Raw genomic sequence first — 57,671 nt, 5'->3', positions numbered from 1 at the left:
ATCAGCCGACGGCGTGGACGGCTGCCTGCGGTCCGCGTCGCCGACCACCTGCCGGTTCATCACTGCCGCGAGAAGATCGGACCGACACCGCGTAGACCTCGACACCGACGGGTCCGCCGACGTCTGTCCGCCTCGAGACCGCGGACGGAGGTGAAATCGAACCGGGCTGTTCCTGCATCACGAGCGTCGGTGTGGGACACGGTCGAACCCGCACCATCGTCGAATGATGTGAGTAGCCGTGAAATACGTATATCCCTGGTGGCCGCTACTGAAGTGGCAGCCCACGTGGGAAGTACGCAGACGCTACTCTGTTCCGCGTGGCAGACGAGAGCGAGTCGGTGAACCTTTCCAAGGATGACGAACAGCCCGGAGGGGCGGCGTCGGCGAAGGGGAAGAAGCAGAAGAAGCAGCGGCCGTTCTGGCAGGAACTGCCGATGCTCATCGGTATCGCGGCCGTCATCGCCGCGCTCGTGGTGACCTTCATCGGTCGCCCGTACGTGATTCCGTCGCAGTCCATGGAGCCGACCCTGCACGGGCGCAATGGGACCGGCGACCGGATCTACGTGCAGAAGCTCAGCTACTACTTCGGCGATCCGAAGCCGGGGGATGTGGTGGTGTTCGTCGGGCCGACCGACGACTGGAACAAGAGCTACCGCTCGATTCGCTCGCAGAACACCGCGGTGCGCGGGGTGCAGAACTTCCTGTCCATCTTCGGGCTGGTGCCGCCGGATGAGAACGACCTGGTGAAGCGGGTCATCGCCACCGGCGGGCAGACCGTGCAGTGCTGCGATGAGCAGGGGCGGATTCTGGTGGACGGCAAACCGCTCGACGAGCCCTATGTGAAGTTCAACAATCCGTTCGATCCGGCGCGGCCCGATATTCCGTTCAATGCCGGTGGGCGCGCGTTCGGGCCGGTCAAGGTGCCGGACGGCAACCTGTGGGTGATGGGCGACAATCGCGCCGAATCCGCCGACTCGCGGTACCACATGCGCGACGAGTTGCAGGGCACCGTGCCGGTCGACGATGTGCGCGGCAAGGCCGTGTTCAAGATCTGGCCGCCGAACCGGTGGGGTCCCATTCGGTCCGAGGACCCCCAGACCAACTGAGCACGGGGAGATAATCGAACGGTGGGGACAGGCAATGGTGCGGGCCGCCCGAAGAACGGCGCGGCCCGGGCGGGTAACGGCGGGCGCAAGCCGCAGCGGGTGAAAGTCCAGTGGGAGGGCGGTGATTGGCCGCCGCGCGTGGTCATGCGTAAGTCCGCCGGGCTACGCACCCTCGAATCGGCGCTCATTCGCAGCGGGCTCGGGCCGGTGGCCGGGGTGGACGAGGCCGGGCGCGGCCCCTCCGCCGGACCGCTGGTCATCGCCGCCTGCCTGCTACCGCCGAAACCGCTACCCGCGCTGGCCGGGCTCGACGACTCCAAGAAACTCACCGAGGCGGTGCGTGAGGAACTGTTCCCGGTCATCCAGCGCGTGGCCCTGGCGTACCGGGTGGTGGTGGTGCCCGCGTGGGAGATCGACGCCATCGGCATTCACGTGGCCAATATCGAGGGCATGCGCCGCGCGGTCGCCGGACTCGATCCCGCACCGGGCTATGTGCTCAGCGACGGGTTCCGGGTGCCCGGTCTGCCGGTGCCCTCGCTGCCGGTCATCGGCGGCGACGCCTCGGCGGCCTGTATCGCCGCGGCCAGCGTGCTCGCCAAGGTGACGCGCGATCGGATGATGGTCGAGCTGGACAAGCAGTTCCCGGGCTACGGTTTCGCCGCCCACAAGGGCTACAACACACCCGAGCACAACGAGGCGCTGGAGCGGCTCGGACCGACCAGTGAGCACCGTCGATCGTGGCGAAACGTACGAGAGACCGGCCGAGTGGCTACCGACACCGCGTATGCGGGATGATGTAGTAACACGCCAGTGTGGCCAGTGTGGCGAGAAGGAGGATTTTCCACCCGATGAGCGCCGAGGATCTCGAGAAGTACGAAACCGAGATGGAACTCTCCCTGTACCGCGAGTACAAGGACATCGTCGGTCAGTTCTCGTACGTGGTGGAGACCGAGCGTCGCTTCTATCTCGCCAACTCCGTCGAGCTGCGACCGCAGAACGCGGACGGCGAGGTGTATTTCGAGGTGCGGATGTCCGATGCGTGGGTGTGGGACATGTACCGGCCCGCCCGTTTCGTGAAGCACGTTCGAGTCATCACGTTCAAGGACGTCAATATCGAAGAACTGGAGAAGCCCGACCTGCGACTCCCGGAGTAGTCGGTCGGGAGCCCCGGTTATCCCCAGACCGGGCGGTATCCCCAGAGTTTTTGTTTTCCCAGGTCAGCGTGGGCGGGTCCGAAACCGGACCCGCCCATTCTGGTCCGTATGGCACACAACCTGGCACTCGGAGCCCACGGTGAGCAGCTGGCGGCCGACTACCTGCGCGCGGCGGGTATGGAGATCGTCGAGCGCAATTGGCGCTGTCGGTACGGCGAACTGGATCTGATCGCCCGCGATCCGACGGTGACGGCGTTCGTGGAGGTCAAGACGCGCACCGGCGTCGGCTTCGGCGTGCCCGCCGAGGCGGTCACCTTCGCCAAACAGCGGCGTATTCGCCGCCTGGCGCTACTCTGGCTCGCCGAACAGGACGGGCCGTGGGTGTCGATCCGTTTCGACGTCGTCTCGGTGCTGGTGCCGCGGGACGGGCAGCCGGAGATCACACATCTGCCGGGGGTGTTCTGAATGCCGTTGGGGCGGGCGTATTCGGTGGCGGTCGCGGGGGTGGACGGGCAGCTGGTCGAGATCGAGGCGGATATCGGCCAGGGGCTGCCGTCGCTGCATCTGGTGGGGCGGCCGGACACAACCTTGCAGGAGTCGCGCGATCGGGTGCGGGCGGCGGTGACGAACTCGGGGGAGCGGTGGCCGGACGGGCGGGTGGTGCTGGCGCTGTCACCGGCCACGCTGCCGAAGGTCGGGAGCGTGTACGACCTGGCGTTGGCGAGCGCGGTGCTGGACGCGGCGGGTGCGGTTCCGGCACACAAGCTGGCGAAGGCGGTGCTGCTCGGGGAACTGGCGCTGGATGGGCGGATACGCCGGGTGCGGGGGATTCTGCCCGCGGTATTGGCGGCTCGGACGGCGGGTCGGTCCACCGTGGTGGTGCCCATGGCGGCGCTGCCCGAGGCGGCGTTGGTGGACGGTATCGAGGTGTTGGGCGCGGCGACCTTGCGGGCGCTGCTGGACTGGTTGCGCGGGGATGGTGAGCTGTTCGTTCCCGATCGGGTGGAGACCGCGCCGGAGTGGACGGGCGGGGACCTCAGCGAGGTGGTGGGGCAGGACGATGCGCGGTGGGCGCTCGAGGTGGCGGCGGCCGGTGGGCATCATCTACTGCTCACCGGGCCGCCGGGGATCGGCAAAACGATGCTGGCGCAACGGCTTCCGGGGCTTTTGCCGCCGTTGAGCGAGCGCGAATCCCTCGAGGTGACCGCCATTCACTCGGTGGCGGGCACGCTCTCCGACAAACACCCGCTGATCACCATTCCGCCCTTCGTCGCGCCGCATCACTCCTCGTCGGTGAGTGCCATGGTCGGCGGCGGATCGGGCTCGGCGCGGCCCGGCGCGGTCAGCCGGGCGCACCGGGGTGTGCTGCTGCTCGATGAATGCGCCGAGGTGTCGAAGGCCGTTCTGGAGGCCCTGCGCACACCTCTGGAGGAAGGCGAGGTCCGCATAGCCCGTCGCGACGGCATCGCCCGCTACCCGGCGCGCTTCCAACTGATCCTCGCCGCCAATCCGTGCCCCTGCGCACCCGCCCGCGATATCGATTGCATCTGCGCTCCTTTGGCTCGCCGCCGCTATCTGGGCAAGCTCTCCGGACCGCTCATGGACCGCATCGACCTGTGGGTCCAGATGCACTCGCAAGCCGCCGGTGCCTTCAGCGGCGAGGACGCCGAAAGCAGCGAGACGGTCCGAGCCCGGGTGGCCGCGGCCCGCGCGGCCGCCGCCGACCGCTGGAAGGACTTCGGCTGGACCCTCAATGCCGAAGTCCCCGGCCACATCCTGCGCCAACGCTTCCGCCTCCCGCGCGAAGCCCTCGCGCCCGTGGAGAACGCTCTCAAACACGGCCGCATGTCCGCCCGCGGCGCGGACCGCGCCATCCGAGTCGCCTGGACCATCAGCGACCTACGCGGCAGCCCCATCCCCACCGCCCAAGACGTGTTGCAGGCGCTGAACTTCCGTCAGCGGGGTGGGTCGTGAGTGAGGTCGCTGTGGAAACCCGTTGTGGCGGTGATCGTGCCGCGCCAGTTGTGTTGTGGGCGTTGAACTTCTGTCCGGGGGTGGGTCATGAGTGAATTCGCGTCGGGGATCGGCGACATGGTCTCCGATCCTGATTCGGCGGAGCGAGGCCGCGGGTCAGCGCTGGAGAACGTGGGTGGCGCGAGCCTGTGTTCGGCGGATGACGCCGTGGGTTGGGGCGCGGATCGGTGCGATTCGGGGGACGGTAAGGATGGCCGGGGCGATCAAGAGGCGCGGCGGTTGGCGTGGGTGTATCTCTCGCGGGTGGTGGAGGGCCCCTGCGCGGCGCTGTCGGCGTTGATCGAGTCTGTCGGGGTGGTGGAAGCGGCCAGGGCTGTGCGGGAATGCGCGCTGCCCGAGACGTTGCGCGGGCCTACCGAAGCGCGGCGTGGAATGGACTGCGCCGAGCGGGATTTGGCGGTCATGGAGCGGATCGGCGGGCGGGTTGTGACACCCGATGACGAGGAGTGGCCCGCCTGGCGGATGCTCGGTTTGAGTCAGCTCGACCCGAGCGTGGACGAAGGTGCGGCGGTGCCGTTGGTGTTGTGGGTGCGGGGTCCCCGGTCCTTGGCGGAGTGCACGGAGCAAGCGATGGCGGTGGTCGGTGCGCGGTGCAGCACCGGCTACGGAAATCAGGTCACGGGAGAGATCGCGGGGGAGTTGGCATCTCGCGGCTGGACCATCGTGTCCGGCGCGGCCTTCGGCATAGACGGCATGGCCCACCGCGCGGCCTTGGCCGTGGGTGGGGCCACCATCGCCGTCCTGGCCTGCGGCGTCGACCGCCCCTACCCGGTCCAGCACGACCGCCTGCTCGCCGAAATCGCCGACACCGGTGCCGTGATCAGCGAATACCCACCCGGCGTGACGGCCCGCAAACACTACTTCCTGGCCCGAAACCGCCTCATAGCCGCCCTCGCCGACGGCGTGGTCGTGGCCGAAGCCGGAATGCGCAGCGGAGCCCGCAACACCGTGAAATGGGCCCGCCGCATCGGCCGCCCCGCCCTGGCCGTCCCCGGCCCCGTCACCTCCGCCGCCTCGGTCGGCTGCCACCGCATGATCCGCGAATCCGAAGCCCTCCTCGTCACCTGCGCCGACGACGTCATAGACGAGGCCGGACCCCTCCGCCTCTCCCTCCCCGGCGCCGTCCCCCCAGCCCCCGAAGACAATCTCTCCCCCGAAGAAGCCAAGGTCTATTCCGCCCTCCCCCAAACAGGTTCCCGCCTACCCCGCCTCCTCGCCGACCAAGCGAACCTCCCCCTCCCAGCCGTCCGAGCCGCCCTCAGCTCCCTCGAACTCAGCGGCCTCGTCGGCTGCGACGCGAACGGCTGGTACCGCCTCGCCACACAACCGCGCAGCCCCACTTCGACCCGTTGAATCCCGAACACCATGGCCGCGCCGCGAATACGCCCGCCCGGCCGCCGAACTGGCTCGGCTGCACCATGAGAAGCCCGCCCGGCAGCAACCGTCCGGTCGATGAGGCTGCCGTCCTAACCTGTGGTCGCAGCGACCACAGGCGGCGCAAAACATCCTCACATCGACGACGTGGTGTTCCCGCGTATTGGAGAACGGCGACCAGCCCGCGACGAAGGACTGGGGTTCCGGACTCGAACGGTCGGTCGCGGTCGGCCTCGGGGCGCGCTACCGCCAGCAAAGTCAGGTGCATGGCGACGAGGGGGAACTGGTGGTGCTGGGCTCTCGGGGTTTGCCGCCGCCAGTTCCCCCTCGTGGTCCCTCGCGGGGGCGGCGAGTTGGCTTGCGTTCTGGGGGTGGGGCGGTGAACGTGGGGGGATGAGTGGGTTGCCTGAGGATTTGGAGGCTTTGCTGGTCGAGTACGGGCGGTATTTGCGGTTGGGGAGGAATCGGTCGGAACATACTGCTCGGGCTTATGTGGGGGATGCGCGGTCGCTGTTGGAGCATTTGGTGGGGCGGGGCGCGGATTCTGGTGTGGGGGAGGTGGATTTGAGTTTGTTGCGGTCGTGGTTGAGTGCGCAGGCGGCGGGTGGGGCGGCGCGGACGACCATGGCTCGGCGGGCGTCGTCGGCGCGGACGTTCACGGCGTGGCTGACGCATACGGGCAGGCTGACGGTGGATCCGGGGCCGCGGCTGGGGTCGGCGAAGGCGCATCGGGTGTTGCCGTCGGTGTTGGGGAAGGAGCAGGCGCGCGCGGCGATGGACGCGGCGGAATCGGGTGCGGCGCAGGAGGATCCGCTGGCGCTGCGGGATCGGCTGATCGTGGAGTTGTTGTACGCGACGGGGATTCGCGTGGGAGAGCTGTGCGGGTTGGATATCGACGATGTGGATCGGGAGCGGCATTTGGTCCGGGTGCTCGGCAAGGGCAACAAGGAGCGGGCGGTGCCGTTCGGCGCACCGGCCGATGCCGCGCTGGAACTGTGGCTGCGCCGCGGCCGTCCCGCGTTGGCGACCCCGGATTCGGGACGTGCCCTGCTACTCGGCCGCCGCGGCCGCCGCCTCGACCCCCGTCAGGCCAGAACCGTTGTCCACGAGGTGGTCTCGGCCATTCCCGGCGCACCCGATATGGGCCCGCACGGCCTGCGTCACACCGCGGCCACCCACCTCCTCGAAGGCGGCGCGGACCTGCGCGTCGTCCAAGAACTCCTCGGCCACGCCAGCCTGGCCACCACCCAGCTCTACACCCACGTCTCCATCGAACGCCTCAAGAAGGTCCACGACCAAGCCCACCCCCGCGCCTGACCGCACCGAGAATCGGATGTGATCGATACCTCACCGTCGTATCGCAATTGTATCGGCGAGCTATCGGGATTCCGCGCTACGTTAGTTAGGTAATCCTAATACGGAGGTATGTCCTATGGCTCGTCCTCGTACGACATTCGAGGTCCTGGAGACGGTCCGGCTCACCGACCACCTGATTCGCGTGTATCTCGGCGGCCCCGGCTTCGCGGCCTTCCAGCCCAACGACTACACCGACGCCTACGTCAAGCTGGTCTTCCCGGGTGCGGACGGCGAAACGGTGCGCACCTACACCGTGCGCGAGGTGGACTCCGCCGCGCAGCGGATCGCCATCGACTTCGTCTACCACGGCGCCGAAGGCGTCGCCGGACCGTGGGCCGCATCCGCCCAGCCGGGCGATTCCATCGAACTCATGGGCCCCGGCGGCGCGTACGCACCCCGCCTCGACGCCGACTGGCATCTGCTCGCCGGAGACGAATCCGCTCTGCCCGCCATCGCGGCGGCCTGCGCCGGTATGCCGCCGCACGCACAGGGCCGCGTCTTCCTCGAAATCGCCGGTCCCGCCGACGAATTGGATTTCGAACGTCCGGCGGGAATCGAGCTCACCTGGGTGTACCGAGGCGACGCCGCCCCCGGTGAGCAACTCGCCGCCGCGGTCAAAGCCGAACCCTGGCGCGACGGGCAGGTTCAGGTCTTCATCCACGGCGAAGCCCACGCCGTCATGCACGAACTGCGCCCCTACATCCGCAAGGAACGCGGCGTCACCGCCGAATGGGCCTCCTCCATCTCCGGCTATTGGCGGCGCGGCCGTACCGAAGAGGGGTTCCGCCAATGGAAGTCGGAATTGGCCGAACGCGAGCAGGCCGCCGCGACATCCCGGTAAATGAGTTCGCGCCGGACCGTGTGCGGGCCATACGGTCATCCTCATGCCGACCGATTCACCGAGTGAGACCGCGCCGCTGCGCGACCGCCTGCGCGCGGCCCTGCCCATTGCCATGAAGGCCCGCGACCGCCGCGCCGCGGGGGCTCTGCGTTCCGCGCTGGCCGCCATCGACAATGCCGAATCGGTCGACGCCGTGGATGCGCGGGCCGGTGCGATCGAGAACAGCGCCGTCGGCCTGGGCGCCGCCGAGGTGGCGCGCCGCCAGCTCACCGAGGCCGATATCGAGCGCATTGTGCGTACCGAGATCGAGGAAAGGCACACGGCGGCAGGGCAATACGAGCAGTCCGGCCATGCGGATCGCGCGGCGGACCTGCGCGCCGAGGCGGATGCGTTGGCGGTACATCTGTCGGTGGGTTAGTCCCGCCGCACCAGCGCGCTCGCGCTCGACGTGCGCTTGTCCCGGCGCGCTTGGCCGAGCGCAGGCACCCGCCGAGCCATCGCGCCGCTGCGGTACGTTGGCGAACGAGCATGAGCATCACCTGACCGGAGTACCGATCCGAAGGGGTTCTGATGACCGAACAGCTCGATCCCGTGGTTCAGCGCTTCGTCGACGCCGTCAACAACGGTGACCGGGCGGCCTTCGACGCCGTGCTGACCCCGGACGCGACGATGTCCGATGACGGTACCGACCGCGATCTGCGGCAATGGGTCGACAGCGAGATCTTCGCGACCTCGGGCCGCATGAAGGTCGAGTCGGTGACCGAGGGCGGCCGCGCCTTCGTCGCCGAGTACAGCAATGACCGGTGGGGCGCCATGCGCACCGCGTGGCGCTTCACCGTCGACGGCGACACGATCAGCCGCTTCGAAACCGGTCAGGCCTGAGCGGGCCGGATCGCGTCGATGTACTTGCCCGCGACATAGCGCTGAATCAGCCGCACGACCGGCCCGCCGAGCCGCGTGTACCAGGTTCCCGGTCGGGAGAACGCCGCGACCACGCCGTACACCGACTCGTCGGCCGGATCGTATTCGACCGCGAACAACTCTTCCCCGATCTCGGGATGCCCGGGCAAGGTTCCGTACGCGAAGCCCCGCCGGTTCGGTTCGTCCACCACGTAGACGACCTGGCATGGCGCGGTAATCCCCACGGGCCCGACCCCGAGTCGCACCGTCAACCGCGTCCCCGGTTCCGCGACAGCCGTACTCGCCTCCTGAAATATCCCCGTCCCGTGCTGCATTCGATATGCGCGAATATCCACCCCCGCCCGCTCGAACAATCCGCGCCCCGCACCAATCCGCCGCCGCACCCGGAAATGGTGATACCCGCGCGGAAACTCCCCGGCGGTCGCCCCGACCTCGGCGTAATTGAACGGTGCAACCACAGACTCGCTAGCCATATCCCCATCCTCGCCCCGCCGTCCCCGCAGAGCCACGGCCGCCCCGTGTGAACATCACCGCACGCGATCTGCTCGCACGGCCTGGGGACTCGCCGGGTGGGCCTCGCCGTCGCTGGGAGTCTGGCGTGGAGACTGGTCGGCATGGGTCGAGTCGCGGATGTGGAAGAGGAAGAAGTCGAGGTCGACTATCGCTTCACCCTGGCCAATGAGCGCACGTTCCTGGCGTGGATGCGCACGTCCCTCGGGCTGTTGGCCGGTGGTGTGGCCGTGCACGAATTGGTGCGGCCGTTTCGGCATCATGGGCTGCGGACCGCCGTGGGGATGAGTTGCATTGTGCTGGCGACCATTGTCGCCGTAGGGGCGTACGGGCGCTGGCGGCATGTGTCGGCGGCCATGCGGCGGGGAGATCCGTTGCCGCACACCGTCATGGTGCCGATTCTCGCCGTCGGCATCGCGATCATCTCGGTGCTCGCCGGGGTCGGGGTGCTGATCTCATGAGAAAGGTCCAACCGTCGGAGCAGGGGCTCGCGGCGGAGCGGACCGCGCTGTCCTGGCGGCGCACCGCCATGGCGGCCATGGCGAATGCGGTGCTCTTCCTGCACGCCGCCGCGGACAGTGGTTGGCGGCCAGCGGATCTGGCCCCATTGGCCGCGGTGGTCGTGCTCTCCGCCGTCGTGGTGATCGCCGTGCGCCGCGGTCGGATTCTGCATACCGAGCCCCGCGATCGGTGGGGTGACGGCCGCCTGCCCATCGCGGTGGTGACGATATCGGTTATCGGAGTCACCTGTGTGGCAGCGGGATTCGGGCTCGCGTACGCGCGATTCGGCGCGTGAACATCGATTCGGCCGTGGACATCGCAGCGCCGATCGCGTCGGCGTAGGCTGATATTGCCTGCCTGACGATTCGCGAGGTCGGAGGAGCGGTACCCGTGAATGGGGCGATCGATTTCCGTGCGCTGTTCGAAGCCGCGCCCGGCTCCTATCTCGTACTCGATCCCGAACTGCGTATTGTCGCCGTCACCGACGCCTACACGCGCGCCACCATGACGCGCCGGGAAGACATTGTCGGACACCAACTCTTCGAGATATTCGCGGCGAACCCCGAGGCCCGTCGGACCGAGGGCGCACGCAATCTGCGCGCCTCCCTGGATCGCGTGCTGCGCGAGCACGTAGCCGACGCCATGCCGGTGCAGCGCTACGACATGCGCCGCCCCGACGGCCTTGTCGAGGAGCGCTTCTGGAGCCCCGTCAACTCGCCCGTACTCGACGACGAGGGCGAGCTGCGCTGCATCGTGCACTCCGTGGAGGATGTCTCGGAGTCCATGCGGCACAGGACATCCGGTGTGTCGCGAGGTCAATTCCTCGCCGATGCCAGCCATGAACTGCGCACCCCGCTCATGCTCATTCTGGCGCCCGCGCGGAGAATGCTGGAAAGGACCGACCCCGGGGATCGAAATCGCGCCGACCTCGAACTCGTCCTGCGCAGCGGCCAGATATTGCTGACCCAGGTGGAGAGTCTGCTCAGCGCCGCGAAATTGGAAATCGGCGTCGAACGCCCCGCCTACGCTCGTATCGATGTCGCCGAACAGGCGAGAATATGCGCGGGATTCTTCGAAACCTTGGCCGTCGACCGCGATATCGCGTTCACCACCGATGCCGCGCAGTCGATTTCGGCCGAACTCGATCCCGATCATCTGCGGCGCATTCTGTTGAATCTGCTCTCCAACGCCTTCAAATTCACGCCTACCGGGGGAATGGTGCGCTGCACCGTGCGCACCGCTCCCGGCGACCGCGTGGTGATCGAAATCGGCGACAGCGGGCCGGGTATCGCCGTCGAGGACCGCGCCTCGGTCTTCGAGCGTTACCGCCAGCTCACAGGCGGCCCGACCCGCACCGTGGGCGGAACCGGCTTGGGCCTCAGCATCGTTCGCGATCTCACCCGACTGCACGGCGGCGAGGTCACCCTCGCCGATGCTCCGGAGGGCGGCGTGCTGGCGATCGTCGAGCTGCCGCGCACCGCGCCCGCGGGCGCTCTCCTCGAGCCCGCGACGGTCGACGCGGGACCGGGGCGAGAACCGGCAGATCCCGAAACCTTCGGCGTCAGCGGCATTCTCGCCCAGTTCCGCGCGTCTGCTCCGGAATCGTCCAGCGCGGCTACGTATTCCGAGACCGGCGACGCGAAACCCATCGTGGTGGTGGTCGAGGACAATGTCGATCTCAACAACCTCGTCCGCGAATCGCTGTCGTGCCGCTACCGGGTGGTCTGCGCTCTGGACGGCCGCACCGGATTGGAGCTGGCCCGGGCGCATCGCCCGGATCTCGTGGTCTGCGACATCATGATGCCCGGTCTGAGCGGCCTCGAGCTGCTGCGCGAGATTCGCGCCGATCCGGAACTCGCCAACACCCCGGTTCTCGTCGTGAGTGCCCGCGCCGACGAGAATTCCCGCCTCACCCTGCTGCGCGCCGGAGCCAACGACTATCTGCCCAAACCCTTCCAACTCGGCGAATTGCGTGCCCGCGCGGACAATCTGGTGAATCTGCGCCTCGCCGAGGCCCGCCTCACCGCCCTGCGCCTGATCACCGAACGCGACCGCATCGCCCGCGGCCTGCACCGCGCCGTCATGCGCCGCCTGCTCGGCATAGCCATGCTGCTCAGCGCGCTGCGCGCCTTGGCCCCCTCCCGCGAATTCGCCGCGCGCGTCGACGATGTGACCGCCGAACTCGACGGCGTCATCCACCACATCCGCCTCACGGTCACCGGCTTCGACGCCGACTCCGACGGGGAACCGGTCTACAGATCCTCCGCGGGATGAGAACCGCCCGAGCGGTTTCAACCTCAGCGGCGCGCGCCGTATCAACGCCAGCGGATCGAGGTACTCCTGCCCCCGCCGCACGCCCCAGTGCAGGCAGGCGGCAACCGCGCACCCCGCGTGCCCGCTCTCCAATGTCCCGATGACACTCCCGCGCGCCACCCGCCGCCCGACCGGCACACTCGCCCGCACCGGCTCATAGGTCGTCCGCAGCCCACTCGCGTGATCCACCGACACCACCGGCTTGCCCGCCACCACCCCGGCGAACACCACCACCCCGTCCCCGGCGGCCAGTACGGCCTGCCCCGCCGCACCCGCCAGATCCACCCCACGGTGCCCCGGCAGCCAATCGCGCTCCGGATTGTCGAACGCCCGCACCACCGCGGGCCGCGGCCGCAGCGGCCAGTCGAATTCCCCGCCGGGCGCGGCCGCACTCCGGCCGGTGGCCAGCAATACCCATCCCAGGACGATCGGTGCGATCCAGTACATGCCATCCAGCGTCGTCCGCGCCGGTCGGCGGGGGAATCCCGGCTTCGGCGAGTGTGGATGACACGCGCCCCTGTGAATAGCCCGCACTTCACGAGATCGGGCCCGATTTCGGTCTGACCCGTCAGCCCCGTAGACTGATCGAGCGGTTTGCACAGCAGACCGACTTCGCGCGCCCGCATCAAGGGTCGCTGGCTGGTCCCACGCGTGTTCCGCCGAGCATCGATTGTTCGGCTGATCGCCACTGGGTTCCGGCGGCCGTGGGCGCCAGGGCAGAGATCGCCGATCTCTGTGACAACCAGCAACAAGAGGAGATACGGGAGCTATGGCTGTCGTAACTATGAAGCAGCTGCTCGACAGCGGCGCGCACTTCGGTCACCAGACCCGTCGGTGGAACCCGAAGATGAAGCGGTTCATCTTCACCGACCGCAACGGCATCTACATCATCGATCTGCAGCAGACGCTGACCTACATCGACAAGGCCTACGAGTTCGTCAAGGAGACCGTCGCCCACGGTGGCACCGTCCTCTTCGTCGGCACCAAGAAGCAGGCGCAGGAGTCGATCGCTTCCGAGGCCACCCGCGTCGGCATGCCCTACGTGAACCAGCGCTGGCTGGGCGGCATGCTCACCAACTTCTCGACCGTCCACAAGCGCCTGCAGCGCCTGAAGGAGCTCGAGGCCATGGAGCAGACCGGTGGCTTCGAGGGTCGCACCAAGAAGGAAATCCTCATGCTGACGCGTGAGAAGAACAAGCTGGAGCGCACCCTCGGCGGCATCCGGGACATGGCCAAGGTTCCGTCGGCCATCTGGGTCGTCGACACCAACAAGGAGCACATCGCCGTCGGCGAGGCTCGCAAGCTGAACATCCCGGTCATCGCGATCCTGGACACCAACTGCGATCCCGACCTGGTCGACTACCCGATCCCGGGTAACGACGACGCCATCCGCTCGGCCGCGCTGCTGACCAAGGTCGTGGCCTCCGCCGTGGCCGAGGGCGTGCAGGCCCGTGCCGCGCGTGCCACCGGCGATGCCAAGCCCGAGGCCGGTGCCGGAGAGCCCCTGGCCGAGTGGGAGCAGGAACTGCTGTCGCAGGCGACCCCGGCTGCCGAACCGGCCGTCGAGACCGCCGCCGAGGCCGAGCTGAAGGAAGATCCGGCCACCAAGACCCCGGCCGACTTCTGATTTCCAGCCGCGAGGCGTTTGTTCACCCCGCCGACCGCTGTCGTTCGATAGCGGTCGGCAGGGTGTGACCCCCACAGACTTACTCACAACAGGAGGCTCGCCCGAGATGGCGAACTACACCGCCGCCGACGTGAAGCGGCTCCGCGAGCTCACCGGCTCCGGCATGATGGACTGCAAGAAGGCCCTGGAAGAGAACGGCGGCGACTTCGACAAGGCCGTCGAGTTCCTGCGCATCAAGGGCGCCAAGGACGTCGGCAAGCGCGCCGAGCGCTCCACCGCCGAGGGCCTGGTCGCCGCGCAGGACGGCGTGCTCATCGAGATCAACTCCGAGACCGACTTCGTCGCCAAGAACGCGGAGTTCCAGGAGCTGGCCGCCAGCATCGTCGCCGCCGCCGCCAAGGCGCGTCCGGCCGATCTGGATGCCCTCAAGGCCGTCGACCTGGGTGGCAAGACCGCCGACCAGGCCGTGCAGGAGCTGGCCGCCAAGATCGGCGAGAAGCTCGAGCTGCGCCGTGTCGCCGCCTACGACGGCACCACCGCCGTCTACCTGCACAAGCGTGCCACCGACCTGCCGCCCGCCGTCGGCGTGCTGGTCGAGTACAAGGGTGAGGGCGACGCCGCCGCCGAGGTCGCGCGTGCCGCCGCCATGCAGGTCGCCGCGCTCAAGGCCAAGTACGTCACCCGCGAAGAGGTTCCGGCCGACCTGGTCGAGAAGGAGCGCTCCATCGCCGAGGCGACCGCCCGCGAAGAGGGCAAGCCCGAGGCCGCGCTGCCCAAGATCACCGAGGGTCGCGTCAACGGCTTCTACAAGGACGTCGTCCTGCTGGAGCAGCCGTCGGTCACCGACAACAAGAAGACCGTGAAGCAGCTCCTCGACGAGGCCGGTGTCACCATCACCCGCTTCGCCCGCTTCGAGGTCGGCCAGGCGTAATCGCCTGACACAGCGAAAAAGCCCCTCGCGCAACGAGATTGCGCGAGGGGCTCGCTGTATTCCAGGGCGGTGACCACCGCGCCTTGGGCTCCGGCACGCCAGCGAGGGTGCCCATGCGCCGTCGCGGCGATCGGATGCCGCGGTCTCCTTTTCACGGCTTCCAGTCGGTGGCCCGCACCCAGCCATCCAAGTCCATCAGCTCCGGGTGCACGGCGCGCAGGCCGTCCAGGTCCACCTCCGCCTGCGGATGAGTGTTGAACCAGGCGAACATCTTCGCCACCTGCTCGTCGAACGCCCGAATCCGCTCGATCGGGACCTGCACGGTGTGTGGGGTCAATCCGGCTGCGCGGCCGAGTATTTCGGCGATCTGCGGGGGCGTCAGGACATCGCCCGCCAGTACCACGGTGCGCCCGAGGAACTCCTCGCGCCGATCGAAGGCGAGGGCGGCGAAGCGACCGATATCGTCGATGGCGATGAGGGGCATCGGCACCTCGGGGGCCACCGCCAGGGCCAGCACCAGCTTGTCGCCCTCGCGCGAGGGCTTGTTGTAGGTGGCGAAATTGTCCATGAACAGCACCGGTCGCAGGATGGTGGCGGGCAGCCCCAGCTCCCGAATACGATCCTCGATCTGCTCCTTGGCCGCGTAATACTCGATCCCCGACCCCATGCCCGCCCCGCTCAGAGAGCTGTACACCAGGTGCGAAATACCAAGCTCGCCAACGAGTTCGGCAATCCGCCGTCCGCGCCGCCGTTCGTCCGCTACGGCGTCGAGACTGATGTTCGCGCCCGACATCATGGTCAGCATGAGAAAGACGCCGTGCGCGCCATCCATGGCCTTGCGCAGCGCTTCCTCGTCGTCGAGGTCGCCCACCGCGAGTTCCGCGCCCGCCTCGCGCAAGGCTACGGCCTTGGGGGCCCGCGGATCACGGACGAAAGCCCGTACCGGCCAACCGCGTTCGAGCAGTGCGGTGGCGGTGGCCCCGCCCTGGCGTCCGGTGGCTCCGATGACCAGAATCGGTCCCTTGTGCTCGGTCATTGCGTACTCCCTCGATCCGCGCGAATCGTGTTTCGCTGTCGAGAATTACGGTAGGAACCTCGCGTATCCCTGTCCTGGTAGTGATACTGCTACCCAGATCTCGGGATGGGGGAGCGGCGAAATGGTAAGCGGCAAAGGCAATCACGGCTCCGCGCGACGAGCCCAGCTCGGCGAATTCCTACGGGCGCGACGGGCAAGTCTGCAACCGGCCGACGTGGGCCTGCTGCCCTACGGCGAGACCTCCCGCCGCCGCACCCCGGGCCTGCGCCGCGAGGAGGTCGCCGAACTCTCCGGCGTGGGCCTGACCTGGTACACCTGGCTCGAACAGGGCCGCGCCGTGACGGCCAGCCGCCAGGTCATCGACGCACTCGCCCGGACCCTGCGCCTCGATGCCGATCAGCACCGCTACCTGCGGGTTCTGGCTGGTTACCCGGAACCCGCGCCGGATCGCGCCGACGCCGACCGCGCCCGGCTACAACGCCTGGTCGACGCGCTCGTCCCGAATGCCGCATCGGTCTTCGACGCCGCCTTCGACTACGTGGTCTGGAACAGCGCCTACGTGCGATTGCGCCACGATCCCCAGCGGCTCCCGGCCGCCCGCCGCAACCTGCTCTGGACGATGTTCACCGACACCGACAATCGCCTACGCATGCCGCGCTGGGAACCGGCCGCACGCGCCGTCCTGGGCCAATTGCGCGATGCCATGGGCAGGGCGCCCGACGATCCCCGGCTCACCGCCCTGGTGGCCGGATTACGTGCGGAGAGCCCGGAATTCCGCCGCTGGTGGGAGGAGTATCCGGTGCGCCGCTTTCGCCCCGCCACCATCACTATCCGCCATCGTGAGGTCGGCGATATCGAACTCGAACTCTTCCAATCCCGCCCCGTCGAGGATCCGACATCGCTGCTGGTCGTCCAGGTACCCGCCAACCCGCTCGCGGTCGCTCGGTTGGCCGCGCTCGGGGGCGACCGAGCGCCCGCGCTGTCGCCCGCCGACGAAAACGGATAGGCTGCCCGAAATTCTCACGATGTGCGAGGGTCGGGTCACCTTCGTGACGGTGCGTGAGGCAGGATAGATAGAGCTTGTCGCCGTCCCGCGTAATCCGTTGTGCCGGGATGGTCTTTTCATGTGTGTGCGCAGGTTTCACTGCCGAGGGAGAAGGAGACCGATGACGGACCCGGATACGGCCCCCGACCGCAAGGGCTATCGCCGAGTGCTCCTCAAGCTGGGCGGCGAGATGTTCGGCGGTGGTCGGGTGGGCCTCGACCCGGATGTCGTGCAGACGGTCGCCGAGCAGATCGCCGAGGTGGTCTCCACCGGTGTGCAGGTGGCGGTGGTCATCGGCGGCGGAAACTTCTTCCGCGGCGCGGAGCTGGAGGAGCGCGGTATGGAGCGCGCCCGCTCCGACTACATGGGCATGCTCGGCACCGTCATGAATTCCCTTGCGCTGCAGGACTTCCTGCAGAAGCAGGGCATCGACACCCGCGTGCAGACCGCCATCACGATGGGCCAGGTCGCCGAGCCGTACCTGCCGCTGCGCGCCAAGCGCCATCTGGAGAAGGGCCGAGTGGTCATCTTCGGCGCCGGTATGGGCATGCCGTACTTCTCCACCGACACCACGGCCGCCCAGCGCGCCCTGGAGATCGGCGCCGAGGTGGTGCTCATGGCCAAGGCCGTGGACGGGGTGTTCACCGCGGATCCGCGCGAGGACGAGACCGCCACCATGTTCGCCGAGATCACCCACAAGGAGCTGCTGGAACGCGGTCTGAAGGTCGCCGACTCGACCGCGTTCAGCCTCTGTATGGACAACCAGATGCCCATCCTGGTGTTCAATTTGTTGACGAAGGGCAATATCGCCCGTGCCGTGGCCGGTGAGAAGATCGGCACGTTGGTCAGGTCGTGACCCGCATGGCCACGCCGACCGAAATGAACGATGACGCTGTGGAGGAAACGCCGTGATTGAAGAAGCGCTCTTCGACGCCGAGGAAAAGATGGAAAAGGCCGTCTCGGTGGCGAAGGACGACCTGGGATCCATCCGGACCGGTCGCGCGAATCCGGGCATGTTCTCCCGGATCGTCATCGACTACTACGGGTCGCCGACACCCATCACGCAGCTGTCGAGCATCAATGTGCCCGAGCCGCGCATGGTGGTCATCAAGCCGTACGAGGCCAACCAGCTGGGCCCCATCGAGACCGCCATCCGCAATTCGGACCTGGGCGTGAACCCCAGCAACGACGGCACCATCATTCGCATCTCGGTACCGCAGCTCACCGAGGAGCGGCGTCGGGAGATGGTCAAGCAGGCCAAGTCCAAGGGCGAGGACGCCAAGATCTCCATCCGCAATGTCCGCCGCAAGGCCATGGAGGAGCTGGGCCGCATCCAGAAGGACGGCGAGGCCGGTGAGGACGAGGTCGGTCGTGCCGAGAAGGAACTCGACAAGACCACTCAGAAGTACGTCGCGACCATCGACGAACTGGTCAAGCACAAGGAAGCGGAACTGCTCGAGGTCTGAGACGGTCGGCATTGCCGATCGGGGGTAGGAACGGGACAAGTGAGCGACAGGACGATCGTGGCCGAAGAAACTGCCGCCGCAGCGAATGCGACGCCGTCGGGTGAGGTGACCGCGGCGACGCCCGAAAAGCCTGCCTCGCAGACCGACTCGTCGGTATCAGCGGCGACGGCGTCGACCGGTGCGACGCCCGAGGGCGGCGAGGCTCCTGCCGCCGGGGACTCGGCAGCCGACAATGGCGGCAAATCCAAGGCCGGGCGCAATCTGCCCGCCGCCTTGGCCGTCGGCTTCGGACTCGGTCTGTCGCTCATCGCCATTCTGCTGTTCGTGCCGAAGGTTCTCATCGGCGTGATCGCGGTGGCCATCGGCATCGCCACCTGGGAGGTCGCCAAGCGCCTGCGCGAGGCCGACGTCCTGGTGCCGCGCATTCCGCTACTGGTGGGCGGGCAGGCCATTATCTGGTTGGCTTGGCCCTACGGCGCGGACGGTGTGGCGGGGGCCTTCGCCGCCTCGGCGCTGACCCTGATGGTCTGGCGACTGTTCGACCACGGTTTACGCGCCACCCCGCGAAACTACCTGCGCGACACCGCGATCAGCGTGTTCGTCCTGGCCTGGGTGCCGCTGCTGGCCGCCTTCGCGGTGCTCATGCTGCTCGAGGACGACGGCAATCTGCGGGTGCTCACCTTCATGATCCTGGTGGTCTGCTCGGATGTCGGCGGCTATGTGGCGGGCGTGCTGTTCGGCCGCCACCCCATGGTTCCGGCCATCAGCCCGAAGAAGTCCTGGGAGGGTTTCGGCGGTTCGCTGGTCTTCTCCGTCATCGGTGGTCTGCTCACGGTGACGCTGCTGCTGCAGGCCAATTCGATGATCGGCGTGCTGCTGGGCGTGGGCCTGGTGCTGGTCGCCACCACCGGCGATCTCATCGAATCGCAGATCAAGCGGGAATTGGGCATCAAGGATATGGGCACGCTGCTGCCCGGCCACGGCGGCATCATGGACCGGCTGGACTCGATGCTGCCGTCGGCCTTCGTCTCCTGGCTGGTGCTGACCGCTCTGCTCTGAGCGGTGCGGTCAGTGCGTCGCCTTCTTGACGGCGCGGCGCAGTTGGTAGATGCGCCAGCCACCCACCAGCGCCACAACCAGCGCGCCGATGATCACCGAGAGCAGCACCATCACGCCGATGGGCATCTGAAAGGTCCAGGCGAACAGTTCGACTCGGGCATTCTCCAGATTCTGGAGAATGAAGACGAGCACCACGATGCCGAGCACTGCCGCGGTGATGAGTCCGAGCCAGGTGTAGCCCGTCCGGGTCTTCAACGCGCGGTCCACGTTTTTGTCGATATTCCTGCCCGGGGTCGGTTCGGCCCCGGGGTTCACGGCGTCGGCTGTCATGACTTGATCATTGCGGATAGCTATGACCGGTGCACGGATATCGCCCGGTGTCGGTGGTATGTCGCGTTGTCCCAGGTGTTCGGGTCCGGTGTGACCAGCGCCGCCCGCCCCCGCCGCCGGGAATACCCCGGCCGGATGGGACACTGGAGAGGTTATGACTGCCCCCTTGCCGCTCGTATTCGACGCCCCTCGCCGCGGCCTGCCGCCGCGGCATCTCGCCGACCTCGATTCCGACGAGCGCAAGGCGGCCGTCGAGGCGCTGGGCCTGCCCAAGTTCCGGGCCGATCAGATCGCGCGCCAGTACTACGGTCGGCTGCAGGCCGATCCGGAGCAGATGACCGACCTCCCCGAATCGGTCCGCGCCAAGGTCGCCGAGACCCTGTTCCCGCAGCTGCTCACCCCCGTCCGGCATATCGCCTGCGATGACGGCAGCACCCGCAAGACGCTGTGGAAGGCCAATGACGGCACCCTGCTCGAGTCCGTCCTCATGCGCTACCCCGACCGCGCCACGCTGTGCATCTCCAGCCAGGCGGGCTGCGGCATGGCCTGCCCCTTCTGCGCCACCGGCCAGGCGGGCCTGACCCGCAACCTCTCCACCGCCGAGATCGTCGACCAGGTTCGCGCCGCCGCGGCCGCCCTACGCGACGGCGAGGTCGCCGGAGGTCCCGGCCGCCTGTCGAACATCGTCTTCATGGGCATGGGCGAACCCCTCGCCAACTACAAGCGCGTGGTGAACGCGGTACGCCGCATCACCTCTCCCGCCCCCGACGGCCTCGGCATCTCCCAGCGCAATGTGGTCGTCTCCACCGTCGGACTCGCCCCCGCCATTCGCAAACTCGCCGACGAGGACCTCTCGGTCACCCTCGCCGTCTCCCTGCACACCCCGGACGACGAACTCCGAGACACCCTGGTCCCGGTCAACAACCGCTGGCCGGTCTCCGAAGTCCTCGACGCCGCAAGGTATTACGCCGACAAGTCCGGCCGCCGCGTCTCCATCGAATACGCGCTCATCCGCGACATCAACGACCAGCCCTGGCGCGCCGACATGCTCGGCTCCAAGCTCCACAAGGCCCTCGGCTCCCGAGTCCACGTCAACGTCATCCCCCTCAACCCCACCCCCGGCAGCAAATGGGACGCCGCCCCGAAACCCGTCGAACGCGAATTCGTCCGCCGCGTAGAGGCCCAGGGCGTCCCCTGCACCGTCCGCGACACCCGCGGCCAGGAAATCGCCGCCGCCTGCGGCCAGCTGGCCGCCGAAGGCTGACCTCCGTCCGAACAGAATGGGGTCAGATCGAGTGAGTCAGTTCGTCGATGGCGATGACTCCTGTGGCACAGCACCACAGGGACGAGTCTGATCTAAGGGATCCTGCTGGTTCCCGCGGTTCGACCGGCGGTCCCGTCGCTGGATGAGGCTAATGACGGCAGAAAGGGGACCAGCCGGGGAAATGCGGATGTTGCGCATCCGTCTCAGTGACTGCAAACCCGGCGTACTGTTGGGGGCGGTTCAGAGCTAATTCCGTTCTCCACCTGCATGTTTCAGGATCTCCTGGATCGATGGCGGATCATGCACCTGACCATTCCTGGATCGTCTACCGCCGCAACGACGGTGTAGCGATAATGAGGGTTGTGCGCCTCGTCTGTATTTGCGGTCGATCAGCGTTCGGCGGTTATGGGTGGCGGACGTGAGGCCCGCGCGCCATGGGCAGGCGTGGACCGAGGAAGAGGACGAACAGCTCCTTCAGGAAATCCGCCGTGGAGAATCGGCTTCCGAGATCAAGGATCGACACCAACGCACCGAAAGAGCAATTGTGTTACGTGCGGCGGCTTTAGCGGGCACAGTACACACTGCTGCACCGGATGTGGATCCGTTCGAGTGGGTTCGGTCCTGTCTGCTGAGGGAAAACTCGCTGCCGGATTGGTCGGCGCGCCTGCGGCGGAGTTATCGCGGTGTGACACAGCCTGCTTCGCATTCGAGTGAGCCGAACGGGCTTCCTTCGTCGAAACAGCCGGAACCGGAATCCGTCACGTCTGCGTCAATACAGCTGCTACGCGAGCAGTGCCGTGTCCAAGAAGTATGGGCGGAGATCGTAGGGGCGGGCCCGATTCTCCGTGGTACCGCCGCCGAGCTTCGTGTGCTCGCACAGTTCGATGAGGTGACACTGCGATCGGCGGGAACCCGTCTGCTGGACAGCTGTGGTCGATTGACGACGCCGGATTGGATATTGGAGTGCGATTGGCCTGACGTCGAGAGGTTGCGGTTGTCGTCCCGCGACCTTCGCGAAGGTGCAGAAGAGGCTCGCATCGCCAGTGTCGAGCTGCTGAGTGCTGCCACACGCGTCATCCGCTCGGATCGGGACCGCGATGTGTTGTTGCGTCGTGTGGGATTGCGAGGTTCATCGACGAAGCTCGCGGATATCGGTGCCGACTACGGGATTACCCGCGAGCGGGTTCGCCAGCTTGTGACCCGTGCGATGGTGCGGCTCGCCGTTGGGAGACCGGGTGAAGTATTCAGGGCTTGGGACCACACGCGGGGAGTGCTGCGGACAGCACTCCAGACCTCGACAGGGGCACTGGACCCCGAACTCGTGTTGGTGCTCGTCGAGGCGGCTCTGCCACGAGCCGACATCATGTTCGCGACACGGCTGGTCGCGAACCTCTCGGGGCATCGTCACGCGGCGGACATCCTCTGCGACCAGATCCTACGGCTGGTTCATGAGCGAGAACAGCGGCAGCGTGCGATCCGCCGGTCGACGTCGAGACAGGAGCGTCGGAAGCGGGGATTCCACGAACTGATCGACAAGGCTGATTGGCCGGAGGATTCGTCCAAGGCGGACCCGGCACGATGCCTCCCAGTGCGAGTGCCCAGGGAACCGGACCATCGCAGCATCGCTGGTCGGTGGAAATCCCCGCTGCTCGGTAGGTTCGTCGGCTATGACTCACAGGTGGAGCTGGACTTCATTCGACTCCTGGAGGAATCGGATCTGGTCGAGGATTACTGCGAGCAGCCGCTCGAGATCGAGTACGAGTTCGACGGGCGACGACGTCGATACTTTCCGGACTTCATCGTGACTCTCCGGGATGGCCGCAGATTCCTTGTGGAGATCAAAGCGACGCTAGGTGACTTTGCGATGTACCAGAACATGGCAAAGCTCGAGGCAGCTCGGCAGTACTGCGATGCCAGGGGATGGGGATTGCTCGGTACGGAGGGGCGGCACTCCCTTGTTGATCTGCGGAGCCGGGCGGTCGCGCCTGCTGTGGAGTCGGCATTGCGAGACTGGCTTGGTTCTCGAGTTGTCGGATGGCCGCTCTGCCGAGAATTCATGCGGGAGCAGGGGATTCCCTGGGCAGACGTCGCGTCGGTAATCTATCGCGAGCGGTGGCACTGGCGTATCCAGCCATTTCGGCTGTCGGTGCAGGTCTAGTCGACTCGATGACATCACGGCGCACAGGTGAGTGCCCATGAATCAACCCACCGCCGAAGGCTGATCCGGCCGGGTTCGTGGACGCGCACAAGGAGTTGACCGGGGCGAAGGGTCGCCCCGGTCAACAGGTGTGATCCCTAGGGGAGCAAGAGCGTCGTCATGAGGGTGGAGACCATGCCGACAATCTGATTGATGAAGTTCGGAATCATCGTTGTCCTTCCTCTGCGAACCCGGAGTCACCGACTGGTCTGTACTGAACAGGCCACGGCGGTAACGAATTGGTAGTTATTCGGAGCGGCGGGGCGTGTGGATGACGGTCGGTTGACTTCGTGGAAGGCAGGACTTCGCAAGGTGCGATGATGGTGCCGCTGACCGTCACCGAGTGGGGCGGTGAAGCTCCTTGAGTCGATTACCGATCAAGGCTGACAACCGGTGGGTTGTCCTTTCGTCGTAGCCGATTTCGGGCACTCGGTCGATCCACGGCTCTGCCGCGGTGACTATTCGGGACAGGCTGCGGCTGATGGCTCGTGTCGGTATACCGAGTCGAGTGGCTGCTTCGATCCACCAACGATAGGAGAGTTTGGCATCGCGGCCGAATAGTTGGAGCGCCATGGGGTCGCTCCAGCTCAGGTACGGCTGGGTGCTGAGCAGGTCGTAGGCGGGAGTGACTTCCCAGATCCCTTCGGGGGTCTGGCGGACGGACAGGTTCTTGCCATGCAGGTCTCCATTGCCTATCAGGTAGCTGAAGGCGGCTATTTCGAGCATCTGGAGGATGGACAGGGGGTAGGAGCCGCGCCCTTCGGTGACAGCCTCGGCGAGGGCTTTGATGGCTTCCTGCAATGTGATTCGGTACTTCGCCGCCGGATATCGACCCATGACCTGGCAGGCGTCCTCCTGGGCCAGGCGGCGAATTTCGCCCTTCGCTACGGTGCGGTCGAATCTGTCGACGAACAACGCTGTGCGGCCGTTACGGTCGTTCGCCAGCCTATGGTCAGGTACACGGATGCCACACGCGTCGGCCATATCGAGGAAGAAGTTCTCGTTCTCGACCAGAAAGGGCATCTCGGGCGGATTGAGCTTGAGAATGGCCGGGCCGCGTGCGGTGGAGATCGGTGTCGAAATCATTTGGGCGGACACCTTGACTTGAACACCGGGAAGCGCCGTGCGGTCGAGCTCGCCGAGATCGGTCGAGGTCGCGCGCGTGAAGAGAAATGCGAAATCCGCTGTTGCCGTGTCGGTTTGGGCGAACAGTGGTGGTTGGTCGGTGGGTGATGTTCCAGCGGGCAGAACCTGGACATCGCCGATGGTGTCGCTTCCGACGGCCAGCAGAAGGCTGAAATGATCGTCCTCGCTGGTACGGGTGGCAGTGGTGATGGCGGTCAGGCGCAATCCCTCGGGGAGCAGACCGGCGAAGAAGGCGGGGACGGATCCGCCGGTGGCTCGGTACGGCGCTGGGCTCTTCGGCAATGTGAATGCCACCGGCGGTGCCGTCGGATCGGCCAGATAGGGCTGTGCGTACTGGAATACGACGTCGTCGCGTTCGCGTCGCAATTGACCTGCCAGCCGACCGGCCTTGTAGACCTCGGCGTTGTCGACGGCGCGAAGCCGGGAGAGGTCCGGTGGTGTCGTCACCGGTGAACGCCGCTCTGGGCATGTAACTCGACGGTGTCGCCGGACAGCTCGCGAAGGTCCGCGCGGGGCATGCTGGCGAGTGTCAGCCCGAGGGCATCCAGAATGCGCAAGGTGATCGCCAGTGTGGGCGAGGTTTGCCCGGCTTCCAGGGTACGTACCGATGAAACGCCGACGTCGGCGAGGATTGCGACGTCGAGCTGGGTGAGTCCGAGTGCATGACGCCGTTGCGCGACGAACGCGCCGAAAGGAGCGAGGGGTCCGGTCTCGCTTCGCGCTCGTCGACGTGGTTTCGGCCTGGTCACGCCACTCCTATCGCTGCTATAGCAATGTTACGGGTTGGCTGCCCGCAGACGCACTGTTCGCTTCGTTGAACGGTGCTCTAAAGCTGCTATGGCAATGATAGCGCGTGGATCACGGGGACAACGAAGCTTGCACGGCCTAATCGTTGTAATCGCAATGATTATCCCCAGGTGACCGGCTTCGCAAGCCCTCGAGGAGTTGGCGGGTTTCGGCGACTACGTGGGGGAGGGCGGTGGTGGGGTTGGGGGTGCGGGCCAGGAGCATGGCGGCTTCGCAGAGGGCGCCGAAGAGGAGATGGGGGCGGATGGTGGGGTCGCCCGGGGTTAGCTTGTTTTCGGCGGCGGCCAGGGCCAGGCCGGAGCTGAGGACTCGGAGGGTGTGGGCGGATTCGATTTCTCGGACCGTTTCCCAGCCGAGGACGGCGGGGGCTTCGAGGATGACTATGCGGCGGAAGCGGGGGTCGAGGCTGCGTTCGAGGAAGGTGCGGGTGCCGTCGAGGAGGGCGGTCCAGGAGTCGGGGGCGGCGGCCGCCACCTGCTCCAATTCGGTTGCCATCCACTCCTGTTCGGCGACGAAGGCGGCGCGGAAGAGGGCGGCCTTGTCGGTGAAGTGGTGGTACGCGGCGCCTTTGGTGACTCCGGCAGCGGTGGCGATGGCGGCGATGGAGGTGGACGCGTAGCCCTTGTGGCCGAACAGGTTACGGGCGGCTGCGACGAGTTCGCTCGTCGTGGTATCCGATCGTTCGGCTTGGGTGCGGCGCACGTTCACGCCCTCAATGTAACCGGCACGCGCCCATTGACTTACGTACCCGGGGTATGCAAATCTCGAAACACATACCCCGAGTATGGAAGTTGATCTCTATGACGATCTTCGCTGTTTACGGTGCCACCGGTCATACCGGCCGATTGGTCACCACCGACCTACTCTCCCGCGGCAAGGACGTGCTCTTGTCCGGCCGCGATCCCGACAAACTCACCGAACTGAGCCATCCCCGGACCCTCACCGCGCGCCTCGACGACGCCGAATCCCTACGGGCGCTTGCCGATTCCGCCGACGTGATCATCAACTGCGCCGGACCCTTCGCCGAGACCGGACTCCCGGTGGCCCAGGCCGCGGCGGAGGCGGGCTGTCACTATGTGGACCACTCCGTCGAGGTGCACCCCGTGCGCCGCATATACGACACCCTCGGCGAGGCGGCGCAGCGCGCCGGTATCACCATGATTCCCAGCCTGAGTTTCTATGGCGGACTGGGTGATCTGCTCGCGGGCGCGGTGGCGCGCGGCGTACCCGATATCGACCGCATCACCGTGGCCTATGCCGTCACAAATTGGAAAATGACCACGGGAGCGGTGAATACGGCCCGGCTGCTGTTCGCCGACACCGAACGCATCGGCTTCGCGGACGGCGAACTCCAGATCGGATTCGTGGAGCCGCGCAATGCGGTGTTCGCCTTCCCGCCGCCCGTCGGCCCGCGCAGCGTCATCGCACCGGTGCCGTTCCCCGAAGCCTTCACCGTGCCCCGGCACACGCCGACCAAGGCGGTGGAGGCACAACTCACCGCACGCACCTTCGAGGAGGAGCAGGCTTTCAGCAGTGAGCACGTCGCCGCGGAGGAGCGCGCGGACAGTGAATTCACCATTGCCGCACAGGTTCTCGGCGCGCACGGCTCGGCCTCCGGATCACTGCGCGGCCGCGATCTGTGGCGAGCGGGCGCGTTGGCCTCGGTGGAGGCCGCCGTGCGAATCGCCGGGGGAGCGGTGAAGAGCGGCGTGCGAAGCCCCGGAGAGGCCTTCGACGCGGCGGAATTCCTCGGCGCGCTCGCCGACCGCGACGCGTTCGCCATCGACCTGCCGAAACAAGCCTGAGGAGAGCGACCGTGGAACCGATACTTGTCACGGGAGCGGCTGGGGGACAACAGGGTTCGACCGGCCGTCGGGTCGTCGAGACACTGCTGCGCGCGGACCGACCCGTCCGCGCGTTCGTGCACTCCGACGACGCCCGCGCCGCCGAACTCAAAGACCTCGGCGCGGAGGTCGTGGTCGGCGATCTGCGCGAGATCACGACGGTCCTCCCCGCCGTCCAGGGCGTGCGACGCGCGTACTTCACCTATCCGGTGACCGCCGGAATGCTCGATGCCACAGCGGCTTTCGCGGCCGCCGCCCATCAGGAATCGCTGGAGCGAGTCGTAGCCGTATCGCAGCTCGGCTCGGACCCGCACGCGGGCACACCGCACATGCGCAGGCATTGGGTCGCCGAACAGGTCCTCGACCGAGCCCAGATCGGCGCGGTACATCTGCGGGCCGCGGTGTTCTTCGAGAATCTGCGCGTGGTCATCGACCACAGCGGCGAGCTCGCGCTGCCGCTCGGCTCCCCGGATACCGTGCTGCCCTTGATCGCTGGCGCGGATGTCGCGGGCGTGGGAGCCGGTGTGCTGCTCGATCCCGGCGAGGTCGAGCCGGTGCTGTGGCTGGCCGGTGAGATCCGTACGGTCGGCGAGGCGGCGGAGGCCTTCGGGGTCCGCTACGTCGACGTGGACCCCGACGAATGGAAACGCACCGCCATATCGCTGTATCGCGACGAGGTCGCGGTCGAACATCTCTCTCACCTGTGGAAGATGTTCTCCGACATAGGATCCGGCCACCAGCTCTACCAAGTCACCGACACCATCGAGCGCTTCACAGGACGTCCCCCGATCACCCTGCGCGAGTTCGTCGCCGGGTAACGCACGTCTCAGCCGCGGCGGCCACGCGCGAGCAGCGCCAGACACGCCGCCGCGGCGAGTGCGAGAGCGGTGAACATCGACGGATAGCCGAACCTCAGATCGTGCAGGGCCGCCATGATCGCGGGAACGGCGAAGCCCAGATACGACACCGCGTAGAAGACCGCGGTCAGACCCGCCAGATCGGCCGGAGTGGCGATCCGCTCGATCTCCTGCAACCCCGCGACCAGACCGATGCCGTACCCCGCACCGAGCACCACGGCCGTCACCACAGTGAGCCACAGCGTGAGCTGAGCGGAATTCGCCCCGGCCACAACCATTCCGCAGGTGACCAAGGTGAGGGCGAGCGTCGCGCCCCGAATGGTTCCGGGCCGGTCGATCCGCCGCGCGACCGATTGGATCGCGAACCCACAGCCCAGGGTGATGACCGTGATCAGCGCCGAGAAGGCGATGGGCGCGCCGTGCACCTTCGGCATCATGAGCGTCGGCATGATCGCGTAAGCCGTCGCGGCGGAGGTGAACAGCCAGAGGGCGACGGGCAGCACGATGAATCGGAACCGTCGGTGCCCGGCCGCGGGAACCTTCAGATCGTCGCGTAGCCGCGTCGGATTCGGTTGCGGTGCGGCGGTTTCCGGCGTCCGCGCGACCCAAGCCGCCGCGCCCACACACAGCGCCGCGTTGATCAGATAGGCGAGGGTGTCCGGCAGTGGAGCCCACTGCGCCAGCACCCCGGCGACGCCCGCACCTACCGCGAAACCACCGGTCAGGCTCATGGCCGAACGCCGTGCCCCGGTGCCCTGGGCGGTTCCGGGCGCGAAAGGGGCTTGCGAGAGTTCCTTGAGCCAACTGCTCCCGACCGCCATGGCCAGCCCCAGGGCCACGCCACACAGCACCCGTCCGACGGAAAGCATGGGCACGGAATGGGATCCGAACGCCAGCAGCAGCGATCCGGCCGCTGCGATGAGCGGTGCGGGCCGCATGAGCGGTCGGCGGCCGTAGCGATCCGACAGCGGCCCGCCGATCAGCAGCGCGGGCACGATGCCCAGCACGTATTCGAACAGCAGCAGATCCACCGTGGTGACCGGCAGCCCCTCCTGTTTGTACATCACCAGCAGCGGCGTGAATTCGTTTCCGCCCCAAGCGATCGCGAACATGGCGGCGGAGACCGCCCACCACGCTCTGGTGTCGGTGCGCGGCGCGAGGGCGGTGGCGACAGCCATCACAGGCCCCGCAATTCCACGCCGTGCACCCGGGTCAGGTGATCGGCCAATTCCGTCGCGAAGCCGTCCGCGTCCCCGCTCTCGATGAACGCGGCCAGTCGCGTGTGCTGGGCGATGATGGCGTCGGTGTCGATGCCGCGTTGCCGCAGCGCCACACTGTTCATGCGCCGCTGTCGTTCCCGCAGCGAGTCGTAGAACCCGGCCAGCAGCGGATTTCCGGCCGCCAGCACATACGCGCGATGAAAATCGGCGTCGACGACGGCGAACGCGTCGAGATCCCCGGCCCGCGCCAATTCCCGCTGCCGCGCCAGCGACTCCGTCAGCTCCGCGAGCACGCCCGTCCGATCGGTGACCGCCAGGGCCCGCACCGCTCCCGTCTCCACGACATACCGCGCGTGCGTCACATGCTCGGCCTCGTGCGGCGGCACCGGCACCACCAGCGCGCCGCGCTTGGGGTACAGCCGCATCCACCCCTCGGTCTCGAGTCGCAGGAACGACTCCCGCACGGGTGTGCGCGACATGCCGAGCTGCGCCGCGATCTCGTTCTCGCTGACCAGCTCGCCACCGGGCAGCGCACCGCTGAGGATCCGCTCCTTGACCTCGTGATAGGCGCGCTCGGCACTCGAATACGTCTTGGACACGACTTGTATACTAGATGCTGGTCGATTGCCGGACGGCACCGGTCCTCCCCGAGGACCATCACACGATTGACCTTTTCGGCCGTCCCACCCGCCGATCAGAGCTTTCTGCGAGGATCGCTGCGTGGGGTCATCAGGCACAACAGAATTCGGCTGTGAGGCGTGTTACGGCGAGGATCCGATAGCGGCGTCGAACTACTACCGGCAGTGCCCGACCGATGAACTGGTCGAGGACGACCCCCATTTCATCCTGCGGATCAAGCACTGCGAGCGCTGCGAACAGCGATTCGTCTCGATCTTCACCGAATTCGTGGACTGGTCCGGCGGCGAGGACGCCATGTACACCACCGTCATGCCCGTCACGGAGGCGGAGGCCGCGGCCATCAGCGCCGCCGCCCTCTCCTATCGGCAGATCGGGGAACTGGGCCGCGGCCGCAAGCATCTGCGCAGCGACTGGCCGACGGGTAAGCCGAAAAGGATTGGGTGGCACCACTCTTCGTTCCAGGTCATGCCCGGCTTTTGAGCGCTAGGAGCGCGCGATGAACGCCGCCGCGGCGCGAGCGATTCGGCCCGGAGCGAGGCGGGTGGCCGGTCCGAGGACCCGGGCGTGCATCCCAACCGGAACATGGACCTTGCCGCGACGGCGACGCGCCGTGCGCCAGACCGCCTCGGCAATGTCCTCGGCGGTGAGGTGCACGCCCAAACGCGCGAAAGCGCCTGCGCCACTGGCGGCTTGGCCCATGGCGGTGGCCACGAACGACGGTTGGATATCGCGCACCGCGATCCCATGCGCTCGCCACTCCAGATCCAAACCCTCGGTGATACTCGCGACGGCCGCCTTGCTCGCCGCGTACGAGACCAGGCCCGGCTGACCGTAGAAGGCCGAGGCGGAGCACAGATTGATGACCTGGGAGCCCGCCGTGTTCTTCAGATGCTCGAACGCGAGATGGCAGCCGCTGAGCACGCCGTTCACATTCACCGCGATGATCTGGTGATGCCGGTGCAGCGGAATCTCCTCGAATGCCCCCGAGCTGAGAATGCCCGCATTGTTGACCAGCAGGTCCAAACGCCCCGCGGCATCGTGGAATTCGTCCAGGCATTCGAGCCAGGACTCGGGATCGGTGACATCGAGGCGACCGGCGGGACCCGAGGCGGCCGACCGCACCGCCGCCTCGTCGATGTCGTACCGACCCACCAGCCAGCCGCCCGCGGTGAACCGGTCGGCGATCGCCCGGCCGATACCGGCGGCGGCTCCACTGATGAATACGGCACGCTGTTCTGTCATACCGCCGTATCCTGCCGTAGATCACCGACGGCAGGCATCGACATTCGCCGACAGCGCATTCGGCCGCGGGAAACCGGCGGTGCCGCACCGTGATTCGCGCGGACTACCAGCCTTCGCCGCGATGCCGCGCGGGCCGGTTGGACGCGGCCCGGCGCTCCTCGCGCTGCGCCTTCACCCGCGCCTCCTCCTTGCGCACGTTCGCGGCGTTCTCCCGCTCGCGCTCGAGCCACTCCGGCGGATCGGCCAGCAGGGCCGCGATCTCGGTGGCGGTCAGCGCGTCGGAGACCTCCGCGCGGGACAGGCCGCTGTTGGTGATGCCGAGCTTGCGGGCGGTGATATCGCGGGGGAAGGGACCGTTGGCGCGCAGCTCGATCAGCCACTGGGGCGGATCGGCGCGCAGTTCGTCGAGTTGGGCGCGGGAAATCGGATTGGCGCGGAACTCCTCCGGGGTCGCGGGGAGGTAGATGCCGAGCTTGTTGGCCGCCGTCAGCGGCTTCATGGTCTGCGATTTCTGGTCCGGGCTCACCGAACAAGCCTATCGGGCAGGGTTGCCAGAGCTTTTCCGGCGGTGCAATACGCTGACAGGAATGAGCGATCACGCGCCGTCCGACACCCCTGTGCTGCGGGTCGGATTCGTCCCCGGCGTCACGCCCACCAAATGGGAACGCAAGTGGGGGGAGCGGTTTCCCGAGCAGCGGCTGCGGATGATCGTCATCGCGCAGGGCGAACAGGACGCCGCACTGCGCGACGGACGCGTGGACATGTGCTTCGTCCGCCTGCCCATCGACCGCGACGGTATGCACGCCATCCCGCTGTATCACGAGGTGCCGGTCGTGGTCGTCCCGAAGGACCACCCCATCTCGGTCTACGACGAGGTGAGCACCGCGGAGCTCGCCGACGAGCGCCTCCAGGACACCACGAATCTGGATGAAGCCGCCGCGGCCATCGAATTGGTGGCCGCCAATGTCGGCGTCGCCATCGTGCCGCACTCGATAGCGCGCCTGCATCACCGCAAGGATGTCGTGTTCCGGACCGTCACCGATGTGCCGGACACCCAGATCGCGCTGGCCTGGCCGATCGAGGCGACCTCGGACACCACCGAGGAGTTCGTGGGCATCGTGCGCGGGCGCACCGAACGCAGCTCCCGATCCCCGTCCGGACGTGCGGCTAACGATGAGCAGCCGAATAAGACGGCCGCGAAGAAGTCCGCGCGCGCCGGTAATCGAACCGGTGCCGTCAAGCGGCCCGACGCCGGTCGCGGGCGATCATCCAGTCAGCGAAACACACGTCGGCGAGGTCGCTAGCTGCACTTATAGCCTGTGACCCATACCGCAAATGTCTGATTTCGCAGGTTTAGTGGCGTAGATCATAAATGCCGTCGAATAGTCCGAAAGCCTGTCAGCGCCAGTACTTTTCGTACTCCAGGTCGGTTCCTGTTAACGCTTCCCTTACGCTCAGCAGTTTCTAAGTTACATCTCAGCAACAATTCCCTGGACACTTGACCATGGGTGCTCACCGAGGACCCGCGCTCCAGGAAAGTTGGTAGCGCGTACCGCTGTTCGAAAGCGACGCAGTCATATGAAGTTCAAGAAGGTCGCCGCAACCTCGGCTCTGGTCATCGCGGCTCTCGGCATCGCCTCCGGCACCTCCTACGCGGATGTTGCCCCCGCCCCCTCGCCCGTCGTCCCCTCGGTGATCGACGGCGTCAACCAGGGCATCAACCAGGTGCTTCCCGCCATCCACTGGAACGCCAAGATCGAGGGCGACTCCATCGTGGTGGACACCGACGGCGGCTCGCTGACCACCGACAACGGTCAGCTCCAGGTGGTCGACAATCAGGGCACGGTCCTGACCGCCGTTCCGCTGAACTACACCCTCAACGATCTGGTCTACCCGATCGACGCCAGCGTCGACGGGCTGCGCGCCGTGCTGACCCCGGTCAAGGATCCGGCCGCGGCTCGCCCGGTCGCCGACTCCATGCGCCACGACGTGGTCCGTCAGGACGCCATGGACGACGCCCTCTCGGCCGCCGCCACCCAGTTCGGCCTGGCCACCTCGATCGGCACGCTGGTCGGCACCCTCGTCGGCGCCGTCGTCGGCTGCCTGTTCGGCGGCGTGCTCGGCCTCGCGGTCGGCTGCCTGCCCGGTGCCGCCGCGGGTATCGCGCTCGGTGCCGCCGCCGGTCTGGTGCTGACCGGTGTGCCCGCCGCGATCATCGTCGGCATCATTCTGGTCAACCGCCTGAACGATCCGCAGAACCAGTAGTTCTCGGGCGCAATACCGCGAATCGGGCCGGGTCACCATGTGACCCGGCCCGATTCGCGTATTCAGGCTCGAAACCTACCGAGGCTTGCGCGACAGAATCGAGTCGCGAATCAGAACGCCCGCGAGCCCCAGGGCGGAGACGATCAAGAAGATGTAGCCGATATTGCCCGAACCCGACGAGCTGCCCTGCTGGTTCTCGAACAGCATGGCCAGCAGCGCCAGCACGACGAACCATCCGGCAATGCGGAAGGTCTTCTTCGACTCACCGCTCCAACCCCAGGCGGCGGAAGGAACCTCGGCCTCGTCGACCTTGGTGACTACACCGGCGCTGTGGGCGGGCTCCACTTCCGAAGTGGCCACTTTCGCTCCTCCATGGCTCGAATCCATTGCTGGCCAATATGGTGGCATACGACCGGGCGTCGTAGCCAGCAGGGTGGCGGCGTGGGGTGAGCCGAATCGAGTCAGGAGACAATAGGCGCGTGTCCGACGTTGTGAAAGTCCTGCTGCTGGGCAGCACCGGTTCCATTGGCACGCAGGCCCTCGAGGTGATCGCGGCCAATCCGGACCGATTCGAAGTGGTGGGTCTGGCCGCGCGCGGCGGCAATACCGAACTCCTGGCCAGCCAGATCGCCGCGACCGGCACCCGCAACGTGGCCGTCGCCGACGAGGCCGCCGCCGCGAAACTCGGTGTGGCGCTGGCGGGCCCGAACGCCGCGGCGGAACTGGTGCGGCGTACCGACGCCGATGTGGTGCTCAACGCGCTGGTCGGTTCGCTCGGCTTGGAGCCGACCCTCGCGACCCTCGAATCGGGTCGACGCCTCGCCCTGGCCAACAAGGAATCGCTCGTCGCGGGCGGCTCCCTGGTGACCCGCGCCGCCGCGCCCGGCCAGATCGTGCCGGTGGATTCGGAGCACTCCGCCCTGGCCCAATGCCTGCGCGGCGGCCGCGCCGACGAGGTGGACCGCCTGGTGCTCACCGCCTCCGGCGGGCCCTTCCGGGGCTGGACCGCCGAGATGCTCGAGTCGGTGAATCCCAGTGAGGCCAAGGCGCATCCGACCTGGTCCATGGGTCTGATGAACACCCTGAACTCGGCGAGCCTGGTGAACAAGGGGCTCGAGCTCATCGAGACGCATCTGCTCTTCGGCGTGCCCTATGACCGCATCGACGTGACCGTGCACCCGCAGTCCATCGTGCACTCCATGGTCACCTTCACCGACGGCTCCACCCTGGCTCAGGCCAGTCCGCCCGATATGAAACTGCCCATCGCGCTGGCCCTCGGATGGCCGGATCGCGTGCCCGGCGCGGCGGCCGCCTGCGATTTCTCGACGGCCTCCACCTGGACCTTCGAGCCCGTGGACAATACGGTGTTCCCGGCGGTCGAACTGGCGCGGCAGGCGGGGATGGCGGGTGGCTGTGTCACCGCGGTCTACAACGCGGCCAACGAGGTCGCCGTGCAGGCCTTCCTCGACGGGGTGATCCGCTTCCCGGACATCGTGCGCACCGTGGCACGTGTCGTCGAGTCCGCCGACCGCTGGTCGGCGGAACCCAGTACTTTGGACGAGGTGCTCGCGGCGGATACGTGGGCGCGTGACTGTGCCCGCACATACGTGCGCAGCTAGCTAGGAGGGTTCGATACCGCATGGTGTTCGCGATCGGCTTCGCCCTGTTCGCCCTCGGTATCACCGTATCGGTGGCCTTGCACGAATGCGGCCACATGTGGGCGGCGCAGGCGACCGGCATGAAGGTGCGGCGCTACTTCATCGGCTTCGGCCCGAAGGTGTTCTCGTTCCGGCGCGGTGAGACCGAGTACGGCCTGAAGGCCCTGCCCCTGGGCGGTTTCTGCGATATCGCGGGTATGACCGCCCTCGACGAGCTCGAGCCCGAGGAGCTCGACCGCGCCATGTACCGACAGGCCACCTGGAAGCGCCTGTTCGTCATGTCCGGCGGCATCCTGATGAACTTCCTGCTCGGCTACCTGCTCATCGTGCTGCTCGCGGTGACCTGGGGTCTGCCGCATCTGACCCAGCCGCCGGAGACCCAGCTCGGCGCGATGGGCTGCGTATCCAGCCAGGGCCCCGACGGCAAGGCGCTGCCGTGCACCGGTACCGGCCCCGCCCAGCAGGCCGGACTCCAGCGCGGCGATCTGGTCACCGCCGTCAACGGCACCAAGATCGACACCTGGGATCAGTTCAAGGCCGAGACCGAGAAGCAGACCAGCCAGTTCACCTACACGATCGAGCGCGACGGCCAGACCCTCACCGTCCCGGTCACCCCCCAACTGGTGACCGTCTACGACAAGGACGGCAAGTCCAAGACCGTCGCCAAAGTGGGCGTCGGCCAGGACTCCTCCGGCCCGCCCGTCGAATACGACCTCCTCGGCGCGATCCCCGCCGCCGGAGCCTTCACCGGCGATATGGCCGTCCGCACCGTCCAGTCCCTGGCCCAGATGCCGCAGAAGGTCGGCGACCTCTGGGAGGCCGTCACCGGCGGCGAACGCGACCCCGAAACCCCCGTCTCCGTCTACGGCGCGAGCCGAATCGGCGGCGAAACCGCCGAACACGGCCTATGGGGCCTGTTCATCCTCGTCCTCGCCAGCCTCAACTTCTTCCTCGGCGCCTTCAACCTGCTCCCCCTGCTCCCCCTCGACGGCGGCCACATAGCGGTAGTCCTCTACGAGAAGATCCGCAACATCTTCCGCAACCGCAAAGGCCTCCCCGACGGAGCCCCGGTCGACTACCTCAAACTCATGCCCGCCACCTACGTGGTCGTCGTCCTCGGCGGCGCGTACATGTTGCTGACCCTCGCCGCCGACATCGTCAACCCGGTCAAACTGTTCCCGTAGCGACCGGTCGAATTCCTTTCGCGGGCACCGCTTTTCGCGGTGCCCGCATTCGTCTGTGGCTGTCGGGATCCGCGGGTAATGTCTCGCCGAGGGATCATTTCTCTGGGCTCGGAACGATTGCGGTGCGAACACCGAACATCCTGGCGCGGCGGGGGTCTCGCCAGCAGTCGCGCGTATGAAGGAATGGTGTTCGTGAAGCTCACGCGTGGGGCGAATGTGCCCATCGCGGCCTCGGCCGTATCGGTCGGATTGGCCGGATCGAGCGAGGGGGTCGATGTGATGGCCCTGCTGCTCGCGGAGTCGGGGAAGATCCGCAGCAACGACGACTTCGTCTTCTTCAACGCGCCCAAGCACCCGTCGGGCGCGGTGACGCTGGACGGCACCATCGAGGTCACCCTGGTCACCGTCGAACCGGAGGTCGCCACGATCGCGGTCGTCGGTGCGGTGGACCAGGGATCCTTCCGCGACGTGCACGGCCTCACGCTCACCATTCGCGAGCCGCGCGGGGAACTGGTGTCCTTCGAGGTGGGGCAGCGCGAGGCCGTCACCGCCATGCTGATCGGCGAGTTCTACCGCCGCGACGGCGGCTGGAAATTCCGCGCCGTCGGACAGGGCTGGGACAGCGGGTTGCGCGGTCTGGCAGAGGAATTCGGTGTCGAGGTGGACGACGAGCCCGCCGACCCACCCGCGCCTCCGATCGGCGGCCCCGAGCCGACGCCCTTCCCCGCTCCGCCTCCGCCCATGCCGGTTCCGGCCTCTCCCCAGCCGACGATGGCTCCCGGGTGGTACCCGAGCCCGACAGATCCCGCTCGTCTGCGGTGGTTCAGTGGCACGGCGTGGACCGACGACTTCCGCCAGACCTTCCCCGCCGACCCGGCGATCTGTCAGCGCTGCGGCCGTCAGGTACGCGTCCCGCGGTTCGGCGCGCCAGCACCGTGCCGCTGGTGCGAGAACGAGGTCAACGGCTTCATGGAAACCTGGCGGCAGCAGGCGTGGCAGGTGCTCTCCGCCGACGGCCCACGCGGCCAGCGGTGGGACGAGCTGTGGGTGGCGCTGCGGTTCCAGATGATCAACGAGCAGACCGGACGGGAGGCGCTGCGCCCGCTGGCGATCGCGCACCTGGAGCGGTTCGTGGCCTTCGCCTTCGCCGATGGTGAGATCGAAGCCGAGGAACTGACGACCTTCCATCAACTGCTCGCGGACCTGCGGACCGCGGTGGATCTGTCGCACGCCGCACAGCACCTCGGGCAGTTGACCCAGCGCATGGAACGTGGCCGGTCGCTGACCCAGGTCCGAGCGGGCGATCTACCGAACTTGCACCGCCCGGATCTGCACCTGGACTCCGGCGAACTGCTGCATGTCGATGTCAACGCCACGCAAATCAGGTTCCTGGCCAGCGGCCCCAAACACACTCCGGGCAGACTGGTCGCGAGCAGCAAGAAACTGCGTTTCGTCGGCGCGACGGCCGGAACCGAACTGCCCTGGACGAAGATCCTGTCGATTCGTCCGGAGTACGGCACCGTGGTCATAGCCGCGACCACCGCCAAGGGCGGCGGCACCTACAGCGTGCCGGACGCGGAGTACGTCGCCGCGGTTCTGGAAGGCACGCTGCGCGTCGCCAAGCGCCTCGTCCTGGCGCCGGGCCAGCGCGACTCGCGCTCGATACCCCAGCACGTGAAAACAGCCGTGTGGCAACGCGACGGCGGCCGGTGTCGAGAGTGCTCCGCGGGCGAATATCTCGAGCTCGACCACATCATTCCGTGGAGCCAAGGGGGCGCGACAAGCGTCGAGAATCTGCAAATCCTGTGCCGCCGTTGCAATCAGGAGAAGGGTGCTCGCATCTGAATCCGCGCGGTTGCTCAGGCTGTGCCCTCGGCGAGCAGTCGACGGCACAGCCGGTCGGCGCGACGCGTCGTTTCCGGTTGCCGGAATTCGGGCGTGAGTGCCAGCACCTGCTCACAGGCGGTGTCGATATCGATCTTGTGACCGACGGAGACGTAGACCGGTTTCACGTCCGTGCGGGTGCGTAAGGCGCGGCCGACCGGCTCGCCGTCGAGGGTGATCTCGCTGTAGGACCCGCGCTCGCGGGCAGGTTCCTCGTAGTCGCCCCACACGTTCTTGGCCACGCCGAGGGTGGGCAGGTCGACGAGCAGGCCGAGGTGGCAGGCGAAGCCGAAGCGGCGGGGGTGGGCCAGGCCCTGGCTGTCGCAGATGATGAGATCCGGTGTGGTGGAAAGGCTTTGGAGGGCCTTGATGGTGGTGGGGAGTTCTCGGAAGGCTAGTAGGCCGGGGACGTAGGGGAAGTCGGTGTGGCCGCGGGCGGTGGCGGTGTCGATCGTTTCGAGGGTGGCGAGGTCTAGTACTACGGCGACCGCGGCCACGTTGCCGTCGTCGTCGTAGGCGGAATCGAGGCCCGCGACGGTGCGGAAGGCGGGGGGAGCGGGGTTTTCGGCGACTACGCGGGGGCGGAGTCTGTCTTGTAGGGCGATGGCCTCTTCGGGGGTGGTCGGCCACGAATCAGGAATCTGCACTTTCACTTGCTGGGCCGATACCTTTCCGGTCGCTGGAACGAATACCAAGCGTAGGGGTCACTCGATTCGCGGGGCGGTGGCGGCGCGGCGTAGCCTTGTCGCCGCTGTCACAGAGCGGCCGGTACCTGGGCGTCACTAGACTCGGGACCGGAACGGGTGAGGACAAAGACGAAAGTAGGCAGGCGATCGTGAGCAGTGCCATCGCATTGGGGATGCCGTCCGCACCGGCGGCCGTCCTCGCACCCCGGCGCAAGACCCGCCAGTTGATGGTGGGCAAGGTCGGGGTCGGCAGCGAATTCCCGGTCTCGGTGCAGTCCATGACCACCACCAGGACCCATGACGTCAATGCCACGCTGCAGCAGATCGCGGAACTCACCGCGTCCGGCTGCGATATCGTGCGTGTGGCGTGCCCGCGGCAGGAGGACGCCGACGCCCTCGCCGCCATTGCCAAGAAGTCCCCGATCCCGGTCATCGCCGATATCCACTTCCAGCCCCGCTACATCTTCGCCGCCATCGACGCCGGATGCGCCGCGGTGCGCGTGAACCCGGGCAATATCAAGGAATTCGACGGTCGCGTCGGCGAGGTCGCCAAGGCCGCCGGTGCCGCCGGTATCCCGATCCGCATCGGCGTGAACGCCGGTTCGCTCGACAAGCGCATGCTCGAGAAGTACGGCAAGGCCACCCCGGAGGCGCTCGTCGAATCGGCGCTGTGGGAGGCCTCGCTCTTCGAGGAGCACGGCTTCGGCGATATCAAGATCTCGGTCAAGCACAACGATCCCGTCGTCATGGTGGAGGCCTACCGCCAGCTCGCCGCCGCCTGCGACTACCCGCTGCACCTCGGCGTCACCGAGGCCGGTCCGGCCTTCCAGGGCACCATCAAGTCCGCCACCGCCTTCGGCGCGCTGCTATCCCAGGGCATCGGCGACACCATTCGCGTGTCGCTCTCCGCCCCGCCCGTGGAGGAGGTGAAGGTCGGCAACCAGATCCTGCAGTCGCTGAACCTGCGCCCCCGCAAGCTCGAAATCGTCTCCTGCCCGTCCTGTGGACGCGCGCAGGTGGATGTCTACACCCTGGCCAACGAGGTGACCGCCGGACTCGAGGGTATGGAGGTACCGCTGCGCGTGGCCGTCATGGGCTGCGTCGTGAACGGTCCGGGCGAGGCCCGCGAGGCCGATCTGGGCGTGGCCTCCGGCAATGGCAAGGGCCAGATCTTCGTCAAGGGCGAGGTCATCAAGACCGTGCCCGAGCACCTGATCGTCGAAACCCTCATCGAGGAGGCCATGCGCCTCGCCGAGGAGATGGGGGAGCAGGCGGGCGCGGGCGAGCCGGTGGTCAGCGTCAGCTGAGTAAACCTGAGGACAGGCTGGGGCTTTCCGCATACACACGGCGCGTTTTCAGAAGTCGTGGCAGGCTGTGAACGTGCGGAGTGTGCTGGAGCCGACCCGCCGGACCAAGGTTTCGGGAGCTCGTTCGCTCGCGAACCGCGATCTGACGCAGGTGTTGCGCGTGCTCGATACCGACCCGGTGGCGAGCTGCATGGTGGCGGCCCGACTGCAGGAGTACGGGCTGGACAGCAGGGGTACCTACGGGGAGTTGTGGAGCCGCGGCGGGCCGGGTGAGTCGCTGTGCTTCTCGGGCGCGAATCTGGTGCCGCTGCGCGGATCTCGGGATGATCTGCGCGCCTTCGCCGATCGCGCCGTCCGGGGTCCGCGGATCTGCTCGTCCATCGTGGGCCGCCGCGAACTGGCGCTGCCGCTGTGGGAGTTGCTGGCCGACCAGTGGGGTCCGGAGCGCGAATTGCGTCCGGATCAGCCGCTGCTGGCGCTGGAACGCACGGCCGCGGCCGCGCCCGATCTGAAGGTGCGCCGGGTGCGCCCCGAGGAGTTGGAGCGCTACCTCACCGCCGCCATCGCCATGTTCACCGAGGAGATCGGGATCGACCCGCGCGTGGGCGACGGCGGCCGCAGCTACCGCCGCCGCGTCGCCAATCTCATCGAATCCGGCCGCGCCTGGGCGCGTTTCGAGGACGGCGAGGTGGTCTACAAGGCCGAGGTCGGCTCGCAGTCCAAGCGCACCGGCCAGATCCAGGGCGTCTGGGTGCACCCCGACCGGCGCGGGGCCGGGCTGGGCACCGCGGGCACGGCGGCGGTGGCCAATGCCGTGGTGGCCTCGGGCCGCACCGCCAGCCTCTACGTGAACTGCTACAACGATGTCGCGCGCCGCGCCTACGCCAAGGTCGGATTCCGGCAAATCGCTACATTCGCGACAGTTCTGCTCGACTGAGTGTGTCCTGGCACCGAAATACGTTCCGGTGCAGTGTGTCCCCGCAGGTTTGCGGTAAGTTGGCCCTAGCATCTGTCCCGATGTCCACGCGCATGCTGACCCTGCTGTTCGCCGCGGCGGTGATGATTGCCGCCGCCGGATGCTCCTCCGGCCCGCAGCGTCCCGCGACCACCGCCGAGGCCTTCTTCGACGCGTTCTCCAGCGGTGACGCCGAGGCCGCCGCGCGGCTCACCAATCTGCCCGAGAAGGCAAGCGCCGCATTGTCTTCGGCCTGGCAGCAGCTCCAGGCCGAGAGCCTCGAGGTGTCCTCCGGCGCGGCGCGGGTCACCGGTGACACCGCCACCGTCGACTACACCTACTCCTGGAAGCTGCCCAAGGACCGGGTCTGGACCTACAAGGGCCAATTGCAGTTGGGCCGCGCCGAGGGTCGGTGGACGGTGCGCTGGACGGCGGCCGATATCCATCCGCGCCTGGGCGACACCCAAACCCTCGAGCTGCGCGCCACCCCGGCCCCGCGCGCCCGCGTCAACGAACGCTCCGGCAGCGATGTCCTGGTGCCGGGCACGGTGCACCGGGTGGTGTTCACCCCGGCCGACGCCCCCGATCCGATCTATGTCGCCAATGCCCTTGTCGCCGCGCTGAATCCGATCGATCCGGAGCTGACCACCGCCGCACTGCTCGATGCCGCTCGCAAGGCCGACGGCGGCAGCTATCCGGTGGAGGTTCTCAGCGAGTGGGAGTACAACAAGCTCGGTACCGCCCTGCTGGGTCTGCCCGGCGTCACCGTCACCAAGCAGTGGGACATGGTCCGCACCGACCGTGAGTTCGCACCGGATCTGCTCACCCAGGTGCGCAAGACCGTCATCGACGAGGTCGACGGCCGCGCGGGCTGGATGGTGGTCTCCAAGAACTCCAATGGCGTGGATGTCGATGTGCTGAACGAGGTTCGGCCGCAGCCGACCCCGTCGTTCTCGCTCAGCCTGGACCGCTATGTCCAGATCGCCGCGCAGCGCGCGGTCGGCGCACGCGCGGAGAAGGCCATGATGGTCGTGATCCAGCCGTCGACGGGCGCGATTCTGGCGGTGGCGCAGAACAAGGAGGCCGACCGCGACGGACCGGTCGCCACCTCGGGCCTGTACCCGCCCGGCTCGACCTTCAAGACCATCACCGCCGCCGCGGCCATGAACGAGGGCCTCGCCACGCCCGACACCGTGGTTCCGTGCCCCAGCCGAATCACCATCGGCGAGCGCACGATTCCGAACTACAACCTCTTCACCGTCGGCGATGTCCCGCTGGCGACGGCCTACGAACGCTCCTGCAATACCGCCTTCGCCAAGCTCTCCAGCCAATTGCCCGACGACGCACTGCATCTGGCGGCGGCGCAGCTGGGCATCGGACCCGACTACACGGTGGCCGGACTGCCGACGGTGTCGGGGCAGGTGCCCGAGTCCAAGGGCCTGGTGCAGCGCGCGGAGGACGGTATCGGTCAGGGCAAGGTGGTGGTCAGCCCGTTCGGCATGGCGCTCGCCGCGGCGACCATCGCCAACGGCTCGGCCCCCGTGCCGTATCTGATCGCGGGCCACGACACCACCATCGACGGACAGCGCCCGGCCATCGACCCGAAGGTGATCGAGGGCCTGCGCACGATGATGCGCAAGGTGGTGACCGGAGGTACCGCCGAACGCATCGCCGATATGGGCGAGGTCTACGGCAAGACGGGCGAGGCCGAGGTGGAGGGCGGTTCGCACTCGTGGTTCATCGGCTACCGCGGGGATATGGCGTTCGCGACGCTACTCGTCAAAGCGGGCAGTTCGGACAATGCTGTGGCGGTAACGAGGGAGATGCTGACTGCGCTTCCAGCGGGCTACTGAGTCGCGGCCCGCGAGCGTCAGCGAATGGTCGACTTCAGTTCGGTATTCGGCTGGATGGCATAGCGGCCGGAGGAGAGTTTCACACACGCGGCGGGCTGTATCGCACCGCTCTCGGCCTCGAGCACGAAGTGCTGGGATTGCTGGCTGAGACTACGCACTGCCGGTGGTGGACCGGATTCGTCGCCGAGAATCTCGGTCGCGGCGGTTCCGGCCAGGATGATCCCGGCGGTGGTGACGAGCAGAAGGGCCGAACGCTGCATGTCCTACTCCCTGGGTGTGGGGCGAGTAAGGAGACCCGAACGGTCTGTTTCGGTAAACCGGTACTGCTTTAGGGTTGGCTGACTGTTTGCCGCCGAAACAAACGGTAGAACGGACTGATTCACGGCACAACCCATGAGTGCCCTGCCGCACGCCCGTCCAACTACGGTGATGCAGGTCACATACCTAAAAGTAGGTTTGTAAAATTTTCGGCCGTGGGCACCGAGTCAGTTGTCGCGACGCAGCGTTGCCGCGAGATGGTGCTGGAGGGGCTGATCGACCGCGGCCATGCGCAGCGTGTAGTCGAGGCTGTCGCCCGCGAGCGTGAACGAGCGACCCAGGGCCGTGACCGATTTCGCGGTACTGCTGCGGCCGATGGTGGTGGAGTCGAGCTCGATGCGCAGGTCGCCGTTCTCGGCGACCAGGCTGCCCTCGCAGATCTCGGTGATGCCGGTGGGGTGGGCCAGGATGAGCTCGATGCGGTCCCGGCCGTTGGGGCGCAGGTAGCCGGTCTCGGCGTGCATGGGTCGGCTGCCGTCGGCGGCGCGGGTGCGCTGCCGATAGGTGAGGAACGGGCGGCCGACATGGCCGAAGTGCACTTCCTCCAGATAGTCGAACGGCTGAATGGTCGGATATTCGCCGTGGCCGTTGCCGCGCCAGGTGCCGAGCAGGGGCGCGAGGTGGGCGATATCCGGATGGGGCGCGACGGGGTTCTGGGGATCGAGCACGGCGGTCAGCTTAGTGCCGTCCTCGGGTCACGGAGCGATCTCGACGCGCGGGATGCGAGGTATTTCGCGTAAGGGGTCTGGATTGCCGTATTTGCCTTTCTCCGTGGGGTTCAGCGGCGGCTGGCGCGGCGGTAGCCGATGGCGGCGGGGACGGCGAACAGGGCGATGGCGGCGACCGACCAGATGAGCATGGTGGACAGCGGCCGCGCCAGCGCCCCGCCCTCGGCCAGGGCGCGCATGGCGTCGACCGCCACCGACATGGGCTGATTGCGCACGATGGGCTGAATCCAGTCCGGGTAGGCGAGCAGCGGAACGAAGCCGGTGCTGAAGAACATGAGCAGCGAGGTGACGATGGTGATGCTCTCGACCAGGCCGGAGCTGGCGGTGAAGACCGCGACCGCGATGACCAGGGTGGCGAAGGACAGCCCGAACAGCACCGGCAGGACGAAGAAGGCGAGGGTGTGCAGCGGTCCCTGCTGGAATCGGAAGCCCAGTGCCATACCGAAGGCGATGATCACCACGCTGCCGCCGAAGATGCGGCAGCCCTCGGCGACGATGCGCGAGGCCAGGCCCGAGGCGCGGTGGACGGGCAGCACCCAGAAGCGGGCGAGCAGTCCGGCATTGCGTTCGCGGCCGAGCATGACGCCGCTGGCGATGCTGCCCGACAGCGCGCCGACCAGCGCCACCATGGGCACCGAGCCGTAGAGGGCGTCGCTGCCGGTGAACTTCTGGATGGGGCTGCCCACCACGATGTCGAGCATGAGCAGCAGCAGGCACGGGATGATGAGCGTTTCCAGGAGGGTGACCGGGTCGCGCACCCAGCGCAGCAGGAGTCGCTGCACCTGAATCCAGGTGTGGCGGACCAGTGCGACCGGCGAGTTCTCGGATTCGCGGACCGCGGTGGGTTCGGGCATGGAGATGGCCATGTCAGGACCTCCGCTGGTTGAGTCGAATGGTCAGCAGCACCGAAACCGCGACAATGCCCGCGATCCACAGCAGCGGCGGGGTCATGAGCGACCAGGTGACCGCGCCCGCGTTGCCGCGGGTGTCCCCGGCGAGGGCGCGCAGGCCGTAGGCGAATTGCGAGACCGGTTGGTTGCGCACGAAACCCTGGACCCACTGCGGGAATTGGGTGGCGGGAGCGAGGCCGGTGGAGAGCATGCCGAGAATGAGCGGCGGGAGCACGAGCAGCTGGGTGGTGGCCTCGGGGCTCTTGGAGACGGTGCCGATGACATCGGCCCCGATACAGAAGGCGAGCCCGATGAGCAGGGTGAGTCCGATGAATCCGAGGGTGTGCCAGGCGTCGAGGCGGAAGCGGAAGCCGATGACGTGGGTGGCGATCAGCGCCGAGGTGACGGCGACGAGGAGCCGGAAGATATTGCCGGACATGCGCGCCGCGGTGGGGACGAGCGGGTGGATGGGCATGGCGTCGAAGCGCCGGTCGAGGCCGGAGACCGCGTCGGTGGAGGCGCGGAAGGCGGCGGAGATGGCGGTGAACGACGCAGCCTGCAGCATGACGATGGGCGCCATGAACTGCGCGTAGCTGCTGAATCCCGTTCCGGCGAAGGACATGATGCGGTTGAGCGGGATGTAGAAGCTGGCGGTGAACACGATGGGCGCGAACACCATATTGAGGATGTCGCCGGATTTGATGGCGGGCACGATGAGCCGCACGCTGAGCACCCACCACTGTTGCAGGGTGGCGGGGGTGGCTCGGACATTGGTGAGCCAGACGGCGGCGGTCACGACTCGGCCTGCCCGTCGGCGAGATGTCCGGTGAGATTGAGGAATACGTCGTCGAGGGAGGGCCGCCGCAGCGCGATGTCGACGAGTTCGATTCCGGCGCTGTCGAGTCGGCGCAGCGCCTCGGCGAGTGTTTTCGCGCCGTCCGGCGCGGGTATGGCGAGGCGGTCCGAATCACCGGTCAGGGCAAGGCGATTCGCGTCGGGTACCAGCGGTCCGAGTGCGGTGACGATGGCCGGGAGGTCCTCGAGCCGCAGCGGCACGATCTCGCAGTAACTGCCGCCGGTGCGGGATTTGAGTTCATCGGCGGTGCCGTCGGCGATGACCACGCCGTGGTCGATGACGATGATGCGGTCGCACAGCGCGTCGGCCTCCTCCAGGTACTGCGTGGTGAGCAGCGTGGTGATGCCGTGTTTGCGGAATCCGCCGACGAGATCCCAGACCCCTTGGCGGCTGCGGGGATCCAGCCCGGTGGTGGGTTCGTCGAGGAAGACCACCTCGGGGCGCACCACGAGTCCGCACGCGATGTCGATGCGGCGGCGCATACCGCCGGAGTAGGTGCCGACGCGGCGTTTGGCGGCGTCGTCGAGATCGAATTCGTCCAGCAGTTCCTTGGCGCGCAGGCGGGCGGCGCGTTTGCGCAATCCCATGAGCCGCCCGAACATCACGAGATTCTCGTAGCCGGTGAGGCCGTCGTCGAGGGCCGCGAACTGTCCGGTGAGCATGATGCGGCGGCGCACCGCGGCGGCGTCGGTGACGACATCGTGCCCGGCGACCAGCGCGCGCCCGGAATCGGGTGCGATGAGGGTGGACAGAATGTTCACGGTGGTCGTCTTACCGGCCCCGTTGGGGCCGAGTATGCCGAGCACCTCGCCGGGTGCGGCCTTGAAGTCGATGCCGCGCAGGGCTTTCACGCTGCCGAAGGATTTCTCGATGCCGTCGACGACGACTCCGCCGCCGATCGCGTCGCCGTCGATACTCATGGCCTGCCTCCAAGGTGTTGGTCGAGGACGCGGGCGATGGCCGCCAACGCGTGTGGGGTGGTGAGTTCGTCATGGGTGACATCGATGTCGTGGGTGGTGATGTCGCCGGTGATGTGCGGTCGCCAGCCCTCCGGCCCGAAGATCGGTTCGGAGTCGACGGTGGCGTGGAAATACAGTGCGTCGCCGTGGAATACGGGCCGCCGGTAGCCGGTGCGGGTGCGGGCGGAGGAGTTGTAGGAGTCCGCCATGCGCTCCAGGGTGGCGGCGTCCACGAGTTCCACCCCGCCCATGCGGTCCCGAATGAGATCGGCGGCTTCCTGCGCGCTGGCCTCGGCCGGAATATCGGTCATGCCGAAGACGTGGCCGAAGGTGGCGATGAAGGCTCCGGCGCTGAGCCTGTCGATACTGTCGCCGTCGATATCGGCGCTGTCGGCATCGAGCAGGGCGAGCACGCCGACCCGCGCGCCCTCGGCGTCGAGTTGGGTCGCCACCGCGTGGGCGATGAGACCGCCGAAGGACCAGCCGAGCACGTGGTATGGGCCTTCCGGTTGCAGGCGGCGGATTTCGCGTACGTAGCGGCGCGCGAACTCCTCGATGCTGCGGGCGGCGGGCTGGCCGGACAGGTCCGGCGCTTGCAGGCCGTAGATGGGGCGGCCGGGTGCGAGGGCGTCGGCGAGTCCGAGGTAGGTCCAGGCGATACCGGAGGAGGGGTGGATACAGAACAGGGCGGGTTCGGTGCCACCCGGGCGGATGGGCAGCACCACGTCCAGGCCGAGTCCGGGTGACGAATCCGTTTGGGTGGCAGCGTGTTCGGCAGCGGCTCGCTCGGCGAGGTACCGGGCTTCGGCGTCGGCCGCTTCGCGGGCGGCGTCGGTGCTGGCGAAAGCCGCTGTGGCCGTGAGCGCTTCGCTCCACAACCGCGCGAGCGACTCCACTTCGGCGCGGCCGAACAGGGTTTCGGGGTAGGAGAAGCTCGCTTGCAATCTGTCGTCGACCACCACGGCATTGATCTCGACCTCCGCCGTCACCGGCACGCTGGGGTGTTCGGTGGCGTGCAGGTCACCGAATTCGTCGGTGGGCAGCCAGCCCAATCCTTCCAGCCCGGCCGGGATATCCGCCGCGCCGTAGCGTCCGAGGTAGTTGAAGCCGATCCGTCCGGGCACCTGTCGCGGAAGCCGTTGTGCCGTCTCCGGATTGAGGTAGCGAAGCATGCCGTAACCCATGCCCTTGTCCGGTACGGCGAGCAGCTGGTGCTTGACCGCGCGAATGGCCGAGCCGAGCGCTGTGCCGCCGCCGAGGGCGTCGTCGATCGAGAGGCCCGCGAAGTCGAGGCGGACCGGGTACACGCTGGTGAACCAGCCGATGGTGCGGGACAGGTCGGCTCCGGGAATGATCTCCTGTTGCCGTCCGTGGCCCTCCATGCGCACCAGTAGGGACTGGTCGGCTCGCGAACGCCAGCGCAGGACGGCGAGTCCGAGCGCGGCGAGCAGCGCGTCCTCGACACCGCCGTCGAACAGCGCGGGCAGTGTGGTGAGCAGGGCGGCGGTGACGGTCTCGGGCATCTCGATATCGACCGAGCGCACGCGCTCCACCCGGTCGACGGCGGGGTCGAGTTCACGGCTGCCGAGGAGCGGGTCGGAGGTGGCGGCGATGGCGCGCCAGTAGTCGAGTTCGGCGACCCGGCGCTCGTGCCGGGCCTCCTCGTCGAGGGCGTGCGCCCACCGGCGCATGGAGGTGCCGGGCTCGGTGAGCACGGGCGTCGCCCCGGCCGAGATCTGCGCCCACGCGGCCATGAGGTCGGGGACGAGAATCCGCCAGGAGACGCCGTCGATGACGAGATGGTGCGCGACCACGATGAGATGTCCGGCGCGCTGGCCTGGGCCCACGGGGTCGAGCCACACGAGTTGCAGTCCGCGACCGCGCGCCGGATCGAGCCGATCGAGCGCGGAATCCACCTCGGTGACGGCGTATTCGCGCAGTTCGACGGTGTCGGCGTCGGCGCTGAACTCGATGCGGTGCAGCAGCGAGTCCACGTCGACGGCGTCGGGCGCATCCGTGCGCAGTCGCCACTGGCCGTCCTCCTGGAGGAGCCGGGCCCGCAGCATGTCGTGGTGGTTCACGACGGCGGTGACCGTCGCGACGAGTTGCTCTCGGGTGATGCCCACGGGCAGGTCGAGGACCGCGGTCTGCGCGAATCGCCGGAAGTCGCCGCCGCGTTCGGTCATCCACCGCACGATCGGGGTGAGCGGCATATCGCCGACTCCGCCGCCCGGCAGTTCGTCCAGAACCACCGCGTCTCCCGCGGCATCGGCGAGCTCCGCCAGTGCGGCGACGGTGCGATGCTCGAAGACTTGCAGTGGCGTCAGCTCGAGTCCGCGCAAGCGTGCCCGCGACACCAGTTGGATGGCGAGAATGCTGTCGCCGCCGAGTGCGAAGAACGAATCGTGGACGCCGACCCGGTCGCGGCCGAGCAGTTCGGCCACGATGTCCGCGAGCGCCGCCTCGGTGGGTGTGCTCGGTGCCCGATATTCGGTGTCGGCCTCGAAAACCGGTTCCGGCAGGGCTTTTCGGTCGAGTTTGCCGACGGCGTTGAGCGGCACCCGGTCGAGCAGGACGAACGCCGAGGGCACCATATAGCCCGGGAGCGAGTCGGCGGCGTGGGCGCGCAGCGCGGCGAGGTCGAAATCGACTCCCGGCGTGGGGAGTATGTAGGCCGCGAGCGCGGTGGCCCCGCCCGGTCCCGGAACGCCCAGTGTCACAGCGAATTCGACCTTGTCGGCACGACCCAGCACCGTGTCGATCTCACCGAGTTCGATGCGCTGGCCACGGACCTTGACCTGGAAGTCGGTGCGGCCCAGGTACTCCAGCCGAGGTCGGTCCAGGGCACCGATCCAGCGCACCAGATCACCGGTGCGGTAGAGGCGCTCGCCCGGCGCGCCGTAGGGGTCGGCGACGAAGCGCGCGGCGGTGAGTCCCGGTCGGGCATGATAGCCGCGTGCCAGTGCGTGCCCGGCCAGGTACAGCTCTCCGGCGACCCCGACCGGCACCGGCCGCAGCCGATCGTCGAGCACCAGTGCGGCGGCTCCCCGCACGGGCCCGCCGATGGTGATCGGTTCGTTCGCGCGCAGCGGCTCGGAAGCCGTTGCCCAGATGGTGAATTCGGTCGGACCGTAGAGATTCACCAGTGTGCGTCCACTTGCCCACCGCTGCACCATCTCCGCGCTGATGGCCTCGCCCGCGACCGCCAGCACCCGCACGCTCGACACCGCCGCCGGGTCCATGGTGGCCAGTGCCGAGGGCGTGATCACCAGGTGGGTGACCCGCTGTGCGGCAATGAGTTCGGTGAGCGCGGCTCCGCCGAAGGTGTCGGGCGGTGCGACCACCGCGGCTCCGCCGAAGCCGAAGGCCATGAGCGCTTCGAAGGCCGAGGCGTCGAAACTCGGTGACGCCACCTGTAGTACGCGGGAGTGCTCGTCGAGGTGGAGGAGTTCGCGCTGGGCCGCGACCAGATCGGCGAGGCCGTGGTGGGTGACCGAGACGCCCTTCGGCGTACCGGTCGACCCCGAGGTGTAGATCAGCCACGCGGGATGGTCCGGCGCGGTCGACCACAGCACCCCGCCGCCGTTGTCGGAGGGCTCGGGCGGTGCGTCGAGCAGCAGCCAGGAGGTGGTGTCGGGCAGCAGCGGCCGGTGCTCGGTGCGGGTGAGGCCCAGCGCGGTACCGGAGTCGGCGAGCATGTGTTCGATGCGGTCGAGCGGGTGCCGCGGGTCGATGGGCAGGAAGGCCGCGCCGGTCTTGGCCACCGCCCAGAGGGCGGTGAGCAGTTCCGCACCACGGGAGAGCGCCAGTGCCACGATCTTTTCGGGGCCGACACCGCGTGCGGCGAGCTGTGCGGCGAGGGCATCGGAGTCGGCATCGAGTTCGGCGTAGGAACGCATTCGGCCGTCCGCGACGACGGCCGGGCGGTCCGGATACGCGGCGGCGGTGGTGGCGAAAACCTCGGCCAGAGTGGTGGTTCCGCTGCTGCGGGGTCCGCGACGCGGCACCAGCGCCGCGCGTTCGGTGTCGTCGAGCAGGTCGATATCGGCGAGGCGGATATCCGGGTCGGCGAGGACGGCGGTGAGCACACGCCGCCACCGGGTCACCAGCAGGGCGGCGGTGGACTCGTCGAAGAGATCGATGGCGTAGGTGAGTACGCCCGCGATCCCGGCCGGAGCGGTACCCGAGACCTGTTCCCGCAGATCGAGTGTCAGGTCGAATTGCGAAGCGTCCCGGTCCACGGGTTCGGCCTCGACCGTGAGATGCGGCAGTTCCAGCACCGGTTCGGTGAAGTTCTGCAGCGACAGCGACACCTGGAACACCGGGTGGTGCGCGGTGGATCGCGCGGGTTCGAGCACCTGGACGAGGCGTTCGAACGGCACCTGCGCATGGGCGAAGGCGTCGAGATCGGTGGTGCGCACCTCGGCGAGGAAGTCGCGGAAACCGCGGCCGGGGTCGACGGTGGTACGCAGGGCGAGGGTGTTGACGAACATGCCGACGAGATCGTCGAGGGCCTCGTCGCCGCGTCCCGCGATGGCCGAACCGATCACCACATCGGTGGTTCCGGCCAGGCGGCCCAGCAGCACCGCGAAGGCGGCGTGCACGACCATGAACAGGCTGGTATCGGTGCTCGCGGCCAATCCGGCCAGCGCAGCGTGGGTTTCGGCGTCGAGGGTGAATGCCAGATCCGCGCTGCGCACGGTCTGCACCGCCGGGCGCGGTCGATCGGCGGGCAGCTCGAGGACATCCGGCACCCCGGCCAGTCGCTCGGTCCAGTACCGGATCTGTTGGGCGGCAACGGAGCCCGTATCGGTCTCGTCGCCCAGCAGTTCACGCTGCCACAGCGCGTAGTCGGCGTACTGGACCCGCGGCGGCGGCAGCACCGCCGGTGCCCCGGAGGTCCGGGCCAGGTAGGCGGCCATGAGATCGGTCGCCAGCGGAGCCATGGACGCGCCGTCGGCGCTGATGTGGTGCACCACCAGCACGACCACATGCGTGGTCTGCTCGGCGGAGCGGATTCGGAACAGGCCCACCCGCAGCGGCGCTTCCCGGGTGAGGTCGAAGCCGGTCGCCGCGACCTCCTCGATCCGTTTCCGCAGGGCCGCACCGTCTTCGGTGTCGACCACCGTCGGTTCGGGCAGCGCGGCATCCACGCCGACCACGACCTGGCGTGGCCCTTCCGCATCGGTCGGATAGATGGTGCGCAGCGTCTCGTGGCGAGTCACCACGGCCCGCACGGCCTGGCGCAGCGCGTCGAGGTCGAGCGCACCGGTGAGCCGCAGCGGCGCGATGATGTTGTACGCCGCGGAGCCGGGGTCCAGGCGGTTCAGCACCCACATGCGTTGCTGGGCGGGGGAGAGCGGCACCCGGTCGGGACGGATGCGGGGTGCCAGCGCCGGGCGGTCGGGTGCGGTGCGATCGGCGGGCACGATGCGCGTGGACAGCTGCGCCACGGTGGGCGCGTCGAACAGATCACGCAGGGCCACGGTCGATCCCAGTGCGGCGTTGACCCGCGCCACCACCTTGGTGGCGCTGAGCGAATTGCCGCCGAGTTCGAAGAAGGAGCGGTCGATGCTCACCCGATCGGTGCCGAGCACCTCCGCGAACACCTCGGCGACGGCGCTCTCCACGGCGGTGCGCGGGGCCAGGTAGCGCTGGGCCAGCGCGCTGAAATCCGGTTCCGGCAAGGCGTTTCGATCCAGTTTGCCGACCGGCGTCAGCGGGACCTCGTCGAGTTCGATGAGATAGCTGGGCACCATGTAGCCGGGCAACGCGGCCGCGACCCGGGTGCGCAGCTCCTCGGTGTCGAGGCGGTGGCGCACCTCGGCGGTGCCGACCACATAGGAGACGAGCACGGTCTCGCCCGCCGGGCCGGGTCGTCCCACGGTGGCCGCGTACTCCACCTGCTCGTCGGCGGCGAGTACCGCGTCGATCTCGCCGAGTTCGATGCGCAGGCCGCGAATTTTGACCTGGAAGTCGCTGCGCCCCAGGTACTCCAGCTCCAGGGTCACCCCGTCGGGGCCCTTCGTCTCCACCCACCGCACCATGTCGCCGGTGCGGTACATCCGCACACCGGGCGCGCCGTAGGGGTTGGCGACGAACCGCACGGCGGTGAGGGAGAAGCGGTTGAAGTAGCCGCGCGCCAGCTGCGGGCCCGCCAGATACAGCTCGCCGGTGACGCCGAGCGGGACCGGCCGCAGCCAGGTGTCGAGCACCATGGCTCCCGCACCGAGTACCGGCCCGCCGATGGTGATGGGTTCCCCGGCCCGCAGCTCACCCGGTCCGGTCGCCCAGATGCTGAATTCCGTTGGCCCGTACAGGTTCACCATGCGGCGATCCGCTGACCAGCCCGCGACCAGCTCCGGCCCGACCGCCTCGCCCGCCACCGACAGCGACCGCAGATCCGGCAGCGCGTGCGGGCTCATGGTGGCCAGCACCGAGGGCGTGATCACCGCGTGCGTCACCCGCTGGTCGCGCAGCAGCCGCTCCAATTCGCCGCCGCCGTACACATCCGGCGGCGACAGCACGAGACGGCCGCCCATGGCGTGCGCCATGAGCAGTTCGTGCACCGACGCGTCGAAGCTGGGCGACGCCACCTGAAGTGCGCTGGCCGTCTCGTCGAGATCCAACGAACCGGCTTGGGTGGCAACCAGATTCGCCAGGCCGCGGTGGCTCAGCAGCACCGCTTTCGGTTTGCCGGTGGAGCCCGAGGTGTAGATCAGGTAGGCGGTCTGCCCGAGCATGATCGGCCCGCCGCGCTCCTCGTCGGTGATCGGCGCGTCCGACACCGTCATGACGCGGCGAATGGTGTTGAGATCGTCGAGCAGCAGCCAGTCGATGGTGCCGGGCAGGGTCTCGCCCACGGCGCACACGGTCACGCCGATGGGTGCGCGCGAATCGGTGAGAATGTGTTCGATGCGCTCCACCGGATAGTTCGGGTCCAGCGGCAGGAAGGCCGCGCCGGTCTTGGCCAGCGCCCACACCGCCACCACCGACTCCACCGAGCGGGTCAGCGCCAGCACCACGAAGACCTCCCGGCCCACGCCGCGCCGCAGCAGTGCCCGGGCGAAGCGGTTGGACCAGGCATCCAGATCGCGGTAGGTCATGGTCAGGGTCCCCGCGCTCACCGCGATGGCATCCGGGTTGATGCGTGCGCCCGCGGCGAGAATGTCCGGCAGCGTGCGCATGGGCACCGGGTCGCCGCCGCGCACCGGCAGCAGCATGCGCCGCTCGATCGAATCGCAGTGTTGCAGTTGGGCGGTGCGGCGATGCGGGTGGTCGGCGATCTGCTCGAGGAGCAGGACGAACCGGTCGAGCAGTCGCCGGGCCGCCGTCTCCGGCAGCTGGTCGGCGAGGAATTTCACGGCGATACAGAGGGATTCGCTTCCGTCGTCCGCGCGTTGTGGAATCACCATGAGGTTCAGCGGATACGGGGTGGCATCGGTGCCGGAGACGTCGAGTATCCGCATGCCCGCGATATCGAGGGCCTGCGAGAGGGTTTCGCGGTCGATCGGATAGGACTCGAAGACGGTGAGGGTGTCGAAGAGTTCGGGCAGGCCGACCGCCTGGTGAATGGCGGCCAATCCGACGTGCTGGTGGTCCAGCAGCCGCGCCTGTTCGTCCTGCACCCGGCCGAGCAGGTCGGCGACCCGTTCGCCGGGATCGAGGCGCACCCGCACCGGCAGCGTGTTGATGAACAGGCCGATCATCTCCTCGACCCCGCCCAGCTGCGGCGGGCGGCCGGAGACGGTGCCGCCGAAGACGACATCGGTGCGGCCGGTGAGCATGGCCAGCAGCAGCGCCCAGGCGGTCTGCACGGCCGTGTTCACGGTCGCGCCCGCGCCGCGCACCGTGGTCTCCAGGCGGGCCAGCGCGTCGGCGCTGAAATCCACTGTGACCATGCCGGATTCGGTCGAGGAGATATCCGCCAGCGTCGGCACGGCGCGGGTGGGGCCGTCGACCCCGGCCAGAGCCTCGGTCCACGCGGACAGGGAAGTGGCGGCGTCCTGTTCCGCGAGCCAGCGCAGGAATTCGCGGTAGGAGTGCACCGGAGGCAGGGCGATGGCCTGGTCGGTGACCGCGGCGAGGTATCCGGCGAGCAGTTCGCGGACCAGCAGCGGTGTGGACCATCCGTCGAGAATCAGATGGTGGTTGGTCATGAGCAGCGTGTACGCCTCGGCCTCGGTGCGAACGAGGGTGAAGCGCAACAGCGGTGGGCGGGCGAGGTCGAAGCGAGTGCCCGCGTCCACCGCGATCAGGCGTTCCAATTCGCGGTGGCGCTCGGCCGGGTCCCCGAGACTGGTGAGATCGACCTCCTGCCACACGATCTCGGCGTTCGAGAGCACCAATTGCCGTGGCCCGTCCGGGGTTTCGACGAAGGCGGTGCGCGCGGTCTCGTGCCGGTCCACCAGTGCCTGTGCCGCCGTGCGCAACCGGGCCGCGTCGACTCGACCGGCGAGCGCGAGCCGGGTCTGCACCGTGTAGCCGTCGGCGGTATCGCTGTCGTAGCGGGCGTGGAACAGTAGGCCGTACTGCAACGGCGAGAGCGGCCACACCTCGTGCAGATTCGGGTATTCGCGCTCCCACGAATCGATCTGCGGCTGCGACACCGCCACGAGCGCGAAATCCGACGGGCTGTGCCCGCCCGAACCCGCCCGCCGGGCATGGGTGGTGAGCGCGACGAGGGCCCGCTCCCACAGCTCCGCCAGTTCGCGCACCTGGGTCTCGGTGAGAATGCGCGACGCGTACGCCCAGGTGACCTCCAGTCCGGCGTCGGTGTGCAGGGCGTTGATATCGACCACGGCCGCCAGGGGCGCGCGATCGTCCTGGGTGGCGGCGAAGCGCCTCGGCAGCCACGGACCGGAGCCGCCCGCGCCGGTCCGGCCGAGATAGTTGAAGCTCAGCGGCGGTGTCGGCGCATCGGCCAGCGCCGCCGCGGCGTCCGCGTGCAGATACCGCAGCATGCCGTAGCCGACGCCCTTGTCGGGAATGGCGCGCAGCTGTTCCTTCACGGCCTTCAGCGCCGCGCCCGCCGCCGGGCCGCCCGCGAAGGCGTCGTCGAGATCGATACCGCCCAGGTCGAGGGCGACCGGATACACGCTGGTGAACCAGCCGACCGTGCGCGAGATATCCGCACCGGGCAGCACGCTCTCCTCCCGGCCGTGGCCCTCCAGGGTGAGGACGGTGTCCGCGCGGTCGCGCCAGCGCGCCGACGCCAGTGCGAGCGCGGTCAGCAGGGCGTCGTCGACACCGCAGTGGAAGCGCTCGGGCACGAGTTCCAAAGCCGTGGCCGTCGTTTCGAGGTCGACGGTGGTGCCGACCCGACCCATGGTCTCGGCGGTGTCGAGCTCCGGATCCAAGGGCCGCAATCCCAGCGTGCCCCGCGAGCTGTCCAGAACGCGCTGCCACAGCGGCAGTTCGGTGATCCGGTCGGCCGCCTGCTCCACCTGCCCGTGTGCCCAACGGCGAAACGATGTGCCGACGGGCAGCAGGGCGCCGCCCGTACACGCGGTCGCCAAGTCTGGCAGCAGGATTCGCCACGACACACCGTCCACGACCAGGTGGTGCAGGACCATCCAGAGCATGGGTGTGGTGTTCTCGCGCTCCAGCAGCACGAATCGCGCCACCGTTCCGGCGGCGGGGTCCAGCAGATCGGCGGCGCGCTGCAATTCGGCCTCGCCGTCGGAGTCCGACGCCACCGGAATCGATTCGATGAGCGCGGCGGCCTCCACCGTGCCGGGTTCGGAGACCAGCCACTCCCAGTCGGCGGAATCGGGGGAGCGGCGAATCAGGGTGCTGCGCAACAGATCATGGTGGTCCAGCAGCGTCTGGACGGCGGCGGCCAGGCGTGCCCTGTCGATATCGCCCGGCAGGTCGATGAGGACGGCCTGTGCGAAGCGCGGCCAGGTATCGCCGTGGGCGAGCATGTCGTGCACGATCGGCGTGAGCGGCACCGGCCCGACGCCGCCGCCCGGGAGTTCCAGGACGCGCGGTGCGGTCACTTCGGTTGCCACGGCGGCCAGTCCGGCAACGGTCTTGTGCTCGAACACATCTCGCGCCCGCAGACCGAGCCCGGCGGATTTGGCGCGTGCGACGAGTTGAATGGCGACAATGCTGTCGCCGCCGAGGGCGAAGAAGTTGTCGTCCGCGCCGATCTCGGCGAGGCCGAGCACCTCCGCGAACAGGGCGGCGAGGGTCTGCTCCTGGGGGGTCGACGGTGCGCGCCCGGTGCGCGCGCGGGTGTCGAAATCCGGTGCGGGCAGCGCGCGACGGTCCACCTTGCCCGCCGGGGTGAGCGGCAGCGTATCGAGGACCATGACCGACGACGGCACCATATAAGCGGGAAGCTGCTGTGCGACAGTCGCTTTCACGGCCTCCGGATCGACCGCCGTCGTCGCGAGGACGTACGACACCAAGGCCGTCGCCCCGCCGGGCGTGGTCGCGCCCACCGTGATCGCCACCTCGACGCCCGGGTGGCGCGCCACCGCCGCGTCCACCTCACCCAGTTCGATCCGGAAACCCCGCACCTTCACCTGGGTGTCGCCGCGACCGGCGAACTCCAGTTGCCACCCGCTCCTGGTGTGCCGCCACCGCACCAGATCCCCGGTGCGGTACATGCGCTCACCCGCCGCGAACGGATTCGCCACGAACCGTCCGGCGGTGAGCCCGATGCGCTGGTGGTAGCCGCGCGCCAGCCCCGGCCCCGCCAGGTACAGCTCGCCGGTCACGCCCGGCGGAACCGGCCGCAACCACGGATCCAGGACCACGGCGCTCGCGCCGCGCGCGGGGCCGCCGATGGTGATCGGATCGCCGGGCTCGAGCGGCGCGCTCAGGGTGGCGGTGACGGTCGCCTCGGTGGGGCCGTAGCCATTGAGCACACAGCGCCCCGCCCAGCGCGCGGTGAGCTCCGGCGGGCACGCCTCGCCGCCCACCACCACCGTGCGCAGCCGAGGCAAGGTGTGCGGTTCGAGCGAACCCGCTACCGCCGGAGTCACATTCAGATGCGTGACCTCCAGTGCCCGCAGCACTCGCGCGAGGTCCTCGCCCGCGTAGGCCGACGGCGGCACCACGGCCACCGTCGCACCGATGGCGAGGGCGACGAGGATCTCCTCGATCGAGATATCGAAACTCGGTGACACCGCGTGCGCCACCACCGCGTTCGCGCCCACCCCGAATGCCGAGCCGGACCCTGTCACCAGGTTCGCCAGGCCGCGATGGGACACCCCGACGCCTTTGGGCAGACCGGTGGAACCGGAGGTGTAGATGAGATACGCGAGCTGGTCCACTCGCACCGGCGCGCGCCGGTCTG

At 67.9% G+C, this 57,671-nt stretch carries 51 protein-coding genes and 1 pseudogene (2 of these 52 cut by a window edge); 33 read left to right on the top strand and 19 right to left on the bottom strand.

Annotated features, from left to right (window positions below):
* The 11 genes from ACIBH2_RS09620 to ACIBH2_RS09570 all read left to right on the top strand — a co-directional run.
* Positions 1–342, top strand: the 3' portion of a protein-coding gene (locus tag ACIBH2_RS09620) for a zinc ribbon domain-containing protein (protein ID WP_397115273.1). Its footprint begins 1,533 nt before the window's first position; the window shows 342 of its 1,875 coding nt (coding positions 1,534–1,875); the start codon falls outside the window, past its left edge; it ends in the stop codon at positions 340–342.
* Entirely contained in the window at positions 318–1,106 is a 789-nt protein-coding gene (gene lepB, locus ACIBH2_RS09615; protein ID WP_397115271.1) for a signal peptidase I, read from the top strand. The genes ACIBH2_RS09620 and lepB overlap by 25 nt, the downstream gene beginning before the upstream one ends.
* A gap of 99 nt (positions 1,107–1,205) precedes the next feature.
* Positions 1,206–1,901: a ribonuclease HII gene (locus ACIBH2_RS09610; RefSeq protein WP_397116936.1), complete on the top strand. Its 696-nt coding sequence runs from the start codon at positions 1,206–1,208 to the stop codon at positions 1,899–1,901.
* Positions 1,902–1,954: 53 nt separating this feature from the next.
* Positions 1,955–2,260 carry a DUF2469 domain-containing protein gene (locus tag ACIBH2_RS09605; RefSeq protein WP_011210678.1) on the top strand — a complete coding sequence of 102 codons (306 nt, stop codon included), beginning with the start codon at positions 1,955–1,957 and terminating at the stop codon, positions 2,258–2,260.
* A 108-nt stretch (positions 2,261–2,368) separates the two neighbouring features.
* Complete coding sequence (locus tag ACIBH2_RS09600; RefSeq protein WP_397115269.1) at positions 2,369–2,725, top strand: YraN family protein; 357 nt, start codon at positions 2,369–2,371, stop codon at positions 2,723–2,725.
* Positions 2,726–4,234, top strand: a complete 1,509-nt coding sequence (locus ACIBH2_RS09595; protein ID WP_397115267.1) for a YifB family Mg chelatase-like AAA ATPase — start codon at positions 2,726–2,728, stop codon at positions 4,232–4,234.
* Positions 4,235–4,513: 279 nt separating this feature from the next.
* A complete protein-coding gene (gene dprA, locus ACIBH2_RS09590; protein ID WP_397116934.1) occupies positions 4,514–5,647 on the top strand; it encodes a DNA-processing protein DprA in 1,134 nt (377 codons plus the stop codon).
* A gap of 414 nt (positions 5,648–6,061) precedes the next feature.
* Positions 6,062–6,985, top strand: coding sequence for a tyrosine recombinase XerC (locus ACIBH2_RS09585; RefSeq protein ID WP_397115265.1), 924 nt, complete (start codon positions 6,062–6,064; stop codon positions 6,983–6,985).
* Positions 6,986–7,100: 115 nt separating this feature from the next.
* Positions 7,101–7,865, top strand: a complete 765-nt coding sequence (locus ACIBH2_RS09580) for a siderophore-interacting protein (protein WP_397115263.1) — start codon at positions 7,101–7,103, stop codon at positions 7,863–7,865.
* Between the two features lie 43 nt (positions 7,866–7,908).
* On the top strand, positions 7,909–8,283 hold the full coding sequence (locus tag ACIBH2_RS09575; protein ID WP_397115261.1) for a hypothetical protein: 375 nt from the start codon (positions 7,909–7,911) through the stop codon (positions 8,281–8,283).
* Positions 8,284–8,435: 152 nt separating this feature from the next.
* Complete coding sequence (locus tag ACIBH2_RS09570) at positions 8,436–8,747, top strand: nuclear transport factor 2 family protein (protein ID WP_397115259.1); 312 nt, start codon at positions 8,436–8,438, stop codon at positions 8,745–8,747.
* Here ACIBH2_RS09570 and ACIBH2_RS09565 read toward each other — a convergent pair.
* On the bottom strand, positions 8,738–9,259 hold the full coding sequence (locus ACIBH2_RS09565) for a DUF1990 family protein (protein ID WP_397115257.1): 522 nt from the start codon (positions 9,257–9,259) through the stop codon (positions 8,738–8,740). The genes ACIBH2_RS09570 and ACIBH2_RS09565 overlap by 10 nt on opposite strands.
* Positions 9,260–9,400: 141 nt before the next feature.
* On the opposite strand from ACIBH2_RS09565, the gene ACIBH2_RS09560 reads away from it, so the two are divergent.
* The 3 genes from ACIBH2_RS09560 to ACIBH2_RS09550 all read left to right on the top strand — a co-directional run bounded on the left by ACIBH2_RS09560 (position 9,401) and on the right by ACIBH2_RS09550 (position 12,071).
* Positions 9,401–9,757, top strand: coding sequence for a YidH family protein (locus tag ACIBH2_RS09560; RefSeq protein WP_397115255.1), 357 nt, complete (start codon positions 9,401–9,403; stop codon positions 9,755–9,757).
* Entirely contained in the window at positions 9,754–10,092 is a 339-nt protein-coding gene (locus ACIBH2_RS09555) for a DUF202 domain-containing protein (protein WP_397115253.1), read from the top strand. The genes ACIBH2_RS09560 and ACIBH2_RS09555 overlap by 4 nt, the downstream gene beginning before the upstream one ends.
* Before the next feature lie 95 nt (positions 10,093–10,187).
* Complete coding sequence (locus ACIBH2_RS09550) at positions 10,188–12,071, top strand: ATP-binding protein (RefSeq protein WP_397115251.1); 1,884 nt, start codon at positions 10,188–10,190, stop codon at positions 12,069–12,071.
* A gap of 9 nt (positions 12,072–12,080) precedes the next feature.
* On the opposite strand, the pseudogene ACIBH2_RS09545 reads toward ACIBH2_RS09550, so the two are convergent.
* Positions 12,081–12,557: pseudogene (locus ACIBH2_RS09545) on the bottom strand (M23 family metallopeptidase); the annotation flags it as partial.
* 322 nt (positions 12,558–12,879) lie between these two features.
* Between ACIBH2_RS09545 and rpsB the strand changes: the two are divergent.
* Together rpsB and tsf are read left to right on the top strand one after the other, a co-directional pair.
* Positions 12,880–13,737: a 30S ribosomal protein S2 gene (gene rpsB / locus ACIBH2_RS09540; protein WP_397115249.1), complete on the top strand. Its 858-nt coding sequence runs from the start codon at positions 12,880–12,882 to the stop codon at positions 13,735–13,737.
* Positions 13,738–13,843: 106 nt separating this feature from the next.
* Positions 13,844–14,668, top strand: a complete 825-nt coding sequence (tsf, locus tag ACIBH2_RS09535) for a translation elongation factor Ts (protein WP_397115246.1) — start codon at positions 13,844–13,846, stop codon at positions 14,666–14,668.
* 151 nt (positions 14,669–14,819) lie between these two features.
* Here the strand turns inward: tsf and ACIBH2_RS09530 are convergent, their stop codons facing one another.
* Complete coding sequence (locus ACIBH2_RS09530; RefSeq protein WP_397115244.1) at positions 14,820–15,704, bottom strand: NmrA/HSCARG family protein; 885 nt, start codon at positions 15,702–15,704, stop codon at positions 14,820–14,822.
* A gap of 121 nt (positions 15,705–15,825) precedes the next feature.
* Here ACIBH2_RS09530 and ACIBH2_RS09525 point away from each other — a divergent pair, with 121 nt between their 5' ends.
* The 4 genes from ACIBH2_RS09525 to ACIBH2_RS09510 all read left to right on the top strand — a co-directional run bounded on the left by ACIBH2_RS09525 (position 15,826) and on the right by ACIBH2_RS09510 (position 19,274).
* Positions 15,826–16,710 (top strand): helix-turn-helix transcriptional regulator, encoded by an 885-nt coding sequence (locus tag ACIBH2_RS09525; RefSeq protein WP_397115241.1) that lies wholly within the window; start codon positions 15,826–15,828, stop codon positions 16,708–16,710.
* Positions 16,711–16,870: 160 nt separating this feature from the next.
* Positions 16,871–17,605, top strand: coding sequence for a UMP kinase (gene pyrH / locus ACIBH2_RS09520; protein ID WP_397115239.1), 735 nt, complete (start codon positions 16,871–16,873; stop codon positions 17,603–17,605).
* Positions 17,606–17,657: 52 nt separating this feature from the next.
* Positions 17,658–18,215 (top strand): ribosome recycling factor, encoded by a 558-nt coding sequence (frr, locus tag ACIBH2_RS09515; protein WP_397115237.1) that lies wholly within the window; start codon positions 17,658–17,660, stop codon positions 18,213–18,215.
* 57 nt (positions 18,216–18,272) lie between these two features.
* Complete coding sequence (locus ACIBH2_RS09510) at positions 18,273–19,274, top strand: phosphatidate cytidylyltransferase (RefSeq protein ID WP_397116932.1); 1,002 nt, start codon at positions 18,273–18,275, stop codon at positions 19,272–19,274.
* Between the two features lie 9 nt (positions 19,275–19,283).
* On the opposite strand, the gene ACIBH2_RS09505 is transcribed toward ACIBH2_RS09510, so the two are convergent.
* A complete protein-coding gene (locus ACIBH2_RS09505) occupies positions 19,284–19,604 on the bottom strand; it encodes a lipopolysaccharide assembly LapA domain-containing protein (RefSeq protein ID WP_397115234.1) in 321 nt (106 codons plus the stop codon).
* Between the two features lie 154 nt (positions 19,605–19,758).
* Between ACIBH2_RS09505 and rlmN the strand changes: the two genes are divergently transcribed.
* Together rlmN and ACIBH2_RS09495 are read left to right on the top strand one after the other, a co-directional pair.
* Entirely contained in the window at positions 19,759–20,868 is a 1,110-nt protein-coding gene (rlmN, locus tag ACIBH2_RS09500) for a 23S rRNA (adenine(2503)-C(2))-methyltransferase RlmN (protein ID WP_397115232.1), read from the top strand.
* A 418-nt stretch (positions 20,869–21,286) separates the two neighbouring features.
* Positions 21,287–23,026 (top strand): TnsA endonuclease N-terminal domain-containing protein, encoded by a 1,740-nt coding sequence (locus ACIBH2_RS09495; protein ID WP_397115229.1) that lies wholly within the window; start codon positions 21,287–21,289, stop codon positions 23,024–23,026.
* A gap of 375 nt (positions 23,027–23,401) precedes the next feature.
* Here the strand turns inward: ACIBH2_RS09495 and ACIBH2_RS09490 are convergent, their stop codons facing one another.
* From ACIBH2_RS09490 to ACIBH2_RS09480, 3 genes are all read right to left on the bottom strand, one after another.
* Positions 23,402–24,658, bottom strand: coding sequence for a type II toxin-antitoxin system HipA family toxin (locus ACIBH2_RS09490; RefSeq protein ID WP_397115227.1), 1,257 nt, complete (start codon positions 24,656–24,658; stop codon positions 23,402–23,404).
* Positions 24,655–24,960 carry a helix-turn-helix domain-containing protein gene (locus ACIBH2_RS09485; protein ID WP_397115224.1) on the bottom strand — a complete coding sequence of 102 codons (306 nt, stop codon included), beginning with the start codon at positions 24,958–24,960 and terminating at the stop codon, positions 24,655–24,657. Before ACIBH2_RS09485 ends, ACIBH2_RS09490 begins: the two co-directional genes overlap by 4 nt.
* Before the next feature lie 136 nt (positions 24,961–25,096).
* Positions 25,097–25,726, bottom strand: coding sequence for a TetR/AcrR family transcriptional regulator (locus ACIBH2_RS09480; protein ID WP_397115222.1), 630 nt, complete (start codon positions 25,724–25,726; stop codon positions 25,097–25,099).
* 92 nt (positions 25,727–25,818) lie between these two features.
* On the opposite strand from ACIBH2_RS09480, the gene ACIBH2_RS09475 reads away from it, so the two are divergent.
* Positions 25,819–26,823, top strand: coding sequence for a saccharopine dehydrogenase NADP-binding domain-containing protein (locus tag ACIBH2_RS09475; RefSeq protein WP_397115220.1), 1,005 nt, complete (start codon positions 25,819–25,821; stop codon positions 26,821–26,823).
* An 11-nt stretch (positions 26,824–26,834) separates the two neighbouring features.
* Positions 26,835–27,680: an NAD(P)H-binding protein gene (locus ACIBH2_RS09470; RefSeq protein ID WP_397115218.1), complete on the top strand. Its 846-nt coding sequence runs from the start codon at positions 26,835–26,837 to the stop codon at positions 27,678–27,680.
* Positions 27,681–27,688: 8 nt separating this feature from the next.
* On the opposite strand, the gene ACIBH2_RS09465 is transcribed toward ACIBH2_RS09470, so the two are convergent.
* Together ACIBH2_RS09465 and ACIBH2_RS09460 are read right to left on the bottom strand one after the other, a co-directional pair.
* Positions 27,689–28,897 carry an MFS transporter gene (locus ACIBH2_RS09465; RefSeq protein WP_397115216.1) on the bottom strand — a complete coding sequence of 403 codons (1,209 nt, stop codon included), beginning with the start codon at positions 28,895–28,897 and terminating at the stop codon, positions 27,689–27,691.
* Complete coding sequence (locus ACIBH2_RS09460) at positions 28,897–29,538, bottom strand: GntR family transcriptional regulator (RefSeq protein WP_397115214.1); 642 nt, start codon at positions 29,536–29,538, stop codon at positions 28,897–28,899. Before ACIBH2_RS09460 ends, ACIBH2_RS09465 begins: the two co-directional genes overlap by 1 nt.
* Positions 29,539–29,659: 121 nt before the next feature.
* Between ACIBH2_RS09460 and ACIBH2_RS09455 the strand changes: the two genes are divergently transcribed.
* On the top strand, positions 29,660–30,058 hold the full coding sequence (locus ACIBH2_RS09455) for a hypothetical protein (protein ID WP_397115212.1): 399 nt from the start codon (positions 29,660–29,662) through the stop codon (positions 30,056–30,058).
* Positions 30,059–30,061: 3 nt separating this feature from the next.
* Here ACIBH2_RS09455 and ACIBH2_RS09450 read toward each other — a convergent pair whose 3' ends face one another.
* Positions 30,062–30,820 (bottom strand): SDR family oxidoreductase, encoded by a 759-nt coding sequence (locus ACIBH2_RS09450; RefSeq protein ID WP_397115210.1) that lies wholly within the window; start codon positions 30,818–30,820, stop codon positions 30,062–30,064.
* A 103-nt stretch (positions 30,821–30,923) separates the two neighbouring features.
* The gene (locus tag ACIBH2_RS09445; protein ID WP_397115208.1) at positions 30,924–31,346 is read right to left on the bottom strand and encodes a DUF5997 family protein; all 423 of its coding nucleotides are present in this window, start codon (positions 31,344–31,346) and stop codon (positions 30,924–30,926) included.
* Positions 31,347–31,407: 61 nt separating this feature from the next.
* Here ACIBH2_RS09445 and ACIBH2_RS09440 point away from each other — a divergent pair, with 61 nt between their 5' ends.
* Both ACIBH2_RS09440 and ACIBH2_RS09435 read left to right on the top strand, forming a co-directional pair.
* Positions 31,408–32,124 (top strand): LysR family transcriptional regulator substrate-binding protein, encoded by a 717-nt coding sequence (locus ACIBH2_RS09440; RefSeq protein WP_397115206.1) that lies wholly within the window; start codon positions 31,408–31,410, stop codon positions 32,122–32,124.
* Positions 32,125–32,398: 274 nt separating this feature from the next.
* Positions 32,399–33,085, top strand: a complete 687-nt coding sequence (locus ACIBH2_RS09435; protein ID WP_397115204.1) for a hypothetical protein — start codon at positions 32,399–32,401, stop codon at positions 33,083–33,085.
* A 75-nt stretch (positions 33,086–33,160) separates the two neighbouring features.
* Here the strand turns inward: ACIBH2_RS09435 and ACIBH2_RS09430 are convergent, their stop codons facing one another.
* Positions 33,161–33,445, bottom strand: coding sequence for a DUF2631 domain-containing protein (locus ACIBH2_RS09430; RefSeq protein WP_397115202.1), 285 nt, complete (start codon positions 33,443–33,445; stop codon positions 33,161–33,163).
* 119 nt (positions 33,446–33,564) lie between these two features.
* Here ACIBH2_RS09430 and dxr point away from each other — a divergent pair, with 119 nt between their 5' ends.
* From dxr to ACIBH2_RS09415, 3 genes are all read left to right on the top strand, one after another.
* On the top strand, positions 33,565–34,704 hold the full coding sequence (gene dxr, locus ACIBH2_RS09425) for a 1-deoxy-D-xylulose-5-phosphate reductoisomerase (RefSeq protein WP_397115200.1): 1,140 nt from the start codon (positions 33,565–33,567) through the stop codon (positions 34,702–34,704).
* Between the two features lie 20 nt (positions 34,705–34,724).
* Positions 34,725–35,927, top strand: coding sequence for a M50 family metallopeptidase (locus tag ACIBH2_RS09420; RefSeq protein ID WP_397115198.1), 1,203 nt, complete (start codon positions 34,725–34,727; stop codon positions 35,925–35,927).
* Between the two features lie 192 nt (positions 35,928–36,119).
* Entirely contained in the window at positions 36,120–37,772 is a 1,653-nt protein-coding gene (locus tag ACIBH2_RS09415; protein ID WP_397115196.1) for a TerD family protein, read from the top strand.
* A 14-nt stretch (positions 37,773–37,786) separates the two neighbouring features.
* On the opposite strand, the gene ACIBH2_RS09410 is transcribed toward ACIBH2_RS09415, so the two are convergent.
* A complete protein-coding gene (locus ACIBH2_RS09410; RefSeq protein WP_397115194.1) occupies positions 37,787–38,458 on the bottom strand; it encodes an endonuclease V in 672 nt (223 codons plus the stop codon).
* Positions 38,459–38,670: 212 nt separating this feature from the next.
* On the opposite strand from ACIBH2_RS09410, the gene ispG reads away from it, so the two are divergent.
* The 3 genes from ispG to ACIBH2_RS09395 all read left to right on the top strand — a co-directional run bounded on the left by ispG (position 38,671) and on the right by ACIBH2_RS09395 (position 42,612).
* Positions 38,671–39,804, top strand: a complete 1,134-nt coding sequence (ispG, locus tag ACIBH2_RS09405) for a flavodoxin-dependent (E)-4-hydroxy-3-methylbut-2-enyl-diphosphate synthase (protein WP_397116930.1) — start codon at positions 38,671–38,673, stop codon at positions 39,802–39,804.
* Between the two features lie 73 nt (positions 39,805–39,877).
* Complete coding sequence (locus tag ACIBH2_RS09400) at positions 39,878–40,741, top strand: GNAT family N-acetyltransferase (RefSeq protein ID WP_397115192.1); 864 nt, start codon at positions 39,878–39,880, stop codon at positions 40,739–40,741.
* Between the two features lie 80 nt (positions 40,742–40,821).
* Positions 40,822–42,612 (top strand): penicillin-binding transpeptidase domain-containing protein, encoded by a 1,791-nt coding sequence (locus tag ACIBH2_RS09395; protein ID WP_397115190.1) that lies wholly within the window; start codon positions 40,822–40,824, stop codon positions 42,610–42,612.
* 17 nt (positions 42,613–42,629) lie between these two features.
* Here the strand turns inward: ACIBH2_RS09395 and ACIBH2_RS09390 are convergent, their stop codons facing one another.
* The 6 genes from ACIBH2_RS09390 to ACIBH2_RS09365 all read right to left on the bottom strand — a co-directional run.
* Positions 42,630–42,872, bottom strand: a complete 243-nt coding sequence (locus tag ACIBH2_RS09390; protein ID WP_397115188.1) for a hypothetical protein — start codon at positions 42,870–42,872, stop codon at positions 42,630–42,632.
* A 225-nt stretch (positions 42,873–43,097) separates the two neighbouring features.
* Positions 43,098–43,607 carry a peroxynitrite isomerase gene (locus tag ACIBH2_RS09385; protein WP_397116928.1) on the bottom strand — a complete coding sequence of 170 codons (510 nt, stop codon included), beginning with the start codon at positions 43,605–43,607 and terminating at the stop codon, positions 43,098–43,100.
* A gap of 101 nt (positions 43,608–43,708) precedes the next feature.
* Positions 43,709–44,524 (bottom strand): ABC transporter permease, encoded by an 816-nt coding sequence (locus tag ACIBH2_RS09380; protein WP_397115186.1) that lies wholly within the window; start codon positions 44,522–44,524, stop codon positions 43,709–43,711.
* Between the two features lies 1 nt (position 44,525).
* Positions 44,526–45,344, bottom strand: a complete 819-nt coding sequence (locus tag ACIBH2_RS09375; RefSeq protein WP_397115184.1) for an ABC transporter permease — start codon at positions 45,342–45,344, stop codon at positions 44,526–44,528.
* Positions 45,341–46,324 carry an ATP-binding cassette domain-containing protein gene (locus ACIBH2_RS09370; protein WP_397115182.1) on the bottom strand — a complete coding sequence of 328 codons (984 nt, stop codon included), beginning with the start codon at positions 46,322–46,324 and terminating at the stop codon, positions 45,341–45,343. The genes ACIBH2_RS09375 and ACIBH2_RS09370 overlap by 4 nt, the downstream gene beginning before the upstream one ends.
* A protein-coding gene (locus ACIBH2_RS09365; protein WP_397115180.1) for an amino acid adenylation domain-containing protein crosses the window boundary here: on the bottom strand, positions 46,321–57,671 show its 3' portion. The gene runs 1,810 nt beyond the window's last position; the window shows 11,351 of its 13,161 coding nt (coding positions 1,811–13,161); its start codon lies beyond the right edge, outside the window — the gene reads right to left on this strand; it ends in the stop codon at positions 46,321–46,323. The genes ACIBH2_RS09370 and ACIBH2_RS09365 overlap by 4 nt, the downstream gene beginning before the upstream one ends.

Origin of the sequence: Nocardia sp. NPDC050406 (genome assembly GCF_044459025.1) — a bacterium.
GTDB lineage: Bacteria > Actinomycetota > Actinomycetes > Mycobacteriales > Mycobacteriaceae > Nocardia.
This window is presented reverse-complemented; position numbering and strand designations above follow the sequence as displayed.

Bases quoted from the DNA above. Each gene is read 5' to 3' on its own strand.
- ACIBH2_RS09585 (WP_397115265.1), top strand. From the start codon at position 6,062: ATGAGTGGGTTGCCTGAGGATTTGGAGGCTTTGCTGGTCGAGTACGGG.
- ACIBH2_RS09390 (WP_397115188.1), bottom strand. From the start codon at position 42,872: ATGCAGCGTTCGGCCCTTCTGCTCGTCACCACCGCCGGGATCATCCTG.
- ACIBH2_RS09565 (WP_397115257.1), bottom strand. From the start codon at position 9,259: ATGGCTAGCGAGTCTGTGGTTGCACCGTTCAATTACGCCGAGGTCGGG.
- ACIBH2_RS09595 (WP_397115267.1), top strand. From the start codon at position 2,726: ATGCCGTTGGGGCGGGCGTATTCGGTGGCGGTCGCGGGGGTGGACGGG.
- ACIBH2_RS09560 (WP_397115255.1), top strand. From the start codon at position 9,401: ATGGGTCGAGTCGCGGATGTGGAAGAGGAAGAAGTCGAGGTCGACTAT.
- rpsB (WP_397115249.1), top strand. From the start codon at position 12,880: ATGGCTGTCGTAACTATGAAGCAGCTGCTCGACAGCGGCGCGCACTTC.
- ACIBH2_RS09450 (WP_397115210.1), bottom strand. From the start codon at position 30,820: ATGACAGAACAGCGTGCCGTATTCATCAGTGGAGCCGCCGCCGGTATC.
- ACIBH2_RS09580 (WP_397115263.1), top strand. From the start codon at position 7,101: ATGGCTCGTCCTCGTACGACATTCGAGGTCCTGGAGACGGTCCGGCTC.
- ispG (WP_397116930.1), top strand. From the start codon at position 38,671: ATGCCGTCCGCACCGGCGGCCGTCCTCGCACCCCGGCGCAAGACCCGC.
- ACIBH2_RS09420 (WP_397115198.1), top strand. From the start codon at position 34,725: ATGGTGTTCGCGATCGGCTTCGCCCTGTTCGCCCTCGGTATCACCGTA.
- ACIBH2_RS09465 (WP_397115216.1), bottom strand. From the start codon at position 28,897: ATGGCTGTCGCCACCGCCCTCGCGCCGCGCACCGACACCAGAGCGTGG.
- tsf (WP_397115246.1), top strand. From the start codon at position 13,844: ATGGCGAACTACACCGCCGCCGACGTGAAGCGGCTCCGCGAGCTCACC.
- ACIBH2_RS09440 (WP_397115206.1), top strand. From the start codon at position 31,408: ATGAGCGATCACGCGCCGTCCGACACCCCTGTGCTGCGGGTCGGATTC.
- ACIBH2_RS09600 (WP_397115269.1), top strand. From the start codon at position 2,369: ATGGCACACAACCTGGCACTCGGAGCCCACGGTGAGCAGCTGGCGGCC.
- ACIBH2_RS09380 (WP_397115186.1), bottom strand. From the start codon at position 44,524: ATGGCCATCTCCATGCCCGAACCCACCGCGGTCCGCGAATCCGAGAAC.
- ACIBH2_RS09525 (WP_397115241.1), top strand. From the start codon at position 15,826: ATGGTAAGCGGCAAAGGCAATCACGGCTCCGCGCGACGAGCCCAGCTC.
- ACIBH2_RS09570 (WP_397115259.1), top strand. From the start codon at position 8,436: ATGACCGAACAGCTCGATCCCGTGGTTCAGCGCTTCGTCGACGCCGTC.
- pyrH (WP_397115239.1), top strand. From the start codon at position 16,871: ATGACGGACCCGGATACGGCCCCCGACCGCAAGGGCTATCGCCGAGTG.
- ACIBH2_RS09505 (WP_397115234.1), bottom strand. From the start codon at position 19,604: ATGACAGCCGACGCCGTGAACCCCGGGGCCGAACCGACCCCGGGCAGG.
- ACIBH2_RS09370 (WP_397115182.1), bottom strand. From the start codon at position 46,324: ATGAGTATCGACGGCGACGCGATCGGCGGCGGAGTCGTCGTCGACGGC.
- ACIBH2_RS09555 (WP_397115253.1), top strand. From the start codon at position 9,754: ATGAGAAAGGTCCAACCGTCGGAGCAGGGGCTCGCGGCGGAGCGGACC.
- ACIBH2_RS09395 (WP_397115190.1), top strand. From the start codon at position 40,822: ATGTCCACGCGCATGCTGACCCTGCTGTTCGCCGCGGCGGTGATGATT.
- ACIBH2_RS09475 (WP_397115220.1), top strand. From the start codon at position 25,819: ATGACGATCTTCGCTGTTTACGGTGCCACCGGTCATACCGGCCGATTG.
- rlmN (WP_397115232.1), top strand. From the start codon at position 19,759: ATGACTGCCCCCTTGCCGCTCGTATTCGACGCCCCTCGCCGCGGCCTG.
- ACIBH2_RS09435 (WP_397115204.1), top strand. From the start codon at position 32,399: ATGAAGTTCAAGAAGGTCGCCGCAACCTCGGCTCTGGTCATCGCGGCT.
- ACIBH2_RS09605 (WP_011210678.1), top strand. From the start codon at position 1,955: ATGAGCGCCGAGGATCTCGAGAAGTACGAAACCGAGATGGAACTCTCC.
- ACIBH2_RS09530 (WP_397115244.1), bottom strand. From the start codon at position 15,704: ATGACCGAGCACAAGGGACCGATTCTGGTCATCGGAGCCACCGGACGC.
- ACIBH2_RS09575 (WP_397115261.1), top strand. From the start codon at position 7,909: ATGCCGACCGATTCACCGAGTGAGACCGCGCCGCTGCGCGACCGCCTG.